Origin of the sequence: Psychroserpens mesophilus, from assembly GCF_050617655.1 — a bacterium.
Taxonomy (GTDB): Bacteria; Bacteroidota; Bacteroidia; order Flavobacteriales; family Flavobacteriaceae; genus Psychroserpens; species Psychroserpens mesophilus_A.
In genome coordinates this window covers 634,384-692,054 of record NZ_JBODQC010000001.1, presented here as the reverse complement: position 1 = coordinate 692,054, position 57,671 = coordinate 634,384, and the positions used below count along the sequence as shown (strand labels likewise).

Genomic DNA, 57,671 nt, shown 5'->3' with positions numbered 1-57,671 from the left:
CTCAATTCCTAATCTATCAGAAATTTTAGCTACTATATCAGCTTTTGTCATTGTTATTAATTTTTAGGGTTATCTATTAATTATAAGGGTTGCAAATATAGGTAATTTAATTTCAATATTTCAAGCCTAATTAATTAAAATTTAACCTTATAAAGATTTATTTTTGTGGCAATTACAAAAAATATATGGATTTTAAGAAAGTTTTAACTAATTGGTATTCAATAAATAAGAGAGAGCTCCCATGGCGAAACACCAAAAACCCATATTATATTTGGTTATCTGAAATCATCATGCAGCAAACTCAAATTAAGCAAGGGTTACCTTATTATGAAGCTTTTGTTACCAATTACCCTTCTGTTTTTGATCTTGCAAATGCTCAGGAGCAAGACGTTTTAAAGCTTTGGCAAGGTCTTGGTTATTATTCCAGAGCACGAAATTTACATGCTTCTGCAAAATACATTGCAAATGAATTGGATGGTATATTTCCTTCTACCTATTCAGAAATTATAAAACTCAAAGGCGTTGGCGACTATACAGCAAGTGCTATTGCATCAATTTGTTTTAATGAGCCAACAGCTGTTGTTGATGGAAACGTATACAGAGTTTTGTCGCGTTACTTTGGAATATCTACTCCTATCAATTCTAGTCAAGGCATTAAAGAATTTAAAATGTTGGCAACCTCTTTAATCGATACTAAATATCCTGGAGATTATAATCAGGCATTAATGGAATTTGGTGCCACTCAATGCAAACCAAAAAATCCGTATTGTATTGTTTGTCCGTTAAAAGATCATTGTGTTGCACTTCAAAAAGGAAACATTGATATGCTTCCAGTAAAATTAAAGAAAACCAAAGTCGTCAAAAAGCACTTTAATTTTTTGGTGTTTATGTCTTCAGACAAAAAAACACTTTTTGAACAACGAAATACCAAAGGCATATGGCGAAATTTATATCAGTTCCCTTTAGTTGAAACAGTAAAAGAACTTCACTCAGAAGATTTTAAATCACATACAAAAATCAGTAGTTATCTCAACAATATAGAGTTTGAATATAGTTTATATAACACTAAAGAACTTGTACACAAACTTTCGCATCAACATTTATATACTAAATTCTGGATTATTGAAGTTGATAAACTCCCAGAACAAGGCATTCCTATTTCAGAATTAAAATCCTATCCAGCACCAATCGTCATTGGAAATTTCATTGAGGAATTCAGTTTTCCTGTTTAAAGAATTCACAATTTTTTCATACTTTTAATACTCCCATTACAAATTGTTTAATTTTGTAATCTTAAACAACAAATAACTATGTCAGGAACATTAAATAAAGTGATGCTAATTGGGCATTTAGGTGATGAAGTGAAAATGCATTATTTTGATGGTGGAAATTGTGTTGGTCGGTTTCCATTAGCAACTAATGAAACCTATACCAATAAACAAACCAATGAGCGTGTGACTAATACAGAGTGGCACAATATAGTGGTTAGAAATAAAGCCGCTGAGATATGTGAAAAATACCTTTCTAAAGGTGATAAAGTATATATTGAAGGTCGATTAAAAACCAGAAAATGGCAGGATGAGAAAGGTAATGACCGTTATTCGACAGAAATACAATGTACTGATTTCACGTTTTTATCTAATAAAAATGAAACGCAAGCTGGTGGTTCTGGTCATGAATCAGAGTCTAATCAAGCGATGTCAAATCCAACTTCGCAACCTGTTGCAGAAGATAATGATGACTTACCATTTTAAACATTAAAATAAACTATTTTGGATCCTGAACCCTCGTGTTTAATCGTTTTGCTGCTTTCTGGAAATTCTGCATTAATTTCTGGGTTATTACTGCTTATTATTTTACTGTTTTGTTCGGCATTAGTCTCTGGTGTTGAAGTCGCTCTGTTTTCTTTAACCAAATCTGATATCGATACTGGTTTAGATGAAGAGACAAAAGCATTTACAATTATTTCAAAGCTTTTAGAACGTCCAAAAAAATTACTAGCTACCATATTAGTTGCTAACAATTTTATTAATATAGGTATCGTTATTTTGTTTGCCTATTTAGGAGAAACATTATTTCATACTATTGAAGTTGCCTGGATAAGATTCCTTTTAGAAGTTGTAGTCATCACTTTTTTAATTTTGTTATTTGGAGAGATTATTCCGAAAATTTATGCGAGTAGAAATCGTGTGAAATTTTCAACATTCATGGCTATTCCGCTTAAAGTATTAGATGTCATTTTTTCTCCAATAAGTTTACCGATGCGTTTTTTAACATTGACGATTCATAGCAGATTAGGAAAACAAAAATCAAATCTTAGCGTTGATCAATTATCTCAGGCTCTAGAATTAACCTCTAACAGTGACACGACTGTTGAAGAACACAAGATTTTACAAGGTATTGTGTCTTTTGGGAACACAGATACAAAACAGGTAATGCGACCACGAATGGATATTTTTGCGCTTAATGAAGACCAAAAATTTAGTGAGATCATTCATGAAATCACCAAAAACGGTTATTCAAGAATTCCTGTTTTTAAAGACAACATAGACTCTGTAACAGGCATTTTATATGTAAAAGATTTACTACCACATATTGACCGGAAAGAATTTAACTGGACAACTTTGCTTCGCGAGCCATTCTTTGTACCTGAAAACAAAAAATTAGACGATTTAATGGTCGAATTTCAAGATAAAAAAGTCCATTTGGCAGTTGTTGTTGATGAATATGGCGGAACTTCTGGATTGGTATCACTTGAGGATGTTATTGAAGAAATTGTTGGTGATATTAGTGACGAATTTGATGATGACGATGTTGTTTATACTAAAATAGATAATTATAATTTTACGTTTGAAGGCAAAACCACACTAAAAGATTTTTATAAAATTATTAATATAGAAGACGAATCTGTTTTTGAAAATCACAAAGGAGAAGCTGAAACTATTGCAGGTTTCGTATTAGAAATTTCTGGAATATTCCCAAGGTTGAAAAGTAAAATCAATTTTAAAGATTTCGTTTTCACCATTGAAGCTATTGAAAAAAAGCGTATCAAAGACATTAAATTTACGATATTGAATAAATAAGAATGTCACCTAGAGCGTAGTTGAGAGATTTTACAGTTATTTAGATTTCGACTGCACTCAACCAGACATTCGTTTAATCAAATTACATTATGAGAAAATTACTTTTATTATGTATTGTTGTATCCTGCATTGCTTGTGGTGGTGACCCAATTCCGAAACCAAAAGCCATGCTACGCTTAGAATACCCGAAACCAACCTATAAAAAAGTAGACCTCCCTTTGCCTTTTACCTTTGATAAAAATGAATTAGCAGATCCCATTTCTAATATTAAACTTGATGGTGTAAACAATATTTATGGTGTAAACATCAACTATCCAAAACTCAAAGGAACCGTTTATTTAACTTATAAGAAAGTTGAAAACGACAACCTTACCGACTTATTAAGAGATGCTCAAAATCTCACTCAAAAACACACCATGAAAGCTGATGAGATAGAAGGTGATATTTATGAAAATCCTAAAAACAAAGTTTTTGGAATGTTTTATGAGGTTGGTGGTAATGCCGCTTCACAATCTCAGTTTTATGTTACAGACAGTATTAACCACTTTCTGGTAGGTTCACTTTACTTTTATGCAAAGCCAAATTATGATTCCATTTATCCAGCTGCAGTATATCTAAAAAATGATATCAAGCACATCATGGAAACCATAGAATGGAAAGATTAACTGTTTTTTATTTTTTTATAATAATCAATCAGGTTTTGAGTAGAGTGATCATGTGAATTAGAAACGCTTTCGTCATTGAATTCTTTTAAAATCGTATTAGCCAATTGTTTCCCGAGTTCTACTCCAAATTGGTCGTAGCTAAAAATATTCCAGATAATTCCTTGCACAAAAATTTTATGTTCATACATGGCTATTAGCTTTCCTAAACTTTCTGGCGTTAATTGATTTATTAAAATGGTCGTTGTAGGCTTATTTCCTTCAAACATTTTAAAAGGTGTCAGAACTTTTATGTCCTTTTCTGAGAGTCCCTGTGATTCTAGTTCCTTAATGACCATTGCTTCAGATTTCCCTTTCATTAAAGCTTCCGTTTGAGCAAAAAGGTTAGACATGAGTTTATCTTGATGATCTTGATTACCATGTAATGATTTTGCAAACCCGATAAATTCTGCCGGAATTAATTTAGTACCTTGGTGAATGAGTTGAAAGAATGCATGCTGAGAATTTGTTCCAGGTTCACCCCAAATTATAGTTCCAGTTTGATAATGGATTTTATCTCCATTTCTATCAACACTTTTGCCATTACTCTCCATAATACCTTGTTGAAGATACGTTGTAAATAAATTTAAGTATTGTGAATATGGAATAACAGCTTCACTTTCGGCATTAAAAAAATTGTTATACCAAACGCTCAAAAGCGCTGTAATCACAGGGATATTTTTATCAAAATCTTCCGTTTTGAAATGCTCGTCCATTTTATGAGCACCTAAAAGGAGTTGGTCAAAATTTTCAAAACCAACAGCTAAACTTATCGACAAACCAGCAGCACTCCAAAGAGAGAATCGTCCTCCAACCCAATTCCACATTGGGAATATATGACTGGCATCAATTCCAAACTCCTTAACGTTTTTAATATGGGTTGATACTGCTACGAAATGCTTTGAAATGGCTTCTTTTGGAGCACTTTTCAAAAACCATTCTCTTATAGTTTTGGCATTCGATAAAGTTTCTTGAGTTGTAAATGATTTTGATACTATTACAAAAAGTGTCGTTTCTGGGTTTATTTTTTTAATAACTTCATTGACATGATCACCATCTACATTACTAACAAAATGGGTTGTCAATTGATTTTTATAAAATGCTAATGATTCAACAACCATTGCTGGACCTAAATCTGAACCTCCAATTCCGATGTTTACAACATCAGTAAATGCTTTACCAGTGAAACCCTTTAGCTCACCGTTGATGACTTTGTTAGAAAAATTTTTGATGTGATGTTTAATCTCAAAAATTTCTGGGATTACATTTTTTCCATTAACTAAAACCTTAGAATTTTCAGGATTTCGCAATGCAGTATGTAAAACCTCACGACCTTCATTTTTATTAATCACAGCTCCTCCGAAATATTTATTCATAGCATCTTTCAAATCTACTTCATTCGCTAATTCAATGAGTAAATCTAAAGTCTCTTGAGATGTATGATGCTTTGAAAAGTCGACATAAAAATCTTCCCATCGAATCGTCATTTCATCAGCTCTCGCTTCATTTTCAGAAAATAGCTTTACTAAATCTGAGTTTACAATGGTTTCAAAATGCACTTGTAATTTACTCCAAGCTTTTGTTGTCGTTGGATTTATGGTTTTTAATGCCATTATTGAATTTTGGAGGTTAGTATATCTTCTTCTGCAGGAATTTCAATTGCATTATCCTGGAACTGAATTTGATCTAATTGAGATTTTAGAGGTTTAATAAATTCTGTGTATTGTGTTTTTAATGAATCTGGAATCGACTCGGCTGCTGGTAATTTTTCTCTAAAAGGATCAACTTGTTTGCCATTTTTCCAAAAACGATAACAAACATGAGGTCCTCCAGTATTACCAGTCATACCAACCCAACCAATGACATCACCTTGTTTCACAAATTCACCTTTTCTAACCTTTTGGTTTTGCATATGTAGATATTGCGTGCTGTAAGTTGCATTGTGCTTGATTTTCACATACTTACCATTGCCTCCTCGACGTGTAGATTCAGTTACGGTTCCGTTTGCTGTGGCTAAAATTGGTGTTCCAATTGGAGCTGCAAAATCTGTGCCTTTATGTGGTCGTAATTTATAACCATAATAGGCGATACGTCTATTTAAATTATATCGTGATGAAATACGACTAAACTGAACAGGTGCTTTTAAAAATGTACGTCTGAGACTTTTAGTGTTTTCATCAAAATAGTCTGCTATGTTTTTAGTGCTATCAACCATAAAGTTAAAGGCATAAAACGATTCATCTTTATGTTGAAAATAAGCGGCATCAATGCTCTGTATTCCAGCATAAATAGAATCTTCAATAAATCGCTGTTTGTAAATAATTTTGAAACGATCCCCTTTTTGAAGTCTAAAGAAATCTATTGTCCAGGCATAAATATCACTCATATCGTTGATGAGCTGATAAGGTAAACCTTGAGATTCCATAGTTTCAGACAAATTATTCATTACGATGCCTGATGCTTCTTTCTCTACTATAGAAATTGGTTTTTTTCCTTTGTAGGTTACAATTGAATCTGCAAATTTAATAACAACATAATCAATGCTATTTGGCTGGTAAATAAAACATTCTGGTGTTTGTAAAGAATCATTAGAACACAATAATGTGTAAGGCTTTCCTAATTGTAACTTTCTAATGTCAAAGCTATCTTTTGCATTTTCAGTAATATTGAAAATTTGAGGGTATCCAATACGATTGCGTTCTAAGATTTTACCAAAGCTATCACCTTTTCTAATGGTATCTCTTTTTACGATGTAGTCTTCAAGAACAAAACCAAATTCTTTTTTAGGTTCAGGCTCCACTATGGTTTGTAAAACTTCTGTTTTTGGCTTTTTATCGTCGTCTTTACAAGACCACAAACCAATACAGATAAAAAGTGCTATTAATAATTGTTTTGGTTGCATTAATTAATTCAAGTTTTTAAATATTTTCTCCCCAATTTTCAAGTTCATCTTCACTCCAAAGTTCAGGAAAAAATATACGCTTTTGGTATTTAGGATGCATGTATTTTTTCCAGTCGCTTCCACCTGTGGCTTCGCCATCTCCTGTACCACTTTCGATATAGTGTTTTGCAGCGTTATAGTGCGCAATTACCCATGTAATATTAACAGTATAATCATAATGACGCATGGCTTTTATTAAATCTTTATCTTCCTGATCTTTTTTTGGAAGTTCTTTAAAACGAGACCATAAGTTCTTGGTGTTATAGGTTTGCATAAAACGTATGAAATCACCTTTATAGCGTTTTTCAAAATTCACTAAAAGCGTTGATTTTTTACCTGTTTTATAGTCTTTTCCGGCAGCTTGCCAATAAAGGTGTTCAAAAGCATGCTCAAAAGGGGTATTTCTATCTATGGTTTTTCTGAATCTAAAATCGATAAGATTAATAAGTTCTGTTGACGCAAACTCAATCATTCTGTATTGTGCACTTTGAAAACCACTAGCAGGAGTTAAAGTATAGCGGAATTTCATGTATTGTTCAATTTCCATACCATGTTGCATGATATTAAAAGAAGTGGTGAGCATGTCAAAGTAACGACTAATACGCATGAGTTTATTCTCGAAATATTCTGCATTTAATTCTTCTTTTTCAGCTACTTGTTGAATTTCCCAAAGAATCATTTTAAAAATCAACTCATTAATTTGATGATAGGCAATAAATACCATCTCATCAGGAAGCGTTGTGCGTTGTATTTGAAGATTTAGTAATGCATCGGTTTGTATATAGTCCCAATATGTAATTGGCTTGCTGTATAGCAAGCCATATAAATGATCGTCTGTATCCTGGTCTATTTTTGTGTACTTTTCTTGTATTTGCTTGACGATATCGTCAAACTTATGTAATTCGTCCATATTATAGTTAATCAAATTGAATCTGAAAAGAATGTTTTAGCCCTTTAAACGCTTCTAAGTTTGCTTGTAGTGATCCAACAGCCAGATCTGCTTTTATCTTCAAAGGAATCTTGTTGTTGTCTGCACTTACCCAAAGCGTTAAACTTTCTTGTTCTTTAAAAACACGACCAGCCATAACATAAGGTCTAAACTTTAGGGTTTTTACTTTACCAAATTCTGTTTCTATTGTTTCTCTTCCTAAAAATTTCAATTTAAAATTATAGTTTTCTTCATCAAAAAACATATTAAGGGTAACGATTTCACCTTCTCTTATACTTTCAGTATCATAATTATTTCGCAGGTAATAGAACGCAGAAACCATGTCTTGAACATCTTTTTCAGTAGCTACTCTTTTTTGTGTTTTATGCTTTTTATTATCAATAAAAGCCTGTTGTTTTTCATGATCAAACGCTATTTCGATATCTTTGGTGTGACCACCTTCATCAATTTTTCTTATAAATTTATAAGGCATTCCTGTTTCTTTGTCAATAAAGCTTTCGTACCTGTCTTTTACTTTAAAAAACCATTTAATTGCTCCAGTGGTCCAACCTTTACCAACAACATGATATACAGGTTTACCGTTTATATTAGATTCTTTAACTTCTAATGTTGCATTACCTGCTTTTAAGAAGTTACTATAACTCATTTCAAACTTAAACCATTCTCCTTCCTGAAATGCAGATTTATCTTGGGCAAATGATATTTGCATTCCAAAGATAAGTCCTATTGTAAGTAGTATATATTTCATTTTTAGCATAATTGTAAAGTAACTTTTAAAGTTACGTTTTATTGTTTAGTAGGAAGAATTACAATTACTGTTCCAAAAATAAAAAAAAACTCGAGACCAATAGTAAATATAGCTGTTATAGTTATGTTAGAATGTAAAAAATATCATTCCAAGCGCAGTCGAAGAATCTTTGATTTGTGCATGTATTTTACTTAGATTTCTCGACTGCGCTCGAAATGACAGCTGGTATCTTAATAAGAAACGATTTTACAGTGTCCCTCTTTTGGCCTGTTCACGCTCAATAGACTCAAATAGTGCCTTAAAGTTTCCAGCACCAAAACCTTGTGCTCCCATGCGTTGGATAATTTCAAAAAACAATGTTGGTCTATCCTCAACAGGTTTAGTGAAAATTTGCAGTAAATAGCCTTCTTCATCAGCATCCACAAGAACTGATAATTTCTGAAGCTCTTTAATATCTTCTTTCATCATATCCATATGAACGCCTAAACGTCTTGGAATGTCATCGTAATAGGCTTGAGGAGGTGGAGGCAAAAACTCAACACCACGTGCTTTTAATTGTGCGACCGTTGAAATAATATCATCTGTTGCTACAGCGATATGCTGCACTCCTGAATCTTCGTAAAAATCTAAATACTCTTCAATTTGAGACTTTTTAGCAGCTTTAGCTGGTTCGTTTATTGGAAATTTGATTCGGCCATTACCATTACTCATCACTTTACTCATAAGTGCTGAATATTCGGTATGAATTTGCTTATCGTCAAAGGATAAGAAATTTACAAATCCCATCACATCTTCGTACCATTTTACCCAAGTATTCATTTGTCCCCAACCTACATTACCTACCATATGATCAATGTATTTTAAACCTACTGGTTCAGGATTGTAATCGGATTCCCATTTTATAAAACCAGGCATAAAGGTTCCTTTGTAATTTTTACGTTCTACAAACATATGAACCGTTTCACCGTAGGTATAAATTCCGGCACGAACCACTTCACCAAACTCATCTTGTTCAACGGTTGGCTCCATATATGATTTTGCGCCACGTTTGGTTGTTTCTTCATATGATTTTCTGGCGTCATCAACCCAAAGCGCAACCACTTTTACACCATCGCCATGTTTTACAATATGATCATTTATAGGAGATTTACTGTTAAGTGGTGTTGTTAAGACTAATCGGATTTTATCTTGTTTTAAAACATAACTTACTGAATCTTTAGAGCCTGTTTCTAAACCTTTATACGCATACGATTGAAATCCGAATGCTGTTTTATAAAAATGTGCTGATTGTTTTGCGTTACCAACGTAGAACTCTACATAATCTGTTCCTAATAGTGGTAAAAAATCTTGAGCGCCATCAAAGATTTTTTCTAATCCGTAATTGACACTTTTTACTTCTTTTGCCATAATATAATTATTAATTTGTTGATTCGTTATGATGCTATTTAATAACGAACTCATTATACTTTGTTTTAGTATTGATTAACTCATTGAGTTTTAATTTTTTGTTTTAGCCCTGATTGAAACGGCATCCTTTTTTGTTTTTCTCAAAAAAGATACAGTGGAAAGCAGGAAACAGCTCCTGACTGATATTAAAAACTTATTCCAGCCAAGATTTATAGTATTCTTCGTCTGCTATTTTTAAAGCTTCTTCAGTAATTTGCAACGGTTTAAATGTGTCAACCATAACGGCTAACTCTTCGGTTTTCACTTTACCAATACTTCGCTCTGTAGCACCAGGATGCGGTCCATGAGGAATTCCGGCTGGATGCAATGAAATATGACCAGCTTCGATATCGTTACGACTCATAAAATCTCCATCGACATAATATAACACCTCATCACTATCTATATTACTGTGGTTATAAGGCGCAGGAATACTTTCTGGATGATAATCGTACAAACGTGGAACGAAGCTACAAATCACAAACGCATCGGTCTCAAAGGTTTGATGTATAGGAGGTGGTAAGTGAATGCGACCTGTTATAGGTTCAAAATCATGAATTGAAAATGCATAAGGGTAATTGTAACCATCATAACCTACCACATCAAAAGGATGCGATGCATAGACCATTTCAAACATATCATCCTGTTTTTTAATTTTCATTAAAAACTCTCCAGATTCATTGTAAGTTTCTAATTCTTGAGGCTGGCGAAAATCACGCTCACAAAATGGCGAATGCTCTAATAATTGTCCGAACCAATTTCGATACCGCTTAGGAGTATAGACTGGTCGTCTTGACTCAACAATAAATAATCTATTGTCTTCGGTATCAAAGTCTATTTTATAGATAATTCCTCTGGGAATTACCAAATAATCTCCATATTTAAAATCGAGATTACCTAAATGCGTTCTTAATTTACCTGTTCCTTTATGAATAAAAATCACTTCATCAGCATCAGAATTTTTATAAAAATAATCTGCTGTTGATTGTTTAGGAGCTGCTAAAATAATGGTACAGTCACTATTTGTAAGTACTGCTTTTCTACTATCGAGATAGTCGTTTTCTGGTTGCACCTGAAACCCTCTTAATCTATAGGATTGAATGCTGTTTTTTTTAGCAATTTTAGGAGCAACACTGTACTGTTTTTTAATTTCTTTAACTTGAGTTGGTCTCTGTTCATGGTATGAATTTGTTGACATTCCGTCAAATCCAATAGTTCCAAACAGCTGCTCGTAGTATAAGCTACCATCTTCTTTTCTGAATTGTATGTGACGTTTATGTGGAATTTTTCCAAGCTTATGATAAAAAGGCATGTTTTTTTATTTAAAAGTTGATTTTTTTATACGTTATAATAGTATAAATTTAAGTGTTTTAAAGGTACAAAAAATGCTAGTTTATTCCAGATTTAATCTGGCACATTTTATTGTTTTTTACAAGTCAGATTGGACATCACATGATAAATCCTGCAAAATTGAATTAATTCTAGTATGTTTTTCTTTATAAGAAATGATTAAAAGTGTGACATATCATGCCAAAATACTGTCATGCGCTTACAAATATCGTTGATTTCGTTAACAAATAAAACTTATCTTTTAAATTTTATATAGATTATTTTCTATATTTAAAAAATTTGATTATGTTTGTAAGACTAGACATTACCCTTTAGGTTAATTAAGAAGTCTCCTAAGGCAAATGAATAGGATGTTGCAACAGAATCAAGCGCTTGTTTTCTTTACAAAAAGACTTCTAAATTTTAGACTTCTTAAACACATTGTTTATTAACCAACTTATACAACTAATGTTATAAGTTTAAAATTTTAGAAATTATGAAAAATTTATTATTAATAATTGCGTTCATATTTATCAGTAATGCTACCAAAGGCCAATCAGTTAATATTTGTAATGTCCTAATTACAGAAGTATCAATTACTGGAGAGGTTGGATTTGGAGGAAACGGCTTAGACACAACTAAAGCGTGCATAACTATTAGTGGAACAGCTGATATTTGTGATGACAATGGCAAAGTGATTGGCAAAGGACTTACCTTAACACTTGAATCTGATGGATGCAATCAAAACAGAATGAGCGATGCTAGTTCTTCTCCAAACGAGTTGTTTTTACCACTTGAATTGCTTGGAGAAGCACCAGAATTTCAAGGCAAAGAAATCCCAGTTGTATATCCAAATCCAACAAACGGTATTTTTACTTTAAAGACTAAAACTCTTAATCTAAAAGAGTCTTTGACTATTAACTCTTTAACTAGTGGGAAAAAAATAAATGCTAAAATTTCAACCACAGACAAAGGTTATACTGTTGATTTAACCGACTATCCTAGTGGGATATATGTGTTAAAATATAATAAAGATGGTTTTGAGTTTTCTCAAAAAATAATTAAAAAATAGCGTCTTTTATTATACATTAAAATAATAGAATTATATACCAAAATAACGTATAGCATATAATCTATGAGTAATAATTTTTGCTTATATTGTTATACTAGGTATCAAGAGAATTATATTTCTATTAAATGACTTCTTAAAGTTTAGACTTCTTAAACAAATTGTTTATTAACCAACTTATACAACTAATGTTATAAGTTTAAAATTTTAGAAATTATGAAAAAACTATTATTTATTTTATGTGTGTCATTTTTAATCGGAAATGCTTTTGCAACTGAAACAGAAAGTGACATTAAGGAGTCATCAACCGTAGAATTTGTTAGTAATTCTAGTAAAGCTTTTTTTGCCAAAAAATGCTGTAGAAGAACCGTTACAAATGATGAAGGAGAATCTTGGTCAGCAAGAAGATGCGTTACTAACGACGATAGTAATATTGCTATGGGACAAGCATGCCAGATGGCTGCTTATGACGCTAATACAGCGATGCAACAAGCGTCTTCTTATACCGTAACTGTAGTCGCTATAGATTAAATACAAATATTTAAATTCAAAATAATCAAATGTTTTCCATCAAAAAATTAAACAGCAACCCCATCTTAAACTTTATTTTAATTGTTTTATTAATCAATACTTCATTTTCACAAAATGAAACTCTAGAAGTAGATTATAGCTCTGTTTTATTAGACGAAATAGATGACTACGGTTCCTTCAATTTTTTTGATGGAAAACTGATTACAAATGGCGTTAAAAGTGTTTATTCAATTACAATTAAAGACACTATTGTAGATACCGAATATTTCGGATATATTGACAGCTCTAAATTTAAATTTAAGAATTCCTTTTACAAGGATCCGTTAAGAAATCAGGTTATTTATTATCGAGAAAAACGCGGTTTAGAAAGACCTAAGCTCATTAAAGATAACTATACTATTGATTGGAAGTTAGTAGATGAATATACGAGTGTTCTTGGTTTTCGTTGTCAGAAAGCTACATGTAATTTTAGAGGCAGATCTTATGAAGCCTTTTTTACTTCTGAACTTCCATACAATGATGGTCCTTATAAATTTGATGGACTACCAGGACTAATTTTAAAAGTTAAGTCTTTAGATGGTGCTCTTGAAATTAAAGCCACACTGGTTACAAATGTAGAAGAAGATGTTCCAAATAATCCGTATGATGGTCTGGAACACACCATAAGCTTTGAAGATTATAAAAAACTATACAAAAAGTACTTCAACAATATGACAGGTTATCGGGTTGATATGGATTCAGAAATTTTTGTACCTAATAGATATATAGAATTTTTAATTGATGAGTAATTTTAAGTGTTTGTTGAATAAAGGAAAAACTATGAAGAAATATAATTTCATAGTTTTTTTTCTTTTTATAACCTTAAATTTAGTTTCTCAAACTATTAAAGGTTCTGTAAACGATAGTTTAGGTCAACCCGTTTTTGCAAATATCCTAATTAAGAAAAATAAAACAACCAAAAATGTAATCCAATATACTGTTACAGATGATATGGGGAAATTCAACATGTCTTTAAATCAACCTTTAGATTCATTAACAATTGAGGTTAGTTCATACGGTTATAAATCTCAAAAACACTCAATTATACTTTCAAATTCTAATAAGCAAAAATATTCTTTTGCCTTTGTTTTAAAAGATGAACTCAACAAACTAAATGAAGTTGTTTTAAAAACAAATAAACGCATTCAAATAAAAAATGACACTACGATTTATAACCCTAATGCATTCAAAGATGGCACAGAAAGAACTGTTGAAGACTTACTTAAAAAACTTCCAGGCATTGAGGTTAAAACAAATGGAGAAATTAAGTTTAAAGGTAAAAGTATAAAAAAATTAATGTTAGATGGTGATGATTTATTTGGAAGCAATTACACCATAGGTTCCAGAAATATTAATGTAGATCTTATAGATAATATTCAAGGCTTAGACAATTATGAAGACAATCCTTTGCTCAAAGGGCTTCAAGACACTGATGATGTCGCCTTAAACATTGTCCTTAAAAAAGGGAAAACAGATTTTTCTGGTAATAGCGATTTACATTATGGCATTGAAAACAGATGGAAGTTATATACCTCAGGACTTCTTGTCAACAAAAAAGTTAAAGCCTTTAGTTTAATATCTTATAATAATATTGGTGATAATAATTCTAAATATGATTTAAATTCAGAATTACTAATTCAAAACATAGACAGAAAACGCTTAAACGCTAAATCTCTATTAACCGAAGGTTACTTTGGTTCTATACTTGATGATAGTTTCCATAGTATGAATAGCTCTTTTTTTAATAGTAATAATGCTATTTTTAAACTTTTTAAAAAATCATCCCTCAAAGTAAATTTTGGAATCTACGCTAATGAACTCAATAGAATTAATGAAAGTTTTACTGAAATAAATGATGGCACATCACAAATTGACTTTTTCAATATAGAACGATTAACAAAATCTCCAAAAATATTTTCAAGTCAGGTTTTATTTTCAAATAAAGAAAAAGATAGTTTACATTGGGAATATAGTGGAGTATTAACCAATGAAAATACAACGTTTAAAAATAAAAGCAACAATAATTCAACCCAACAATTAGGCCGATTACAAAGTGAAGTTCTCAATACCTTTCACAATTTTAATATCGTTTCAAGAACGAACAGGAATACTGCTATAGAAGGCATTATACTTTACAACTATAGTCAAGCTCCACAAAGCCTAATTATAACTCCAGGAACTATATTTGATAGTAGCTCTAATATTGAATTGGAATCACAAGACAGTGAATTCCAAAAACATAGTCTTCAATCCAAAATTGGAGTTATTGGCAGTAAGGGATTCTTAAAATACAATATAAGTTCTGGTTACAATTATTTTTACTCAAAACTAAACACAGCATTGTCTTCTACACAAAATGAATCCAATTCCAGTCTGAATAATGACATGAGTTATGCCGTAAATTCCTTATATTTTTTTCCGAAGTCATCCTTTAGATTTAATAAAGGGCTTTTAAAATTAGGCATTAATGTACAGCATAATACTTTAACCTATCACGATAAAATAAATGACTTAGAAATAGACAAAACAGATATAATTCTTTCACCAAATCTTAGCTTTAATTACGAGTTTTCAAAGAAAGTAAGTGCTAACGCAATTTATTCGTACAATGAACTACTTCCTGAAGAAGATAAACTGTATTCAAATATCATTCAAACAAATTTCAGGTCTTTTTCATCCAATACTGTCGATTTGAGGTATATTAAAACGAATCAACTAAGTACTAAGTTTAAATATTATGATTTCTTTAAAAGAACAACCATTCTTTTAGAAGGCAACTATCTTTTTAATAAAGGCAATTATTTTAATCAATCAATTATTAATGAAGATATCACTGTGAACTCTAACTTTTACAATCCTGCAATTAACAGAAGTTATAATGTGTTGTTATCTTACGAAAGCTATTTTCATTTTTTAAGAAGTACTTTAAAACTAGACACATCTTACACTATTGCTTTAGATAAAAATGTGATTAATAATTCGGAATTAAGAGAAGTTGAAAGTAAAAATTTACAATTTTCATTTATGATTCGCTCAGGATTTAAGTCTAACTTTAATGTTGAAAACATTAGTAATTTTGAACGCAATACTTTTGAAGCTATTAATCAAACAAATCAAATACTATCTTTCCGTAATCAATTTAAAACAATCTATAAACTTAGTAAACGCTTTTATTCAACAACCATTTTAAGTTATATTTCACCAGACTTAACAAAGTCTACCAACTACACTTTTCTGGATACGAAATTAGTTTTTAATACTTTAGAGCAAAGAATTCAAATTGCTTTGGTAGGAAAAAATTTAACAAATAATAAAAAATTTGAAACGGTTTCTGTAAACGATTATTCAAGGTCAAGATTATCTTATAATTTGATTGAAAGATATGTTTTATTAAACCTTTCTTTTTCGTTTTAAAACCAAAAACCGACATTAAAAAACCAAATGCTTTTACGTTGTTCTGGTGAATACGTAAATTTAGCTTGTACTGGTCCTAAAAAAGTGTCAATTCCATAACCTATTGCATAACCTCTGTAATCTGGAAGTGTCAACCACTCACCTGTGTCGAAAATAAAATCATCGACATTTGCCCAGTTCCCTTCCAATGTAATGTGATGTTTTTTGAAAATTTCATAATCTGCAGATGCTGATGCTTTCACGTAGCTATTTCCTGTTAATGAAATAAAATCATATCCATAAAAAGGAATAAAGTTATTAATGAAATTATTTCCGTAACCACCTAATGCAAAATCTAAAGTATTTGTGCTATTTTCTCCTATCTTAAAACCACCTTCCGTTTTTAAATTAAATGCTAATTTATCTGTCACACAAAACGCATAACCTATATCTCCTTTAACGATTGAAAAAGGATCAAAATTAGAGTTAAACCCAGAAGACACCAAGTACCAATGTACATCTCCATTAAAATAAAGCCCTCTTTTCGGAAAATATTTATGATCATAAGTATCTAACTTTAAATTTCCGTATACACTTCCGTAATCTGTACTTTCAAATAAAAATTCGTCAGTTTGTGAATTTAAAGTAATGGTTTCCGATTTAATTTTAAGTCGTTTATGCTCTGCACCAATGCTTAGCACGAAATCTTTTCTGAATAAAGTTTGTAAATAGAATCGATTGGTTTGGTCTTGAATCTCAACATCAATCTTATTCAATCCTGAACCTATAACATCAAAATCCTGAATTAATAATTCTGGAAAAATATTCTTGTTAAATTGATTATATCTTGAAGTAATACCTATACTCCAATAAAATCCTTTATCGATAAAATACTCAAAATTGTATCTCACATTATCCCCTAAAATAATATCCAGAGAGGCCACATCATTATCAAACAGCAATCTTTTCTTTGTGAAATTAACCAAACCTGCACTTTTATAAAGATCGTCATAATGTAAACCCAGTTTTAAGAATGTGGTAATCTCATTCTCCATCACATTAGCATAAAGGTCATAACCATCTTTACCCTCAGATTTCTTAAATTGGTATTTAAAGGTATCAAAATTGTTGGTTGCTATAAGATTATTGACACCTCTATTAAAATCTTCGTAACTTACTTTTATGTCGTTTTTAAATTTTAACTTCCCAAGGATATAAGATCTTGTATATCTTTTATTACCTTCAATTGAAATCCCATTTATTTTAATGCTATCTGTAGATGCCTTATTAGTAATTGGTCGTATAGCATTGGTTGTACTATATTTCGGTAGTGTTTTTAGCTTTTCAATTTTTTTTAGAGTAGCCTGCTTACCATTTTCTATAATTTTTTCACTTTCACTAAACGATACAACAGTAAAATCTCTAATATCAGGATGAATATAAACATCTGTAATTTTAGCTTTCAACTTCATATCGTTGATAGTTCTAAAATTATTGATCTGTAACAAAACATCTGGTGCCGATTTTAAATCATTTCTATCTCTTAAGTCATCCTGAACATCTACTCCAATAATAACATCCATGCCTTTGGCTTTAAGTTCGTTTATTGGATAATTATTAACCACACCACCATCAACTAATAATTGATTATCAATGATAACGGGTTGAAATAACGATGGAAATGCTCCACTGGCTGTAACTGCCTGTGCTAAATTTCCAGACTCTAAAACAACCGCTTCTCCATTTTCTATATTAGTTGCTATACAAAAGAATGGAATGGGCAATTGGTCGAAATTATTTATATCACTGACATGCAAGGTAAGTTTAGACAGTAAATTAAAAACGTTCTGACCTCTTGAAAGTGCCGAAGGCAACTTTACTTTAAACTTATCAAAAGGAAGGTTAACAGCATATTTTTCAGAATTATCACGTTCGTAAAACGTTTTTGCAGATCTTGGTAAATAATCATTAATTACCTTATCAAAGTCTAAGGTTTTAAATATGGAATCTAACTGTTTTCCTGAATAACCAGAAGCATATAATGAACCCACAATTGCTCCCATACTTGTTCCTGCGATATAATCGATTTTAATGCCAAGACTGTCAATTACTTTTAATGCGCCAATATGAGCAAATCCTTTGGCTCCTCCTCCACTCAATACTAATCCCACTTTTGGAGAATCTGTATTGATGGTGTCTTGAGCTCTTAAAGAAAAAGACAAGCATAACAGTACTATAACGATAAGGAGCTTCTTCATTTTGAATTGTAATAGGCTTTTATTTTTTTTGCTCTTGAAAGTCCAACAACACGTTCTAAATCTTTCTCATCGGCTTCAGCTATTCGTTTTACCGACTTAAATGTTTTCATTAATGCTACAACGGTTTGTTCTCCTATTCCAGGTATGGTTTCTAATTCTGTTGTTAAAGCGTTTTTACTTCTTCTATTTCTGTGATGTTCAATTCCGAAGCGATGTGCTTCATTTCTCAACTGTTGAATTATTTTTAGTGTTTCGCTTTTCTTGTCTAAATATAAAGGAATTGGATCGTCTGGGTAAAATAATTCTTCCAAACGCTTTGCAATTCCGATGATTGCAATTTTATTTCTAAGATTTAATGCTTCTAAACTTTTTAACGCTGAAGATAGTTGTCCTTTTCCTCCATCAATAATAATCAGTTGAGGTAAAGGTTGTTCTTCATCTAACAAACGTTTATACCTTCTGTAAACAACTTCTTCCATAGAGGCAAAATCGTCTGGACCTTCAACCGTTTTAATATTAAAATGTCTGTAATCTTTTTTACTAGGCTTTCCATTTTTAAAAACAACACAAGCTGCTACAGGATTTGTTCCCTGAATATTAGAATTATCAAAACATTCTATATGACGTGGCTCTTCAGACAATCTTAAATCAACTTTCATTTGCGCCATAATTCTATTGGCATGACGATCTGGATCCACGATTTTCACTTGCTTAAAACGCTCCATTCTGTAGTATTTTGCATTGCGAAGTGATAACTCTAAAAGTCTTTTTTTGTCACCAAGTTTAGGAATGGTCACTTTTATCTCTTTACCTAAATCGACTTTAAATGGCACATAAATTTCTTTAGAATTTGAATTGAAACGCTGTCTAATTTCAGTGATAGCTAACTCCAATAACTGTTTGTCGGTTTCATCTAGTTTCTTTTTAATTTCTAAGGTATGCGACCTGATAATACTTCCGTAAGATAACTGTAAAAAGTTAACATAACCATAGCCTTCATCACTCGTAATTGAAAACACATCAACATTGCTAATCTTTGGGTTTACAATAGTAGATTTTGCCTGATAATTCTCTAAAATTTCAATTTTTTCTTTAATGCGTTGGGCTTCTTCAAATTGCATATCCTGAGCCAGCTGCTTCATTTGCGTCTTAAATTGCGACAATGAATCTTTAAAGTTTCCTTTTATAATTTCTCTAATGGCTTTGATTTGCTCATTGTACTCGTCTTCACTCTGTAAATCTTCACAAGGTCCTTTACAATTTCCCAGATGATATTCTAAGCACACTTTATATTTTCCAGATTCTATCTTTTCTTCGGAAAGATTATAGTTACATGTTCTGAGATGATAAAGCCCTTTAATCAAATCTAATAAGGTATGCACGGTCTTCATACTTGTATATGGTCCAAAATATTCTGAACCATCTTTAAAGAGACGACGTGTAGGAAACACTCTCGGAAAGCGTTCGTTTTTAATGCAAATCCATGGATAGGATTTGTCATCTTTCAGCATGACATTATATCGAGGTTGATATTTCTTAATAAGATTATTCTCCAGCAAAAGGGCATCTTTTTCAGTCTCAACAACAATATGCCTTACACTTGCTATTTTTTTTACTAAAACCCTCGTCTTTCCATTTTCATGTGTTTTGGTAAAATAGGAGCTCACTCTTTTTTTTAAATTCTTAGCTTTACCTACATAAATTAATTTACCGTCAATATCATAGTATTGATACACACCAGGTTCCTGAGGTAAGGTTTTTAATTGTAATTCTAGAGTAGGATTTTCCATTATTTCAAAGTTAGCATTTAGTAGCCAATACCTTCTTTATTAATTGAAAAATAATATAAAAATTGTTTTTTCTAGTTATCTATTGATTACATTGCGCCTCTTTTTTAAAAAAAATAAATGACTAAAAAAATTATTGGACGAGTTGATATTGTTGACTTTCCTAAATTGAATTTAGAACACGTTGCTGTAAAAATTGACACTGGTGCTTATACCTCTGCAATTCACTGTTCGAATATTATAGAACAAGATCATCAATTGATTTGTACGTTTGAGAGTAAGGGCCATCCCAACTTCAAAAGTGAGTCGGTTATTTTTGAAAACTACACATTAACTGACGTTAAAAGCAGTAACGGATTTAAAGAAAATCGTTATAAAATTAAATCTGAAGTCATATTCTTTGGTAAAACCTATAAGATTAACTTAACTTTAAGCACTAGAGACGATATGAAATTCCCTGTATTAATCGGAAGGCAATTTCTAAGTAAAAAATTCTTAGTAGATGTCAATATGGAAAACGTTTCTTTTAATAGCAAACACATATGAATATAGTTATTTTATCTAGAAACCCACATTTGTATTCTACGCAACGCTTAATCGAAGAAGGGATCGCTAGAGGACACAAGGTTGAAGTTATTGATCCCTTGAAATGTGATATTATTATTGAAAAGGAAAAACCAACTATATATTATAAAGATAGATACTTAGATTATGTAGACGCTATTATTCCGCGAATTGGTGCTTCAGTAACTTTTTATGGTTGCGCAGTAGTTCGTCAATTTGAAATGATGGGTGTGTTTACCATTGTAACGTCAGATGCTATCCAGCGATCACGTGATAAACTAAGAAGTTTACAGCGCTTGAGTAAAGCTGGAATTGGAATGCCAAAAACAGTATTTACAAACTACTCACGCGATGTTGAAGAAGTCATAGAACATGTTGGTGGAACTCCTGTAATAATTAAACTTTTAGAAGGAACACAAGGTTTAGGTGTGGTTTTAGCTGAAACAAAAAACGCAGCTGAATCTGTATTAGAAGCCTTTAACGGACTTCAGGCTCGTGTGATTGTACAAGAGTTTATTAAAGAAGCAAAAGGAGCAGACATTAGAGCTTTAGTGGTAGACGGTCAAGTGGTTGGAGCCATGAAACGACAAGGCAAAGAAGGTGAGTTTAGATCTAATCTACATCGTGGTGGAAGTGCTATGATTATTAAACTTGATGCCGACGAATTAAAATTAGCAATGAATGCTTCAAAAGCTTTAAAACTACCTGTGTGTGGTGTAGATATGTTACAGTCTGCAAGAGGTCCTTTACTCTTAGAAGTAAATTCTACTCCTGGACTTGAAGGCATTGAAGGCGCAACTGGTAAAAATATTGCAAGAGCAATAATCACTTTTATTGAGCGTAACAGGAATTAAATTTCTTTAAAATGAGCGATAAAGATGTTTTAAACATATTAGGAGAAAAAGTAGCTTTGGGTAAGAGTGCAACCGTCAGCTTTAATGTCGCTAAACTTCATACACAAAACACGATAGATGTTCCTGTTATTATTGAACGCTCAAAAAAACCAGGTCCAACCGTTTTAATTACTGCTGGAATTCATGGAGATGAAGTAAATGGTGTTGAAATTGTGAGACAACTTATAGCCAAAGGTATAAATAAGCCTAAAAAGGGAACCATTATTTGTGTCCCTGTTATTAATGTATTCGGATTTATACATATGGATCGGGAATTTCCAGACGGACGCGATTTAAATCGTGTGTTTCCAGGCATCAAAGGTGGCTCATTAGCAAGTAGAGTTGCATTTAAATTAGTGACTGAAATTCTACCTCATGCAGATCTGGTCATGGATTTTCATACAGGTGGTGCAGATCGGTTTAATGCTGCACAAATTAGAATTGTAGAAGGTGAGAAAAACTTAAATGAACTCGCTAAAATATTTGGAGCTCCTTTTGTGCTGTACTCAAAAAACCTTAATAAATCCTTCAGAAACACTTGTTATAAGTTAGGAATTCCAGTATTACTTTTTGAAGGCGGAAAATCGTTTAATATCGACAATACAATCACAAATACTGGAGTAAATGGAGCAAAGCGTGTGCTCCATCATTTTGGCATGCTTAGTAGTAAGTTTAAAGTGTCACAACCCAAAAAATCATGTGTTTTTATTTCTGAAAGTAAATGGATTCGTGCTAAGTATTCTGGTATGTTTAATCCTGCAGTAAAAATCAATTCTTATGTAAAAGTTGATGATGTTATTGGGCATATCACTGATCCTTACGGAAGTTTTAATCACTTCGTAAAATCACCAGGAGATGGTTATATTTTTAATATTAACGAATCACCTATTATTTATCAAGGTGATGCTATTTTTCATATATCAACAGCTCTGAAAAATGACTAAATCACAATTAAGAACTGCCTATAAGGTTTTGCGTAAAAATCTTTCAATAGAACAAATTGAAGATTTGAGTATGAAGATTGCAAATCAATTGCTTAGCTTACCCATTTGGGATTACGAATTTTATCATACGTTTTTATCTATAACGGAACACAACGAAGTTAATACAGATTATATTTTAAATATACTCTCAGGAAAAGATAAACATATTGTAATATCAAAAAGTGACTTTTCAACTTTAGAAATGACACATTATTTATTAACCGATAGCACAAGAATCAAAAAAAACAAATGGCATATTCCTGAGCCATTAAATGGTATTATAATTGATTCTAAAAAAATTGATGTGGTTTTCATTCCGCTATTAGCTTTTGATGAAACTGGACATCGTGTTGGCTATGGCAAAGGCTTTTACGATGTATTTTTAAGAAACTGTAAACCTGAAACCCTTAAAATCGGCTTGTCTTTTTTTAAAGGTGAAAAACGGATTGCAGATGTTTTTGAAAGCGACGTCAAGCTAGATTATTGTGTAACTCCAGAAAAAATTTACAGATTTTAAACCTAAGGTGTTTCAGACTGATTCGCAGCTTCGTCAGTTTTAAAAGCACGTTTATTAAAGAAAATTAAAATTCCAATTCCTGTACTTATTGCCATATCTGCAACATTAAAAACAGGTTCAAAAAAGGTAAAGTATTGTCCGCCATAAAACGGTATCCAATCTGGCATTACACCACTCCACATTGGAAAATGGAGCATATCTACAACTTTACCATGAAAAATAGCATCATAACCTCCTTCAGCAGGTAAAAAGGAAGCCACTTGTCCTGCACTTGAATCAAATAATACTCCAAAAAAAACAGAATCAATAATATTGCCTAAAGCGCCCGCTAAAATAAGAGAAACTGCAAAAATCAAAGTTTTAGATTGTTTCAACTTGATTGATTTATACAACCAGTACCCAATACCAATAACAGCTAAAATTCTAAAAACAGTTAAACATACTTTTGCTGTTCTATCTGACATAAATGACACAAAATCACTGATTTTAGTTCCCCAAGCCATTCCTTCATTTTCCACAAACAAAATTTGAAACCATGAGAACACCTCTATGCTTTCAGTTAATGTAAAATGAGTTTTAATGTAGATTTTAGATACTTGATCTACCAATAAAATAATGAGGATAAGGAGTGTCGCTTTTTGTAATGACATGATTCGATTTTACTGATGCAAAAATAAGCCTTTTATTTCGTTGCAACCTTTATTAAAAAAAAACGCCTTATAAAAATAAGACGTTTAATATAAGTATTTCATAAAGTTTACTGCATGTTTTTTGCTTCAATGCTTAGCGTGGCATGAGGCACTAGTTTTAGACGGTCTTTATTGATAAGTTTTCCTGTAACTCTGCACACACCATAAGTTTTATTTTCAATTCTAATAATAGCGTTTTTTAAATCTCTAATGAATTTTTCCTGACGAATTGCCAACTGAGAATTTGCTTCTTTACTCATTGTTTCACTACCTTCTTCAAAAGCTTTAAATGTTGGTGATGTATCATCTGTACCATTATTGTGGTCGTTCATGTATGCGCTTTTAATAAGCTCTAAATCATGTTCTGCTTTTTCAATCTTGTCTAAGAGTAATGCTTTAAACTCTGCTAGGTCTTTATCCGAATATCTTACGTTGCTATCTGTTGCCATGTTTTTAAATTTTTTGTATAAACAATTTGGTATTTACATCATCAAAAGCAATTTCTATACCATCATTTAGGGTGTCTAAAATTTCCAATTCGTCGGTAAGTGTTTCTGTTTTTATGTACTCTAAATTCTTGTTTATTGCGTTAATAATTTGTTTATCTTTTTGAAACTGTACTGCTATTCTATCTGTCAATTCAAAACCAGAATCTTTACGTAAATTTTGGATTCTGTTTACTAATTCTCTAGCAATACCTTCTTTTTTTAATTCTTCAGTAATAGTGACATCTAAAGCTACAGTTAATGCTCCTGAACTTGCCACAAGCCATCCTTCAATGTCTTTGGATGTAATCTCTACATCTGATTGTTCTAAAGTAATGTTTTTTCCATTAATTTCAACGTCTAAACGACCTTTTTGCTCGATTTTTTTGATGTCTTCTGCTGAAAACTTGTTAATTGCCTGAGCAACAGCTTTCATATCTTGTCCGAAACGAGGTCCTAAAACCTTGAAATTGGGTTTAATTTGTTTTACTAATATATCTGAAGCATCTTCTAAGACCTCAACAGATTTTACATTCACTTCAGATTTTATCAAACCTGATACTGCTAAAATTTCCTCTTTTTGTTCTTTTGAATCAATAGGAATCATAATTTTTTGTAGTGGCTGACGTACTTTAATCTTTTCTTTAGCTCTTAACGATAAAACCAGTGAAGAAATTGTTTGAGCGCTTTCCATTTTACGCTCTAAACTTTTATCAACATATGATGCATCAAATTTTGGGAACTCGGCTAAATGAACGCTTTCAAAAACTTCCTTTTTAGACACCGAATTCAAATCCATATACAAACGATCCATGAAGAAAGGTGCTATTGGAGCGCCTAACTTTGCAATAGTTTCCATACATGTGTAAAGCGTTTGGTATGCAGAAATTTTATCAGACTGATAATCCCCTTTCCAGAAACGTCTTCTGCTTAATCTCACATACCAGTTACTCAAGTAATCTTGCGTGAAATCTGAAATTGCTCTTGCTGCTTTGGTTGGTTCGTATTCAGCGTAATAATCATCTACTTTCTGAATTAAGGTGTGCAATTCTGATAAAATCCAGCGATCAATTTCTGGTCGTTCAGCTAAAGGAATATCTGTTTCAGAATAGGTAAATTCATCTAAATTAGTATATAACGTAAAAAAAGAATACGTGTTATATAAAGTTCCGAAGAACTTACGTTTTACCTCTTCAATACCTTCTAAATCGAATTTTAAATTATCCCAAGGATTGGCATTCATAATCATATACCAACGCGTGGCATCTGCTCCATAAGTTGCCAATGTATCAAAAGGATCGGTTGCATTACCTAAACGTTTCGACATTTTTTGTCCGTTCTTGTCCAAAACTAAGCCATTAGACACGACATTTTTATAGGCAACAGAGTCAAAAACCATAGTTCCTATAGCATGTAAAGTATAGAACCAACCACGAGTTTGATCGACACCTTCAGCAATAAAATCGGCAGGAAATGACTTTCCTTCATCGATAAGTTCCTTATTTTCAAAAGGATAATGCCATTGCGCATAAGGCATCGAACCAGAATCGAACCAGACATCAATTAAATCTGCTTCACGTTTCATAGGTTGACCGTTTGGTGAAATTAGTACAATCTCATCGACAATGTTTTTGTGTAAATCTATTTTGGCATAGTTGGCTTCGGAATTGTTTCCAACTTCAAAATCTTCAAAAATGTCTTTAGAAAGTACTCCAGCTTCAACAGCTTTTGACATCTCATTTTTAAGTTCTTCAACAGATCCAATACAGATTTCTTCTTTACCATCTTCGGTTCTCCAGATTGGCAATGGAATTCCCCAATATCGAGATCTGGATAAATTCCAATCGTTTGCATTCGCTAACCAATTCCCAAAACGACCTTCTCCAGTTGATTTTGGTTTCCAGTTAATAGTCGTGTTCAACTCATGCATACGACCTTTAATATCGGTAACTTTAATAAACCAGGAATCTAACGGATAGTATAAAATGGGTTTATCTGTTCTCCAACAATTTGGATAACTGTGTTTGTATTTTTCTACCTTGAAGGCTTTATTTTCTTCTTTTAATTTGATGGCAAGTTCTACATCAACAGAGCGCTCAGGAGCTTCACCAACATTGTAATATTCATTCTTAACATACTTGCCAGCAAATTCACCAAGTTCTGGTCTAAAGCGACCTTGTAAATCAACCAAAGGCACTAAGTTAGCATTCTCATCTTTTACTAAAAGTGGTGGCACTTCTGGTGTTGCTTGTTTGGCAACTAGCGCATCATCTGCTCCAAAAGTTGGTGCTGTGTGAACGATTCCTGTTCCATCTTCTGTGGTAACAAAATCTCCTGAAATGACTCTAAAGGCATTTTGCGGATTGTCATTTGGAAGCGCGAAAGGCAATAATTGTTCGTATGTAATTCCTACGAGGTCTTTTCCTTTAAATTCTTTTACAACAAAGTAAGGTATCTTTTTATCGCCTGACTTGTAATTTAACAACTCAGATTTATCTTGAACCAGATTAAATTTTCCTGAGAATTGATAATTCACTAATTTTTTAGCTAAAATCACATTCATTGGCTGAAATGTATATTGGTTATAGGTTTCAACCAACACATAATCAATTTTTGGCCCAACCGTCAAAGCTGTATTACTAGGTAGCGTCCAAGGTGTAGTCGTCCAGGCCAAAAAGTAAATATCGCCTTCATTTTGTAAAAAATCTGGCAATGAAGCTTCGTTTGCTTTAAATTGAGCAACAACAGTAGTATCAGTCACATCTTGATACGTTCCTGGTTGATTTAACTCATGAGAACTTAATCCTGTTCCTGCTTTAGGTGAATAAGGCTGAATCGTATAGCCTTTATATAGTAAGCTTTTATCGTAAATTTGTTTGAGTAACCACCAGACACTTTCCATGTATTTTGGGTCGTAAGTAACGTAAGGATCATCCATATTTACCCAATAGCCCATTTTTTGTGTAAGGTCGTTCCAGACATCTGTATAACGCATTACGGCTTTACGACATGCTGCGTTGTAGTCTTCGACAGAAATTGTTTTTCCGATATCTTCTTTAGTGATTCCTAATTCTTTTTCAACACCTAGTTCAATGGGCAAACCATGTGTATCCCAACCTGCTTTACGTTTTACCTGAAAGCCTTTCATCGTTTTATAACGTGGGAAAATATCCTTAATAGCACGAGCTAAAACATGATGTACACCTGGCAATCCATTTGCAGAAGGTGGACCTTCAAAAAAAACAAAAGGTTTATTACCTTCTCTGGTAGAAATGCTTTTTTCAAAGATGTTATGTTCTTCCCAATAGTTAAGAATGTCTTCTGCTACTTTTGGTAAGTCAAGTCCTTTATATTCAGGAAATTTCGCGCTCATGATATCAGTATTCTAATCGAGTCGCGAAATTAAGGAATTTTAAGAAAATTAGAGGGATATTAAGCCAAAAAAGAGAGAGCATTACAGATAATAAAGTATGGTTTGATATATCGCATCATTTAACAATTAACTAAACATGAAAAATCACTATTAAAAATACGATTAACAACACGATTAAGGACAAGATTCTTTTGGTGTTTTTCATGTAAATGTTAGCAATTCACTTATAAGAGTAAGAACACTAAAAAACAAGATTATGCATACGATAAATAGCGCTATTATAGAAATGATTCTTTTGACCTTTTTCATTACAGGAATAATGTATCTACACGAATTGAGACACTAAAAAGCATAAAAAGTCACATGAATTTAAGATAAGCGTACTTGATTGGTTTTAAACAAAAAAAGCAAACATTTTTAACGTTTGCTTTTTTCAGTCTGCTATTAATTATTATGGGATATAAGGTTGTCTAGTTATTCAACAAACGTAAGCACTTTTACTCTAAAACCAAATAACATATGTTAATTCTGTTTCAGATCTTTTCTGATTCTACTCAATTGAACTGGAGTAATGTTTAAATATGAAGCAATTTGATACTGTGCTATTTGTTGATCTATATCTGGAATTTTACTTTTTAACAATTGATAACGCTCAGTAGCATTTAAGGAAATCGATTCGAGTTGTTTTCTTTCATAAACTAAAAAAAGATATTCTAAAACTCTGTTGTAAAGATTACTTATTTCAATGATTGTTTCTGTTAGACCAAAAAACTCTTCATAATCGACCTCATAACCCTTACAGTCTGTCAAGGCTTCATAAGCTAATTGTGAAGGTTTTTTTGTTAAAATCGAGCTTAATGGTCCGACAAAATTAATTGGCGAATAAATATTTTTTGTGTATTCTTTTCCTGCTTCAGACACCCGAACAGAGCTCATTAAACCAGACGTTAAAAAATAAAGCTTATTACTCATTCCTCCCTGTTCAATGATGTAATCTCCTGTTTTTAATGTTTTTTCGGTAGATAGATTTTTAAGAATTACAAATGTTTCTTTAGAAATATTAAATTTTGATTGTAGAAAATCTAAACTTGGATTTCCCATATTGTAGTTGGTTAAAAGGTTGGCAGGACTAAAGTTTGTGATTTTTTTAATTGAAAACAAATATTACCCATGAAGACATCAATAAAAAGGATAATGTGTTACTGGTATAATTTACCAGCTTAATACCTCAAATGTTCAGCTTTTAAGGTTTTAATTGATCACTATTTTCTTGGTTTTAATGCCTGAATTCGTTTTAAGATACACAAGGTAAGTCCCACTGCTTATATTTGAAATTTCAAATCCGTTATTCAAATCTTGTGCTTTAACATTCATAAACTCTTTAACAGATTGCCCTAAAACATTAAGAATTTTAAGTTGATTGACATTGTTTTGAAGCCCTTTAACAAACAATTTATTTGTATCATTATTAAAATAAATTAAGTTGTACTGATAGTGCTGTTCTTCTTCTGAAAGCGTACCCCCTTGATCTTGAAATACAATTTCAAATCTTGTTTGAAAGGTTCCTGTTTCAGAAGAAAACTCATAAGCTTGTTCACTTTTTAAGTTGAAATATACACCTGTAAGGTTATCTTTTAAATACACGGTTTGATTTTCATCAATACCTTCCAAAGAAGTCGCTTTAATTGTATAGTTATAATCTCCTGAAGCATTTAAAACTAATGGTACAGATTTATCATCAGAAATTGAACTGTAAGACTGGATCAGCATTAATTCGTTATCTAAAATCAGATTCAAATCATCGGGATTCTCATTAAAATTTTTAGCATCATAACCATAATCAAAAGCATCAGTAGTAAAGTTACTAAAACCTAATAATAGCTCTCGACGTGCTGCAGGACCATTAACTGATGCAAACTCTAAACGTATCTTTTGCATAAGGGCAGTATTTTGAGAGGACATGCTGTTGCCTGTAGAGCTGGTGGTTCTTAAAAATACAGAGCCCGAATTGTAGGTGCCATTTGCATCATCTTCTTTGATAAAAACTCTCTGACTATTTTTAAAAACAATGGTTCCATCAGATACAATTTCGGTAAAGAAACCTTGTGCGACAGGCAAATATCGTGTTGGCAATTTTGTACCTTCTTCATTTCCACTGCTTCCTCCATTTAGACCAATAAACTGAGACGCTCTTACAGAACCTAATTTCGTTACTAAGGCGTAACCACCATTATAATCGTTTAAATAATGAGAATTTCCACTCCATTGTTGCCATAACTGAATCGATCCATTAATAACACCGACATTATCATCAATAAATTTATGAAGATCGATAGCAGATGGATAAGGATTTCCTAACAGACAACTTGTTCTGGATACTGAAGGTACTGAACCGCTTCCACCAGTATCTGTCACATTGATTGCTACTGTTCCATTATTTGGTTTTCCTTCAAACACATACTGTTGTTCAGGATCTATACTTCCTGTACCTTTTTGGGTATAACCAACACCTGGTTGCAGGCTTGTATTTGGATTTATAGATGTATAATCTAAATACGTTACTCCATTTATATATGTATATAGCCAACGTGTACTAATACTTCCTGTTTGGTGATTAGCATTGGTAAATGTGATAGTACTACCATCTCCTTTTTTAAGTGAATTTAGTTTAAACACTGTATTATTTGAGTTGTTTAAATTTGTATTATTATCAATCAATGAAGTAGCTGCAAGGTATCCAACAGGAGATGCCCAGTAATTATACCAGTACATATTTGCATTTCCTTCTTGTCGTCTTAAAATTTTTCCCTGAGGAGAGGTTACTAAATCACTAAAAAATCCTTGTACAAGTTGTGAATCGTCACTGAGATCTAAAGTTCCGTTAAGTTCAAAATACCAAGCGTTTTCTACTTTATGATTACCATTTATGGTTAATCTCTTATCGTCATTTATAAACAAGCCTAAATTAGTATGTGAATTTGAAGATGTCACATCGTTTTTTATATCTATAATACTCCAATCTTTGTTAGTTATTGCATTTTCGATATCCCAAACATCTCCATATAACCAGGTACTCTCTTGACTCCAATCACCAGAGTTATGAGTTTGAAATGGCATAGGTGCGGTTTGTGGTTGCATTGAACTGATTCCTGTTATGGTTAAATTCCTTGAATATTGTGAGTAATCGTTTAAGGTATTTCCTCTTACTTCAGACATTGGATAATAAGCTAACAGGTTATTCCAAAATAGCGAATTAGAAGTGGTATGGTCTATAATATCCTTATCGATTAACGTGCCTCTTACAATTCCTGAGTTATTGGTAATTTCCTGAAAAACCATCTGCTGAATTTGTTCGGCTGTAAGCGTGATATTAAAAAGCCTTAATTCATCAATTTGTCCTTTAAAATACTCTCTGTCACCAACTCTGCTTGAGCGTCTTCCTATTTCGAAAGCGCCATTACTATTTGATGTGATATCAATATTTGAAGCTGCAGCTCCATTGTTAAAACCAACTAATTCACCATCTATATACAGTGCACTGCGACCATTCAAAGAAGAAAATGTTCCGGTAACATGGTGCCATTCATTATAATTAATACTTGAGCTTAAAACAGAACTTGCAATATTACCATTCGTTTTAGTTGAAAACCCAAGTGTATTCCCATTTTCAACAAATAGTCTGCAACCTGTATCTTCTCCTGCAATAGTCATAGTTCCTGAAGCGGTATCATCTAGTTTCACCCAAGCCATAATAGTGACCTGGTCTAACCCATCTACAAACCCGTTACAAGATAAGTAGTCATTAGTACCATCAAAATCTAATGCTGCAACCTCTGGAGGATTTATATCAAATAAGTCTCGATAATCAACATTTCCACCAGTTAATAAATCGCCATCTGCATCAGGCAAAGCCGAAGGGTTATCTATATCTTCATTTAAATCAAGTACACTATCATTTACTCCATTTGTTTCAAAATTATCATCTAAACCGTCCTTATCTGTATCATAATTTGAAAGCGTATTTGCCAGTCCGTTTTCTAAAACATCAAAGGTTCCGTCATTATCTGAATCCTTATCAAGATAATCTGGTATACCATCACTATCAGTATCAGGAGGATTTAATCCTGTTCCGTAATTACTTGGAATTCCAGAGACATTAACAATTGCCGAAGGCTGAAGATAGCCAACAGTAGATTGTGCTTCAACATTATCTGGTATCCCATCGTTATCACTATCGATATCTAAGTAGTTAGCAATACCATCTCCATCAGAATCTGCCAAAACAATTTGAGGATTTATATAATTAGTTACACAAGAAAACTCTAAACTATAACGTCTAATTTCATTATTAATATAAGTTCTGGATAGAATTCCAAGACGAACAGTATAACTAGATAAATCAAAATACCGAGCAGAAATATTATTGTTCGGATTAATATTAGATGTTCCTGTATAATTTGTGCCTCCTGAAGTCGCTACTAGAAAATTTTCTTCTTCAGAAATTGTCACATTTGTAGGACTATCAATAACGTAGCTTACTGGAGTTTGTACTTTATTTTTTTCATACAACGAGGCATTACCATCAATGTCATTTAAATTTATAAATACTTCGGGCACTATAACAGCAATTGATGTACCTGATTGTACAAACTGAATTTCAAACTCTGCAAAAGCCTCTAATCCTGAAGCCATATTTGAAAACTGTAAATTTGGTTTGAAATAGGTTGAATTGGTATAGTCATCATCCAGATCCTGAACTGTTGCTCCAACAATCTCAACAACGGTAACTAAAGCATCAATACCTGTGTTAATATTGGCAAATCTAAAGACTTCACCTTCTAGAATAGTTGAAACATTGCCATCTCCAGACACTTCTATTGGAGATGCATTAAAATCAAAGTTAATTTCATTCCCACATTCTGGTTCATTTGGAATCGCACTTCCTTGTTCAACAATGTCAGGTATACCATCGTTATCATCGTCAAGATCAATATGATCTGCAATAGAATCATTATCGGCATCTTGAGCAAAAGCACATTGTGTTACAAGAAAGAGTATTAGAAAAAATACTGTATAAAGTAGTCTTTGCTTCATAACACAACGGTTAATAATTTCAGACTATATGTCTGATAGATTTTATAATGGGACGTTTAACAAAAAAAATGAGGTTTTTATGGTGTCATTTTTTCATCATATTCAACACAAAATTAATGATTTAACTAAGACCGTAACTACTACCTATATAGGTTATTAGATGAAGTGATTGAGAAATCAGACGAAGTTCAAGTTATCAAATATGAAATACTTAAATTAACGTTTATGTGCATTGAACTTTTGGTATTATCAAACCAAAAAATCTACCAAATCTTCAATCTTAGAAATGAGTTGAATTTTTATAACCGTATTTTTCAATGCAATTTTATTGTATTTTGAAACAAATATGGTCGAAAACCCTAATTTTTCAGCTTCAAGAATAAGTTGTTCAACACGTTGAACTGGTCTTATTTCGCCAGACAAACCAACTTCAGCAGCAAAACAAAAATCACTAGCTAATGATTCGTCTTCGTTTGATGAAAGAATAGCTGCAACTACTGCCAAATCTATAGCTGGATCATCAACTGTGATACCACCTGTAATATTTAAAAAAACATCTTTTGCACCTAACCTGAATCCTGCTCGTTTTTCTAAAACTGCTAACAACATATTTAATCGTTTAGCATTAAATCCTGTTGCACTTCGTTGTGGTGTTCCGTAAACTGCTGTACTTACTAAAGCCTGTACTTCAATTAATAGTGGTCGCATCCCTTCAAGGGTTGCAGCAACAGCATTACCAGATAATTCTTCATCTTTTTGAGAAATTAAAATTTCTGAAGGGTTAGAAACTTCTCTTAGTCCTGAGCCTTGCATTTCATAAATACCTAATTCGTTTGTAGACCCAAACCGGTTTTTATTAGCACGAAGAATTCTAAATACATGATTACGATCACCTTCAAATTGCAAAACGGTATCCACCATATGCTCCAAAATCTTGGGTCCAGCAATATGGCCATCTTTAGTGATATGTCCAATTAAAATGACTGGTGTTGCTGTTTCTTTTGCAAATTTGATAAGTTCGGTTGTACATTCTTTAATTTGAGAAATGCTTCCACTCGAAGAATCAATATAATCGCTGTGTAATGTTTGAATTGAATCTATAATAACAACATCAGGCTGAAGTTCAGTGATTTGTTTAAAAATATGTTGTGTTTTAGTTTCTGTTAATATATAGCAATTGTTTGTATTCGGATTAATCCGTTCGGCACGCATTTTAATTTGTTGCTGACTTTCTTCTCCTGAAACATATAAGGTTTTATAAGGTAATTTTAAAGATATTTGAAGCAGCAACGTGCTTTTTCCTATACCAGGTTCTCCTCCCAGAAGGGTTAGAGATCCTGGAACTAAGCCTCCACCAAGCACACGATTAAATTCTAGATCTAAAGTATCTAATCTTGCTTCCTTTGAGGCATCAATCTCATTAATTTTTAAGGGTTTAGAAACACGTTTAGAGGCTGAAGAAGGTGTCTTCCAATCGCTTTTTTCAGGCTTTTGAATGACCTCTTCTGTAATTGTATTCCATTCTTTACAAGCCGTACATTGCCCTTGCCATTTTGAATATTGAGACCCGCAATTTTGACAGAAAAAGGTTGTTTTTAGTTTAGCCATCGATACAATTTTGACAGCTAAATTAAGATATTTTTAATTGATATCTTTAAACCATGTTATGATAGATATCATATTTATGGCAGCCAATTTTGTAGACAGATTTGTAAAAATAAAAGTCTTAGCTTTAAGGTATAACCACTCGAATATATAATCTGTTGAATATATGTTAAATTTAGTTTTCTTCATCATCATCCTTTTCATTATCGTCAATAGCCAGATCTTGTAAGTTCTTTAGTTTCGATTTGATATACTCTTTATCAATTATAGTAGTTTCTCCAAGTGTTAAAGCCGATTCATAAAATTTAGTAGCTTTTTTATTCTTTCCCGATTTTTCTGCATGAAGCGCTAAATAATAGGTTCCCAGTGAGGAATTTGGGTCTTGTTTATTAGCAAGTTTACCAATTTTTTGTAACGATTCTAAATCATCTCGTTCTTCAGCAATGGCAACAATTTTTGCAAATTCTTCTTCTGTTATAGGCTTGCTAATTCCAAAATACTTTTCAATTCGCTCATATCTATCTACAATATAATCATCTAAAGTACCATCATAAGTCAATACTTTTTCATTAATTTCCTTTTCATCTAAAGGTTTAAAAATTTCAAAAATCTTGTCTAAAGCTTTTGATAATGCTCCCGTAACAAGTGTATAGTGACTATCTCCTTGTAGTTCGTCATAATAAAATGTAAGCTTTTGTGTATCTAAAGTTTTTAAAACAGTACTCGTTTCTGTTATGTTATTTTTTAAGCTTGGTACATCTTTGTCACTTGTTGCTACGTAATAAAAAACTTCATTTCTTAAATGACTCAAACGTGTTATAAGATTGTTGGACATTGTTCCTTTATAATCTGGGCTAATATTGATATAAGCTTGAAAAACAGGAACATCTGTAAATAAATAAGAATTTATAAAATTAGCCATTGTGTTATGACCTACTGCAACTCTAAACGGACTTGTATTGTAATTGTCATCTATATAAGGTAGTAGTTCGTTTTGTACAAAGTCATAAAAGCGTTTACCAGATTCAAACGGCATACCAGTAAGTTCATCAAAATAACCATCGTAAAAGCGTTCTTTTCCCTGAACAATACCAACTATTATTGACTCAGGCATTTCTTTAAAATAGGTTTGAAAATGTACTTGACCTAGTACAGGTTCGAATAAATAATCACCATCAAATACAATGATAACTGGGTGCTTTATTAAAGATTCAGGATCATAATTATTAGGTAATTTAATTTTTATATCTCTCGTTGTATTGAGAAATCGAGAGGGTAACTCTTTATAGATTGTCTGAGAAAAAAGTGAAGCACTAAAGAGTACAACACATGAAACAAGTAGGTATTTTTTCATCGTTTAGTAGGGATTTGGAGGAGTAAATATAATAATCCAAACGATAAAACACATATTTATTCGACGAAATACATTAATTTTTAAGAATTAATCCTGAAGGTCATAAATTTTATCAAGTAACATATCTTTAGTAATGTAATCTGATTCTTCAAGCATAAGTCCTGATTGATAACTGTTTAAAGCTCTTTTTAAATTACCATCTTCTTCATAATACATTCCTTGATAGTAAGCACTAATCATAGAATCTGGATATAGCTGTCTTGCCAGTTTTGAAAGTTCTTTTAAAGATTCTACATCATTTTTTTTCTTTGAAGCAGCAGCTATAGCTCTAAAGTCATTTTCAACAACTTTCTTTTTAAAGCCATAAAACAGCTCAATGTCTTCATATTTTTTCATTAAATAATCAAAAGGACTCCCTTCGTATTCTAGAACTTTTTCAGTGTATTCTTTTTTAGTTATTGGTTTGTAAAATGAAAAAATTTGATTTAAAGCCTTAGGAATGCCTAACCCAACTAAAGAATAATGATTAGCATCCTGAAAATCATCAAACCTGTAATGAAAAAACTCATTATTAATACCTTTTAAAGTATTGTCTAAAGCTAAAATATCAGTTTTTAATCGCTTTACATCATCATCTGCAGTTGCTAAGTAATAAAATGTATTCATTTCTAAAGAAGGTGCTCTTTGTCCCATTAAAGCTGGTATTTCTGGAGCCAGTTCTGGACTAAGCAGTACATAAGCTCTAAATAAAGGTTTATCCTTAAAAATATAATAATTGATAAAATTGGCACTCATATCATGTCCAATTGCGATTCTAAAATCTGAAACCATGTAATTATCTTCTATGTAAGGAATAAGCTCCATACCCAAAAACTCAAAGAAATTAGCTCCTTCATCAAAGGGGAAACCTGTTTCTTCAGCATAAAAGAAATCATTTTTTCTTGTTGCACTTTGATTAACTCCAACGACAATACAATTTGGAATATCTTCCCAATATGATTGATAATCAGTATTACCAACAACTGGTTCAAAAAGATAATCACCATCTAAAACAATAACTAAAGGATATAATGTTTCATCTTCTGCATCATAATTTCTAGGCAATTGAATTTTAATATCTCTCGTTTGTCCCAGTTTTGACGACTCAAAAGGTTCATAAATTACTTGAGCTGTTAGTGAATGTGAGAAAAGTAAAACTAGTGTGAGTAAAGTAAAATGCTTCATCATGGTTGTTATGTTATCGTAATGCAAGGTAAAAAATTATTCCTTTCTATTATATATAGGTAAGTAAATTAGCGATAAACCACCAAGCACAATAATCATTAACGTTTGTGATGACCACATGATCCACCCAAAAGCAATACTGGGTTCTTTAGCGATGGCAAATATTGAAAATGCTGCATAAACAGCAACAGGATAAGAACCAATACCTCCATTTGTAGCAGCAATACTAAAGCTGGCAGATATAAAACCTATTAAAATTGCAGCAAAAGGTAAGGCTGAAGTTTCTTCAATGGATAACGATGTTACGTAGAACATTAAAACATACATTGTCCATATAAACAGCGTATGAAAAATGAATGCCCATTTATGTTTCATTTTAAATATAGTCAGTATGCCTTCAACCAGTCCATTCACGAATGACCTTAGTTTTATAGCAATTTTACTTTGACTTCTTTTGATAAAGACTAAAAACAATGCTGTTAACACTAATAGTACAATTATGCCAAAAATTATTTTTTTAGGTTCAAATCGTTCGGTGAAAAATTGGTAAATAAAATCAAACTCTAAAAATAAGGTAACAGATACGATGCCTAACATGACAAGCATATCTGCAATACGTTCGGCTACTATTGTTCCGAATCCTTTTTCAAAAGGAACACCTTCATAATTGGTTAATATTGTTGCTCTGGTAATTTCTCCAGCTCTAGGAATGGTGTAATTAACTAAATAAGTTGCAAAAACAGCCATAATGCTGTTGGGTAATCTTAAAGTATAACCTAAGGGTTCAATCATAAACTTCCAACGATATGCTCTTGAAAGATGACTTAACAATCCGAAAAACAGACCTAAAATAATATAGAAATAGTCTGCATTTTTAAAATAGGCGATTAACTCTTCAACAGAAATTTTAGACAAAGAATACCATACCAGCAGCACTCCTAATAATAAAGGGAGCACTATTTTTAGGAACTTGATTGTCTTTTTATTCAAACGTTTACTTTAAAAGATTAGTAGCTTCATCAGGAAAGACTAGTGATGGTTTAAAAACTTTGGCGTCTTCAATATTCATAAACGCATAGGTTATTAAAATAAGTGTATCTCCAACAGCTACTTTACGAGCTGCTGCTCCATTTAATGTGATTTCACCACTATTTCGCGGACCTGGAATACAATAAGTTTCTAAACGTTCACCATTATCGTTGTTTACGATTTGAACTTTTTCACCCTGAATAATATTGGCTGCTTCCATTAAATCTTCATCGATAGTGATACTACCAATATAATTTAGGTCTGCACCTGTAACTTTTACTCTGTGAATTTTAGATTTTACTACTTGAATTTGCATGCGGCAAAGATAATTAATTTAATGCGATATTATCTATTAGTCTAATATCATCTGCATATACAGCAATAAAAGCTCTATATGTTTTCTTGTTAGATTTTCGTTTTACAGTTTTAAGGGTATCTACATCTGCTATAATGAAATATTCCAATTCTAATAACTCATGTTTCGCAAATTCTTTTTTAACCCATTCTGTAATTTTATTAGCACTTTTTGTGCCAAAATTTTGTTTGACAGTCTTTAAGGTTTTGTAGATAAAAGGAGCTGCCTTTCTATATTGCGGCTTGAGTCTTGTATTACGAGAACTCATTGCCAAGCCATCACTTGCTCTGTGTATTTTACAACCAACAACATTAACTGGGATGTGATGTTTTTCAACAAGTTTTTTTATAATCATTAACTGCTGAAAGTCTTTTTCTCCAAAATATGCGTTGTCAGGTCTAACAATTTCAAAGAGCCTTTTAACAATTGTTCCTACACCATCAAAATGACCAGTTCTGAATTTTCCCTCCATTTCATGTTCCAATCCGTCGTAAGAAAAAGAGGTAGAAGAGATATCATTTCCATATATATCCGCTACAGTTGGTGCATATACAATAATGTGATCTTCAGAAATGTTCTTAAGTAACACGACATCTTTTTCTAAAGTTCTTGGATATTTTACCAAATCCTCTTTATTATCAAACTGTGTTGGGTTTACAAAAACGCTTACTATAACCACATCATTATTTTCTAAACCTTTTAAAACTAATGATGCATGTCCTTGATGCAATGCTCCCATAGTTGGTACAAAGCCAAGTGTTTTCTTTTCAGACTTTAGATGATCAATATGAGCAGTTAAGTCGGTTTTATTTTTAAAAATCTGCATACAATAACAAAAGTTTAACAGCGTGCAAACTTAATATTTTACTAGCAATCTGCATAAATTTTTGTAATTTTGCATGTTTTTTATTTTTAATTCCAAAAACGACAGATTTATGAAAGATAAGCGAATATTGTATGTGTCATCTGAGGTTGTGCCATATTTACCAGAAACAGAAATTTCTTCAATGTCATTTGAAGCCCCAAAAATGGTAAACAAACAAGGAGGACAAATACGAATATTTATGCCTCGCTACGGGAATATAAATGAAAGAAGACACCAATTACATGAAGTCATCCGATTATCCGGTATAAATTTAGTAATCAACGACTTAGATATGCCATTAATTATTAAAGTCGCTTCAATTCCTAAAGAGAGAATTCAGGTGTACTTTATTGATAATGAAGAATATTTTAAACGAAAAGCTACGCTTACAGATGAAGACGGAAACCTTTTTCCGGACAATGATGAACGTGCCATATTTTTTGCCAAAGGTGTTATTGAAACTGTAAAAAAATTAAACTGGTCACCAGATATTATTCATGTTAATGGCTGGCTAGCTTCGTTATTACCTTTATATCTAAAAGAATTTTATAAAGATGAGCCTTTATTTACTGAAAGTAAAATTGTGACCTCAATATACAATCAAAGCTTTGAAGGCACGTTAGATAAAGACATGGTTAACAAAGTCAAATTTGACAATATAGATGAGGCGAGTATTAAACCACTAAACACGCCTAATTATAGTAATCTTATGAAAATCGCAATAGATCATTCAGACGCTCTAATAAAAGGCTCTAGTGATTTGCCAAAAGATGTTGAAGACCATTTAAATGCTTGTGAAAAACCTGTTTTGGATTATTTTCCAATTGAAGAATTCGCAGAACCTTACACAGAATTTTACAATACTAAAGTACTAAATTAGTTAAAAAAATACATGAAAAACAAAACAATTGCCTTAAGAAACTTAGCTATTCTTACACTATTAACAACTGTTTTTATTGCTTGTGATAAAGATTTTGCAACTATTGAATCTGACATAGTAAATAGTAATAATGCTACAAATTTTGATGCTTTATCAAGAGATTTTGATGTTATTGCTTACACAAAAGCGCTGCCTCCAGTTCAAACCAGCACCTTACCTATTAACTTGTTAGGTGTATATAACGATCCTGTTTACGGGCAAACAACTGGCAATATAGTTACACAATTAAGACCTGCGTTTCTAGATCCTGACTTTGGTGAAAATGTTATTTTAGACTCTGTAGTGATTAGTATTCCTTATTTTAGTACAGCAATAGAAGCCACTTCAGATGGTGGAACACTTTATGAGTTAGATTCTGTTTTTGGAAATTCTCCAATGAAGCTTTCAATTTACGAGAGCAATTATTTTTTGAGAGATTTTGATCCAACTTCAAGTATTAATGAGCCTCAAGTCTATTATTCTAATCAATCAACAGGAACAAGTCCAATTGGCGATGCACAACTAGAAGGGACACTTTTATATCAGGATGACGATTTTATTCCAAAAGCAACCCAAATAGAATTAGAAGATGAAGACGGTAATATTACAGATCGACTAGCTCCAGCTTTGCGCATATCATTTAATTCAGACGAAACCGAAGATGACGCAGCAATGGCGTATTGGGAGAATAAAATTATTGCTAAATCTGGTCAGCCTGAACTTAGTAATGTCAATAATTTTAACGATTATTTTAGAGGTGTCTACTTTAAAACTGAGGCCATAAATGATTTAGGAACTATGTCACTATTAAATCTAGCAAGTAGCAATGCAAACATTACTTTGTATTTCAGAAGTGACAATTCTTTTAATCCTGAATTAGATCCAATAGAAACTACCTATGTCTTAAATTTCACTGGTAACCGAGCAAACTTTTTATCTAATGACTTTATATTTCCTGATGCAGATGAAAATCTAGGCGATGAAAAATTATTTCTCAAAGGTGGTGAAGGTTCAATTGCTGTCGTAAAGTTATTTGATGGAGAAGATATAGATGATGATATTCTCTTCAACAGCTTTGAGTATTTCAAGAATGAATTTGTTGAAATGGATGAAGATGGAAAATTTATTAAAAGTAAAAAGTTAGTTAATGAAGCTAACCTTGTATTTTATGTTGACCAATCTAGTGTTGTTGGCCTTGAAGAACCAGAACGTATTTTTTTATACGACATGAATAACAACCTTCCTATAATCGATTACTTTTTTGATATTGCTAATACTTTTTCTCCATTAAATTCAAGAATAGACCACTTAGGTCGATTAGAGCGCGACGACAATGGTAATGGCGTTAAGTATAAGATAAAAATCACAGAACATATTAATAACTTATTGATAAGAGATTCAACAAATGTTGACCTTGGCCTCGTTGTTTCGGGCAATATTAATTTAGAAAATAATTCTCGACAACTTGATGTATTAAGCCCAGATAATTCCATCGATAACGTTCCTGTGAGTTCAATAATTACTCAAAGAGGAACAGTTCTTTTCGGAAATAACACATTGGACGAAGAAAAAAAATTATATTTGGAAATATTTTTTACTGAACCAAATAATTAGAAGTTAGTATGTGTGGAATTGTTGGATACATTGGTCATCGTGAAGCTTACCCTATTATTCTAAAAGGTCTTAAGCGATTAGAGTATAGAGGTTATGATAGTGCAGGAATTGCATTATTTGATGGTAATGATATTAAGTTATCTAAAACCAAAGGTAAAGTTGCTGATCTTGAAGATAAACTTGAAAAAGAAATATCTACCAGCGGCACTTTAGGAATTGGCCACACACGTTGGGCTACTCATGGTGTTCCTAATGATGTTAATTCACATCCTCATTATTCAAACTCAGGTAACCTTGTCATAATTCACAATGGAATTATTGAAAATTATGAGTCTTTGAAAAAAGAATTGATAAAAAGAGGGTACACTTTCAAATCTGATACAGACACCGAAGTTTTAGTCAATCTTATTGAAGATGTCAAGAAAAACGAAAACACCAAACTAGGAAAAGCTGTTCAAATTGCTTTAAATCAGGTTATAGGAGCGTATGCAATTGCTGTTTTTGACAAGAACAAACCTAATGAAATCGTAGTAGCAAGACTTGGCAGCCCTCTAGCCATTGGAATAGGTGATGATGAGTTCTTTATTGCCAGTGACGCATCCCCTTTTATAGAATATACAAAGAACGCCATCTATCTCGAAGATGAAGAAATGGCTGTTGTAAGACGAAACAAAGGAGTTAAGGTCAGAAAAATTAAAGATGATTCTCTGGTAGATCCATACGTTCAGGAACTTCAGCTTAATCTGGAGCAAATTGAAAAAGGAGGTTATGATCATTTTATGCTCAAAGAAATTTATGAGCAGCCAAGTGCTATTCTAGATACCTTCAGAGGACGTATGCTACCTAATGAAGGTATTATAAAAATGGCTGGTGTAGAAGATAATATGAAAACCTTCTTGAATGCCAACAGAATTATCGTAGTAGCCTGTGGAACATCCTGGCATGCTGGTTTGGTTTCCGAATATATTTTTGAAGATTTAGCCAGAATTCCGGTTGAAGTAGAATACGCTTCAGAATTTAGATACAGAAATCCTGTTATCACAGATAAAGATGTTGTAATTGCCATTTCTCAATCTGGAGAAACGGCAGACACTTTAGCTGCAATAAAACTAGCAAAATCTAGAGGTGCATTTGTATTTGGAGTTTGTAATGTTGTTGGATCGTCTATAGCTAGAGAAACAGATGCAGGAGCTTATACACATGCTGGCCCAGAAATTGGCGTTGCTTCAACTAAAGCTTTTACCACTCAAATAACTGTACTAACACTAATTGCACTGCGTTTAGCGAGAGCAAAAGGAACGATTTCTAGTTCTGAATTTAGACAACACATGATTGAATTAGAATTAATTCCGGAAAAAGTAAAAAAATCATTAGAGTCTGATGCTTATGTAAAAACAGTGGCAGAAATCTATAAAGATGCGAGTAACTTTTTATACTTAGGAAGAGGTTACAACTTCCCAGTTGCTTTAGAAGGCGCTTTAAAACTGAAAGAGATCTCTTATATTCATGCCGAAGGTTATCCTGCAGCCGAAATGAAACACGGCCCAATTGCCTTAATTGATGAAAACATGCCAATTGTTGTTATTGCAACAAAAAAAGGACATTACGAAAAAGTTGTTAGTAATATTCAAGAAATAAAATCTCGTAAAGGTAAAATTATTGGTATCGTAACTGAAGGCGATAAACAAGTAAGAGAACTAGCAGATCATGTTATTGAAGTTCCTGAAACTATAGAATCTCTAACACCTCTTTTAACAACTATACCATTACAGCTATTATCATACCATATTGCCTTAATGCTAGGCAAAAATGTTGATCAGCCTAGAAATCTAGCAAAAGCTGTAACTGTTGAATAGCATTTTACCTTATTTTATCATTTTCTATTTTATGAATTTAACAATTTGAGCAGGTGCTTTTTGTTAAAAACTATTATGCATGCATACTTTTTTAAGAATTATTCACTACATTATGATATAATTATTTATATTGCTATACTAAATTTAACTAATTCCCTAAAATGAAGACACTTTTCAAAACTATGATGCTGTTTTGTTGCGCCTTTTCTTTTGCACAAACGACAGTAAAAGGTAAAATCACCGACAATAATGGTCAACCCTTACCAGGAGCTAACATTATTGTTACTGGAACAACCACAGGTACGATTTCAGATTATGATGGTAACTATACCTTAACCATCGAACAAGATCCTCCATTTACAATTCAAATTAGTAGTGTTGGATTTGAAACTGTTAATCAAGAAGTTACTACAAACCCTCAAACTATTGACGTAACGTTAGTAGAAGGTACAGAATTAGACGAAGTTGTTATTTCTGCTTCAAGAACTCCAGAACGTATTTTCGAATCACCTGTAACAGTTGAACGTTTTGGTTTAAAAGAAATTAAAAACACAGCCTCTGCAGATTATTATGGAGGATTAGAGAACTTAAAAGGTGTAGATATAAACACCAATAGTTTAACCTTTAAATCCATTAATACTCGTGGGTTTGCAACCTTTGCCAATACAAGGTTTGTACAGCTAGTAGATGGTATGGACAACTCTGCTCCTTTACTTAATTTCCCTATGGGTAACTTATTAGGGTTTGTAGAGACTGATGCTCAGAGTGTAGAACTTTTACCTGGTGCATCTTCGGCACTTTATGGTGCAAATGCCTTCAACGGTATATTATTTATGCGTAGTAAAAACCCTTTTGATCACCAAGGTATTAGAGGTTATTTTAAACAAGGGATAACTTCCCAAGATGCAGCTGGAGATAATGACTACACAGATTTTGGTATAAGTATGGCTCATAAATTCAACGATAAATTTGCAGCAAAAGTAAATTTTGGATACACAAAAGGTACAGACTGGTATGCCACTAATTATGATGACAAAGACATGCCTGGAGGCACACGTGAATCTAACATAAATTATGATGGTGTTAATGTGTATGGTGATAATGTAACAACAAACATAAGAGATGTGGCATTAACCCTGGAAGGCTTAGGTTTAGCTCCTGCTGGTGCTGCTGCTTTAGTTCCTGATGTTAATGTTAGTAGAACAGGATACAAAGAAGAGGAATTAACCGATTACAATGCGGAAAGTATTAAAGCAGATTGGGGTTTATATTTCAGACCTTGGGAAAATGATTTTGAAATCCAATACGTTGGTAAAGTAGCTTCTGGTTCTACTATCTATCAAGGTGCGCAACGCTATAGAATCGATAATTTTTCACTACAACAACATAAGTTAGAAATAAAAAATGATGACTTTTTTATACGAGGTTATGTCAATTCTGATAAAGCCGGTGACACTTATGTATTGGATGTAGCTGGTCCTAATTTATTACAAGCATGGAAAGCTCATGATGTATGGTTTGGAGAATATGTTGCAGAATACATTGGACAAACACTTGGTGGTGCTACAAATACACAAGCACATGATGCTGCAAGAATTGCTGCTGAACAAGGAAGACCAGAATTAGGGTCAGATGAATTTAATAGATTATATGAACAAGTAACATCAGATACCGATTTCTTAACTGGTTCTGCTTTAAAGGATAATTCTAAAATCTATCACGGAGACGCTAATTACAACTTTAGAGACAAAATTAAATTTGCCGAGATTCAAGTAGGTGGATCTTATAGAACATACAGGCTAAATTCCTTTGGAACTATTTATGCAGATGCAAATGGACCTATTACTTATTCTGAATTAGGATTGTACACGCAATTACAACGCTCAATTGAACTAAATGAAAGTTTAGAATTAAAGTTAACTGGCTCTTTACGCTATGATAAATCAGAATTGTTCGATGCATTTTTCTCACCAAGAATATCTGCAGGTTTAACAGTAAATGAAAACCATAACTTTAGAGCTTCTTTTCAAACTGGTTTTAGAAACCCAGATACACAATCATTGTATATTGGTTTACGAACTGCCTTAGGTACACTCGTTGGTGGTGCTGAAGATATAGGAGACCTTTATGAAAGAGATTATGCTGTAAACAATCCTGCACAACCAGCTGTCCTTCCGCAAAATGGATCCGCAGCATATACAAACTCTTTCTTTAAAAATTCAGTAGATAATTTTGCTGCGAGTTCGGATCCAAATGCTTTGGAGGTAGGAAATTCTAACTACGTTAAGCCTGAGCAAGTCAGTTCATTCGAAGTAGGTTATAGAGGAAAAATTAAAAAATTCATTATTGATGCCTCAGCTTACTATAGCTCTTATAAAGATTTCTTAGCTAATGAAACTGTTGTTGCCCCTTTATACGGAAATGTAGACCCTAATGGTGATGGTTTAATAGATTTAACAGACCCACAAACTCAACTTGCTGTAGACGCATTACTAAATAAAGATGTTGTTGGCTATCAAACTTATACCAACTCAGAAGAAAAAGTAAATTCTTATGGAGCAGCAGTACAGGTTTCTACTAAAGTTTTAGGTGACTTTGATTTAAGTGCTAACTACACCTATGCAAAAATGGATTTCGACATAAAGAGCAATCCTGATTTCAGAACTAATTTCAATACTCCTGAGCATAAAGTTAAAGCATCATTTGGAAATACTGAACTTTTCAAAAATTTTGGATTTAACCTTGCTTGGAGATGGAGTGATAATTATTATTGGGAATCCTCATTTGGTGATGGAGAAATTCCTGCTTTTCACGTAGTTGATGCACAAATCAACTATAGAATCCCAAGTTTGAAGTCATCAATAAAAGTTGGAGGAACGAACTTGTTACAAGATGAATACTTTACCGCTTTCGGTACAGGTTATATTGGTTCTCAATACTATATCTCTTGGACTATCAATAATTTATAATAATGGAAAAGAAATTATTTAAAATGAAAACATTAAAATATATAGCGCTATCAATACTTACATTTGGTATGGTAGCTTGCGAAAATGAACTCGTAGAAGATTTTAGAGACCTTAATGCCAACGATGATGTTGTCTTAGAAGAATTAACTGTTGGTGATTTAGATTTTTCAAATTATGTAGCCATTGGCGCATCATTTACAGCGGGTTATACTGATGGTGGTTTGTTTATTGCTACTCAAGAAAACTCGTTCCCTAATTTATTGGCCAAACAATTTGAAAAAGTAGGTGGTGGAAGCTTTACACAACCGTTAATGAATGATAATTTCGGAGGACTTATTCTCGGTGGCAATCCAGTAATTAGCCCTATAACAGGAGATAGACTTTTTACAGAAAGACTCGTTTTTGGTGGTGCTGGTCCAGTACCATTACAAGCTGTAAATCCATCTGCAATGTCAACTACTGACTTTGCTTTAAATAATCCAACAGGTCCTTTTAATAATTTAGGAATACCTGGTGCAAAAAGTTTTCATTTAATAGCTTCAGGTTATGGTAATATTTCAAATTTTCCAGCTGCAGCCAATCCATATGCTATTAGAGTAACAGGAAATAATCAAAATGCTTCAATTTTAGAATTAGCAATGGCTCAAAACCCAACATTTTTCACTTTATCTGAAGTAGGTGGAAATGACGTTTTAGGTTATGCTACTTCTGGTGGAGAAAGTGATATAGATGCTCCTAATTATGATCCAATTACAGACTCTGCTACTTTTGATTTTGCTTTTAATAACTTAATTACTGCTTTAACTTCAAATGGAGCTAAAGGTGTGGTAACTACTGTACCTGATATTACTAGCTTATCTCATTTTACAACTGTACCTTATAACCCTATTACTCCTGATGCTTTAGGAGATCAAATATCTTTGTTAAATCAAGTCTATGGAGCTATAAATCAAATATATATTGGAGCTGGAGAACCAGAAAGAGCAATTGTTTTTTCATCAACAGAAGCTAGTCCAGTAGTAATAATTGATGAAGACGCAACTGATTTAACATTAGCAATCACTACGACTTTAGGTAGTAGTCCAACTTTTGTTCCATTTGTACAGTCTTTAGGTTTACCTGCTGCTGCTGCACCACTAGTAGCTCAATTATTAGGACAACAATATGGTAAAGCAAGATCTGCTACAGAAAATGATTTATTTGTGTTACCAAGCAGTTCTATTATTGGCGAAGTAAATGCTGAGCATGTTGTAAGTTTAATTACAGAAAGTGGAGGTCTTTTACCTCAAACCCTTGCAGGAACATTTGCTGTTGAAGGTATAACATTACCATTAGAGGATAAATGGGTGTTAACTCCAGAAGAACAACAAGAAATAGCAAATGCAACTGCAGCTTACAATACAACAATTATAGATGTGGCAGATGCTAATCCTAATGTTGCTGTAGCTGATTTAAGAGCTGTTTTAGAACAAGCAGCTATATCTGGTTATACGTATGATGAATTTGTAATGAATACCGATTTAGTTTTTGGCGGACTAGTAAGTTTAGATGGTATTCACCTAACCTCAAGAGGTTATGGATTAATGGCTCGTGAATTCTTAGCTGCAATTGATGCTGCTTTTGGTTCTAATTTTATAGCATCAGGCTCAACTCCTGTTGCTGCTGATTTACCTACAAACTATTCTGCTACGCTTCAATAAGATAACATAAAAATTAGTTTAAAAACACCTTCTTTTTGAAGGTGTTTTTTTATGATGAAAAAAGAAAAAAAATACATTAATTTTTAAATTAAAGCTATATCTTTGCAGCGCGAAAAAGGAATGCTTTTATCACATAAAGTAAATCTCATTTTTCACTATTGAAATATCTAAACATTAAACACATAAGTAATGTCAAAAGTTACAGGTAAAGTTGCACAAATAGTTGGTCCAGTTATCGATGTAGAATTCGGAGCTGGTACTGAACTTCCAAAAATTTATGATTCGTTAGAAATTAACAACCAAGATGGTTCTAAATTAGTATTAGAAGTACAATCTCACATTGGTGAAGATACTGTACGTACTATTGCAATGGATTCTTCTGATGGTTTAAGTAGAGGAACTGAAGTTGTTGCAACTGGTGCTCCTATACAAATGCCAATTGGTGAAGATGTTTACGGACGCCTTTTTAATGTAATTGGAGACGCTATTGATGGTATTGGTGATTTACCTAAAGCTGGTGATAACGGCCTTCCAATTCACAGACAAGCTCCTAAGTTTGAAGATTTGTCTACTTCTACTGAAGTTTTATTTACTGGTATTAAAGTAATCGATTTGATTGAACCTTATGCCAAAGGTGGTAAAATTGGTTTATTTGGTGGTGCTGGTGTTGGTAAAACAGTACTGATTCAAGAGTTAATTAACAATATCGCAAAAGGTCATGGTGGACTTTCAGTTTTTGCTGGTGTTGGAGAACGTACTCGTGAAGGAAACGATTTACTTCGTGAAATGTTAGAGTCTGGTATTATTAAATATGGTGATGACTTTATGCACTCTATGGAAGAAGGCGGATGGGATTTATCTAAAGTTGATAAAACGGCTATGAAAGATTCTAAAGCAACTTTCGTATTCGGACAAATGAATGAACCTCCTGGAGCTCGTGCTCGTGTGGCACTTTCAGGATTAACTATAGCAGAATATTTCCGTGACGGAGCTGGTGACGGACAAGGAAAAGATGTACTTTTCTTCGTTGATAACATCTTCCGTTTTACACAAGCTGGTTCTGAGGTATCTGCATTATTAGGTCGTATGCCTTCTGCAGTAGGTTACCAACCAACATTAGCAACCGAAATGGGAGCGATGCAAGAACGTATTACGTCAACTAAAAGAGGTTCTATTACATCTGTTCAAGCGGTGTATGTACCTGCAGATGATTTAACCGATCCTGCTCCTGCTACAACCTTTGCTCACTTAGATGCTACAACAGTATTATCTCGTAAAATCGCTGAGCTTGGGATTTATCCTGCGGTAGATCCATTAGATTCTACGTCACGTATTTTAACTGCCGATATTTTAGGTGCTGAGCACTATGATTGTGCACAACGTGTAAAAGAGTTATTACAACGTTACAAAGAATTACAAGATATTATTGCCATCTTAGGTATGGAAGAATTATCTGAAGAAGATAAAATGGCTGTAGGTAGAGCAAGACGTGTGCAACGTTTCTTATCTCAACCGTTCCACGTTGCTGAGCAATTTACTGGTATTCCTGGAGTATTAGTTGATATTAAAGAAACTATCAAAGGGTTTAATATGATTATGGATGGTGAATTAGATCACTTACCAGAAGCAGCATTCAACCTTAAAGGAACAATCGAAGAAGCTATTGAAGCTGGAGAAAAAATGCTTACTGAAGCGTAAACAGCTTAAAGCTTAAAGCTTAAAGCATAAAGCAATAAACTATGTATTTAGAAATTGTATCACCTGAAGCTACATTATTTAGTGGAGAAGTAACAAGTGTTGCTGTTCCTGGTTTGATGGGCGAGTTTGAAATGCTCAACAATCACGCTCCTATTGTATCGATTTTAAAAGAAGGTAATGTTAAAATTAATGGTAACATCACTTTAGAAGAAGATGTTGAAGCTAAATTTAACAAAACTGACAAAGGTTTCTGGTTGCCTATTAATTCTGGTACTATTGAAATGAAAGATAATAAAGTTATTGTACTTGCTGATTAAGTAGACTTTATATTTAAATAATTAAAAACGCCAAACAGATAAATTGTTTGGCGTTTTTTGTTTTCTATCTTATACAATCTAATCAATCAACTATTCGTCTTTTAAATACTCTAGTATATCTGCAGGTTGACAATCTAACGCCTTGCAAATAGCTTCCAACGTTGAGAACCTAATGGCTTTAGCTTTTCCTGTTTTTAATATCGAAAGGTTTGCGGTTGTAATACCAACAATTTCAGCCAATTCATTGCTCTTCATTTTTCGTTTGGCCAACATCACATCAAGATTAACTACTATAGACATAATTTTATATTGTTAACTCGTTTTCTTGTCTTAATAAACTTCCATTTTGTAAAATATCTGCTACGATATACAAACTAAATCCAATAACCATCAATAAAAAATCTCGTCCTATCTCTGCTAGTAATGTAATTTCTTGAGAACTGTAAAATAACGTCATGCTAAAAATTAGACTTAAAAACCCTGAAAGTAAAAGTAACTTACCAGCAGTTTTAAATTTGATTGAACTTTTAAAATTAAATATGTCTTCTTTAATAATGACACTTAAACCATTTTTTATAAACAATAAACCTATAAATGTTATAATTGAAAATATTAAACCAACAAATTGTGTATAATATCCGAAAATAAAATTCTTATAAAAATCACTATCAGATGGTTGGAGAAAATTTGTAAAAAAAGTAATATAAACGTTCCCAATAAAATGTACAATGTATATTACAATCAGAAGAATTATAAAGACATTCAAAAATTTAATTTTTTTCATAATTATATAGTTAATTCATTTTCAGACTGAATTTCGGTAGCACGTTTAAATAAAGTAGCAATAACAAAAACAACACCTGCCATAAATATATAAGCCGAAGTCTCTATGCTTATTTGAGTAAAAAACACTTTAAACCTCAACCATGTTACATATGAATTTGCAAAAATTCCAATCAAACCTATACTCAATGCTATGTAACTAATTTTAAAGATTAAATTCACTATTACAGAATTAAAAGGCTTATCAAAATTGATAATTTTAAAAATTGAAATAAGCAGATAAAAAACATAAGCTTTTAAACTGGCAATTATTACAAGTAACATTACTAAAAGTGTATAATGAGTTGTACTAAACTCAAATAAACTTGAAAGATCGATTCCTAGATATAGATTTTCAGTGACATTCTTATTTCCAAAAAGGCTTAAGATAGACACAAAAAATATTGATCCTGCTTTAATACAATACCCAATAAATACAATCCATGAAACCACATTCATTGTATAAAAAATTCGTTTTGCTTTCATATTTTTATCGTTTAACAATAACAAATATACAATAATTATCGTAAAACAATAATTATTTATCAAATATTAATAATATATTAAAGATTACATATCTCGTTTTGAATACTTATATAGTGTTCCTATCTTTGATTAATGCTACCAAAAAACCTTCAAAACAAACTAGATAAACGCGCACAAGAAAATGCATTCCGACAGTTAGGAACCTTAAATCATTTGATAGATTTTTCTTCTAATGATTATTTAGGATTTTCTAAATCTGAAGCAATTTTTAAAGAAACACATTTATACGTAACAGAGCATAAACTACTAGAAAACGGATCGACTGGCTCTCGTTTACTTACTGGCAATCATAAACTTTATAACATTGTAGAACAGCAAATAAGTGCTTTTCACAGCTCTGAAACAGCATTAATATTTAATTCTGGTTATAATGCCAACTTAGGCTTTTTCTCTTCTGTGCCGCAACGCAATGATATCATTTTATATGATGAATTATGCCACGCTTCAATTCGTGATGGAATCAAAATGAGCAATGCTAAAGCCTACAAGTTTAATCATAATGATTTAGAGGATTTAGAATGTCACCTCGAGCGCAGTCGAGAGGTCTTAGCAAAAGAATCTAACATATACATCGTTACAGAATCTGTATTCTCTATGGATGGCGATTCTCCAGATTTAAAAGCATTATCTAAGCTTGCAAAAAAACATAACGATCTTCTTATTATTGACGAAGCGCATGCCATTGGTGTTTTTTGTAACTGTGGAAAAGGATTAATTTCTAAACTTAATTTAGAAGCTTCAGTTTTTACCAGAATTATAACCTTTGGTAAAGCCTTGGGAACTCATGGAGCAGCTATTTTATGTCATCAAGATCTAAAAGAATATCTAGTTAATTTCTCAAGACCATTTATCTATACAACTGCACTTCCGCCTCACAATTTAGCAACTATTCAATCTGCATACAATGCACTTAATACTCAAGAATTTCAACTAAAAAAACTTCGTCACAACATTACATTTTTTAAAACCGAAATAGCGCGACTCAAACTTCAACATCATTTTATTGAAAGTAATTCGGCTATACATTGCTGTGTGGTTTCAGGAAACAAGAAAGCCAAACACATTGCTCAAGAGCTTCAACATAACGGATTTGATGTAAAAGCCATTCTGTCTCCAACGGTTCCTAAAGGAAAAGAGCGTTTGCGTTTCTGTATCCATTCATTTAATACCGAAAAAGAAATCTCGGAAGTCTTACACTTACTTACTACCTTTGCTCTATAAATTGAAGCGTAAAAAATAACACGTTTTCAATGTGACAACTTTTAAAGACAATAATCATTTTAAATGAATACATATTTCATTACAGGAATAGGAACTGATGTAGGAAAAACTATAGCTTCAGCTATAATCACCGAAGCTCTTGAAGCCGATTACTGGAAACCAATTCAAGCAGGCGATTTACAACATTGCGACACAAAAAAAGTACAGCAATTAATTTCAAATAAAGTTTCAAAATTTCACAGCAACAGCTTTGCATTACAAACACCAATGAGTCCTCATGCTGCTGCAGATATTGATGGTATTTCTATTGAACCCAAGCACATAAAACCTCCCAAAACAAAAAATCATTTAGTAATTGAAGGTGCTGGTGGATTATTGGTTCCCATAAATCATAAACACACTATTTTAGACCTTATCAAACCAACTTATAAAATTATTGTGGTTTCACGACATTATTTAGGTAGTATAAATCATACACTATTAACCTTAAATCTGTTGCAAGAGAAAGGATTTGACACCTCAGTAATTTTTAGTGGCAATGAACACAAAACCACTGAAGATATCATAAAACAAATGACTAAGGTTAAAATCATTGGCAGAATCGAAGAAGAACCTTATTTCGATAAAAATGTGGTGAAAGACTATGCTGAAAAATTTAAAAGCTACCTATGAAATTAAACGAACGTGACAAACAACACATTTGGCATCCACTTACGCAACATAAATTACATCCTGAAACCATTGCTATTACCAAAGCTAAAGGTTGTCTTCTAACCGACGAAGATGGTAATGAATATATCGATGCTATTGCCTCTTGGTATACCTGTATGTATGGACATTGCAATTCATACATCACCAAAAAAGTTTCTGAGCAAATGCAAAAACTAGATCAAGTTGTGTTTAGTGGTTTTACCCATGAACCTGCTGTAAAACTTTCAGAAGCTTTAATAGAGATACTTCCTAACAATCAAGAAAAACTCTTTTTTAGTGATAATGGCTCCACATCTGTAGAGATTGGAATTAAAATGGCACTACAATACCATTTTAATCGTGGCGAAAAACGCAACACGTTAATAGCATTCGAAAATGGTTTTCATGGTGATACGTTTGGAGCCATGAGTGTTTCCGGACTTTCAGTTTATAATGGTCCTTTTAAGGATTTTTCTTTAGACGTTATCCGAATACCAACTCCTAATGGTGATAATCATGATGCTATCTTAAATGGTTTAAAAACCTTAACATCAAAACATAATATTGCAGGTTTTGTTTACGAACCTTTGGTTCAAGGTGCTGCTGCTATGAAAATGCACAATGCTAATGGTTTAAATTCCATTTTAGACTTCTGTAAAACCAATAACATCATCACTATTGCTGATGAAGTGATGACTGGCTTTGGTAAAACAGGACGTTATTTTGCTTCAGATTATATAGAGACAAAGCCAGATATCATTTGTCTAAGTAAAGCGCTTACTGGAGGTTTACTACCAATGGCAATTACAAGTTGCACACAAGAAATTTACGATGCGTTTTACAGTGACGATATGAGTAAAGGCTTATTTCATGGTCACACCTACTCTGCAAATCCTTTGGCTTGCACAGCAGCTTTAGCTAGCATAGAGTTATTAACATCTAATAACATTCAAAACAACATAAAACGTATTATTGCTTCGCATCAGCAGTTTGCAACTCATATACAGCAACATCAAAAAGTAGCATCAGTGCGTCAAACGGGAATTATTTTCGCTTTAGATTTAAACATTAAAATGGAACGTTATGGCAACTTACGCGATAAACTCTTTAGCTTTTTTATGAACAATGGCGTATTTTTAAGACCATTAGGCAATACCATTTATATTCAAGCACCTTATGTGATTTCAGAAGTACAGCTCCAAAAAATATATCAAGTGATTGAAGCTGCTTTAAAAGAGATTTAGGGCGTTCCCACAAGTGGTCAGGCTATCCGCTATATCTTTTCAATTTTTAAAAAAATTAAAAAGGATGCCGCTTCTATCCTTAACGCATAAGTATTACTTTTGCTTAATGAATATCAATCTGAATTAGGCCTGATTCACCGCACAAAAATGATGAGATGCTGAATTTGCTTCAGTATAACTACAAATATGAAACAACCCATTTCTATAACTGCTATATCTTCAATTTCTCCTTTAGGAAAGTCACCTGAAGACATTTGGAATAATTATCAAAACAACAGACACTTTTTTACTAAAAAAGAAACCAATTGGGTTGCCGAATTACCTTCAGAATTAAAAATAGAAATTGATAATTTAAAACAATCCAATCCAAAATATAAAGCACTCGACGATTCTGTGCTATTCGCAATTTATACCTCCAGACAAGCTGTTATAAACGCCAACTGGAAGGCTTCAGATAACTTCGGAATCAATATTGGTTCTTCAAGAGGCGCAACAACATTATTTGAACACTATCACAAAGAATTTCTTAAAAATCATAATGCTGAAACTTTAGTCTCTCCTACAACCACCTTAGGAAACATCTCGTCTTGGGTAGCACATGATTTACAAACTAAAGGTCCAGAAATTTCACATTCTATAACCTGTTCGACAGCTTTACATGCAATGCTAAATGGCATTGCCTGGATCAACTCTGGCATGTGTGATAAATTTCTTGTTGGAGGAAGTGAAGCACCTTTAACACCTTTTACAATTGCTCAAATGCAAGCTTTGAAAATTTATGCTAAAGCAAATGGTCATTCAAATCAAAACGAAGAATCTCAATACCCAAATCAATCCCTAAATCTCAACAAAATCGAAAACACAATGATTCTTGGCGAAGGTGCTGCCATGGCATGTTTAGAATCTGGAGAAAACCCAAACGCATTGGCAAAAATTATTGGCATCGGCTATGCTACAGAAGTTTTAGAACACAATGCGTCTTTATCAACAGATGCCATTTGTTTTCAACGCTCAATGAAAATGGCTTTAGGTGAAGTAAACTCAGAAGACATCGATGTTATTGTGACTCATACACCTGGAACTATTAAAGGGGATCAAGCTGAGCTAAACGCAATTCACACGGTTTTTTGTAACAAAATTCCTTCATTAACTACTAATAAATGGAAGATAGGTCACAGCCTTGGTGCTTCTGGACTTTTAAATATTGAAATGGCCATTTTAATGTTGCACAACCAAAAATTTATTTCAATACCTTACCTAAAAGCCCAAACACCAAAATACCTCAATAAAATTCTGGTAAATGCTGTTGGTTTTGGTGGAAATGCAGTGTCTATTTTACTTTCAAAATAACCTTTGATAACTGTTGTAAGGCTGGTGTAAAGATCTTATATTTCAATATTAATTTTTAATACAAACCTATTATGGAATGGTTTTCAGCTTTAGACGGGTTCTCTCAATTTTTTTGGGTCATTGCTCTTATTGGCTCATTAATTTTCCTTTTTGTTATCATTACAACCTTTGCAGGTATTGATGGTGGAGATGATTTAGATGCAGACACCGATATAGATGCAGATACTGGAATTGGTTTTCAGTTTATCACGTTTAAAAATCTTGTTGGGTTTTTTACCATTTTCGGATGGACAGGCATTGCATGCCTCAATGCTGGACTTTCAAAACCTGTAAGTGTTATTATTGCTTTTGTAGCCGGACTTGTAATGATGGGCATCATGGCTTTAATGTTTTTTTCTATGAGAAAATTAACAGATAGCGGTACACTAGATTATAAAAATGCACTTGGAGCCATTGGTGAAATTTACTTAACCGTTGGCCCAAACAGAAGCAAAATGGGAAAAGTAAGTATTAGAGTTCAAGGCACTTTGCGTGAACTAGAAGCACTGAGCGACTCGTTAGTTGAGCTAAAATCTGGAACCATTATTAAAGTCGTAGATGTTACCAGTAATGGTATATTAATAGTAGATCAAACTAAAAAACCTATAGAACCAATTAATACACAAACTTATGAACTACCTTCTGACACAACAAAACTTTGATTTAGGCTTTCCGATAGTTATCGTTATTGCGGTACTTATTGTATTTGTTTTTCTTATCATTCTTATCAAACGCTACAAACGCTGTCCTTCAGATCGTATCTTGGTTGTGTATGGAAAAGTAGGTGGAGGACAATCAGCAAAATGCATTCATGGTGGAGCAGCTTTTATTTTTCCTGTCATTCAAGATTATGAGTTTTTAGATTTAACACCAATTTCTATTGAGGTTAATCTGGTGAACGCACTTTCAAAACAAAACATTCGTGTCAACGTTCCATCGCGATTCACCATTGGTGTGTCCACAGAACCTGGTGTAATGCAAAATGCTGCTGAACGTCTTTTAGGTTTAGCAATGCAAGATGTTCAAGAACTGGCTAAAGAAATCATTTTTGGTCAGTTACGTTTGGTGGTAGCTTCTATGGATATTGAAGAAATTAACAATGATCGTGATAAATTTCTAACCAATATTTCACAAAGTGTTGAAACCGAATTAAAGAAAGTAGGTTTAAAATTAATCAACGTAAACATTACTGATATTGTTGACGAATCTGGTTATATCGAAGCACTTGGTAAAGAAGCTGCAGCACACGCTATTAACGCAGCACGTAAATCGGTTGCCGAAAAAACAAGAGATGGTTCTATTGGTGAAGCAAATGCTGTACAAGATGAAAGAACTCAAGTCGCTGCTGCTAATGCTCAAGCTGTTGAAGGTGAAAATACGGC

At 32.6% G+C, this 57,671-nt stretch carries 48 protein-coding genes (2 of these 48 only partly in view); 25 read left to right on the top strand and 23 right to left on the bottom strand.

Annotation, left to right across the window (positions count from 1 at the left end; translation table 11 throughout):
- Positions 1–51, bottom strand: partial view of an HU family DNA-binding protein gene (locus ACRHNM_RS02960; RefSeq protein WP_431133497.1) — the beginning only. 240 nt of this gene lie to the left of the window's left edge; the window shows 51 of its 291 coding nt (coding positions 1–51); it begins with the start codon at positions 49–51; its stop codon lies off the left edge, out of view.
- A gap of 134 nt (positions 52–185) precedes the next feature.
- Here ACRHNM_RS02960 and mutY point away from each other — a divergent pair, with 134 nt between their 5' ends.
- From mutY to gldD, 4 genes are all read left to right on the top strand, one after another.
- Positions 186–1,232, top strand: coding sequence for an A/G-specific adenine glycosylase (gene mutY / locus ACRHNM_RS02955; protein ID WP_431133495.1), 1,047 nt, complete (start codon positions 186–188; stop codon positions 1,230–1,232).
- A gap of 78 nt (positions 1,233–1,310) precedes the next feature.
- Positions 1,311–1,754, top strand: a complete 444-nt coding sequence (locus ACRHNM_RS02950; protein ID WP_431133492.1) for a single-stranded DNA-binding protein — start codon at positions 1,311–1,313, stop codon at positions 1,752–1,754.
- Between the two features lie 18 nt (positions 1,755–1,772).
- Positions 1,773–3,083 carry a gliding motility-associated protein GldE gene (locus ACRHNM_RS02945; protein WP_431133489.1) on the top strand — a complete coding sequence of 437 codons (1,311 nt, stop codon included), beginning with the start codon at positions 1,773–1,775 and terminating at the stop codon, positions 3,081–3,083.
- A gap of 89 nt (positions 3,084–3,172) precedes the next feature.
- On the top strand, positions 3,173–3,748 hold the full coding sequence (gene gldD / locus ACRHNM_RS02940) for a gliding motility lipoprotein GldD (protein WP_431133487.1): 576 nt from the start codon (positions 3,173–3,175) through the stop codon (positions 3,746–3,748).
- Here the strand turns inward: gldD and pgi are convergent.
- The 6 genes from pgi to ACRHNM_RS02910 form a co-directional block, all read right to left on the bottom strand.
- The gene (gene pgi / locus ACRHNM_RS02935; RefSeq protein ID WP_431133485.1) at positions 3,745–5,397 is read right to left on the bottom strand and encodes a glucose-6-phosphate isomerase; all 1,653 of its coding nucleotides are present in this window, start codon (positions 5,395–5,397) and stop codon (positions 3,745–3,747) included. The two genes, gldD and pgi, sit on opposite strands and share 4 nt — an antisense overlap.
- A complete protein-coding gene (locus tag ACRHNM_RS02930) occupies positions 5,397–6,686 on the bottom strand; it encodes a peptidoglycan DD-metalloendopeptidase family protein (protein ID WP_431133482.1) in 1,290 nt (429 codons plus the stop codon). The genes pgi and ACRHNM_RS02930 overlap by 1 nt, the downstream gene beginning before the upstream one ends.
- Before the next feature lie 16 nt (positions 6,687–6,702).
- Positions 6,703–7,635 carry a tryptophan 2,3-dioxygenase family protein gene (locus tag ACRHNM_RS02925; protein WP_431133480.1) on the bottom strand — a complete coding sequence of 311 codons (933 nt, stop codon included), beginning with the start codon at positions 7,633–7,635 and terminating at the stop codon, positions 6,703–6,705.
- Positions 7,636–7,642: 7 nt separating this feature from the next.
- Positions 7,643–8,422 carry a DUF3108 domain-containing protein gene (locus ACRHNM_RS02920; protein ID WP_431133478.1) on the bottom strand — a complete coding sequence of 260 codons (780 nt, stop codon included), beginning with the start codon at positions 8,420–8,422 and terminating at the stop codon, positions 7,643–7,645.
- Positions 8,423–8,668: 246 nt separating this feature from the next.
- Entirely contained in the window at positions 8,669–9,829 is a 1,161-nt protein-coding gene (gene hppD / locus ACRHNM_RS02915; protein WP_431134013.1) for a 4-hydroxyphenylpyruvate dioxygenase, read from the bottom strand.
- A 193-nt stretch (positions 9,830–10,022) separates the two neighbouring features.
- The gene (locus tag ACRHNM_RS02910) at positions 10,023–11,180 is read right to left on the bottom strand and encodes a homogentisate 1,2-dioxygenase (RefSeq protein ID WP_431133476.1); all 1,158 of its coding nucleotides are present in this window, start codon (positions 11,178–11,180) and stop codon (positions 10,023–10,025) included.
- Positions 11,181–11,693: 513 nt separating this feature from the next.
- Between ACRHNM_RS02910 and ACRHNM_RS02905 the strand changes: the two genes are divergently transcribed.
- From ACRHNM_RS02905 to ACRHNM_RS02890, 4 genes are all read left to right on the top strand, one after another.
- Positions 11,694–12,269: a T9SS type A sorting domain-containing protein gene (locus ACRHNM_RS02905; RefSeq protein WP_431133473.1), complete on the top strand. Its 576-nt coding sequence runs from the start codon at positions 11,694–11,696 to the stop codon at positions 12,267–12,269.
- A gap of 213 nt (positions 12,270–12,482) precedes the next feature.
- On the top strand, positions 12,483–12,797 hold the full coding sequence (locus tag ACRHNM_RS02900) for a hypothetical protein (RefSeq protein ID WP_431133471.1): 315 nt from the start codon (positions 12,483–12,485) through the stop codon (positions 12,795–12,797).
- Between the two features lie 29 nt (positions 12,798–12,826).
- Complete coding sequence (locus ACRHNM_RS02895) at positions 12,827–13,585, top strand: GLPGLI family protein (protein WP_431133469.1); 759 nt, start codon at positions 12,827–12,829, stop codon at positions 13,583–13,585.
- A 31-nt stretch (positions 13,586–13,616) separates the two neighbouring features.
- Complete coding sequence (locus tag ACRHNM_RS02890) at positions 13,617–16,250, top strand: carboxypeptidase-like regulatory domain-containing protein (RefSeq protein WP_431133467.1); 2,634 nt, start codon at positions 13,617–13,619, stop codon at positions 16,248–16,250.
- On the opposite strand, the gene ACRHNM_RS02885 is transcribed toward ACRHNM_RS02890, so the two are convergent.
- Together ACRHNM_RS02885 and uvrC are read right to left on the bottom strand one after the other, a co-directional pair.
- Entirely contained in the window at positions 16,247–18,487 is a 2,241-nt protein-coding gene (locus tag ACRHNM_RS02885; protein WP_431133464.1) for a patatin-like phospholipase family protein, read from the bottom strand. The genes ACRHNM_RS02890 and ACRHNM_RS02885 overlap by 4 nt on opposite strands.
- Positions 18,484–20,277 carry an excinuclease ABC subunit UvrC gene (gene uvrC, locus ACRHNM_RS02880; RefSeq protein ID WP_431133462.1) on the bottom strand — a complete coding sequence of 598 codons (1,794 nt, stop codon included), beginning with the start codon at positions 20,275–20,277 and terminating at the stop codon, positions 18,484–18,486. The genes ACRHNM_RS02885 and uvrC overlap by 4 nt, the downstream gene beginning before the upstream one ends.
- A gap of 117 nt (positions 20,278–20,394) precedes the next feature.
- On the opposite strand from uvrC, the gene ACRHNM_RS02875 reads away from it, so the two are divergent.
- Genes ACRHNM_RS02875 through ACRHNM_RS02860 form a run of 4 tightly spaced genes read left to right on the top strand, consistent with a single transcriptional unit; the run spans position 20,395 to position 23,231 of the window.
- Positions 20,395–20,820 carry an ATP-dependent zinc protease family protein gene (locus ACRHNM_RS02875; RefSeq protein WP_431133459.1) on the top strand — a complete coding sequence of 142 codons (426 nt, stop codon included), beginning with the start codon at positions 20,395–20,397 and terminating at the stop codon, positions 20,818–20,820.
- Positions 20,817–21,692 carry a 30S ribosomal protein S6--L-glutamate ligase gene (gene rimK / locus ACRHNM_RS02870; protein ID WP_431133457.1) on the top strand — a complete coding sequence of 292 codons (876 nt, stop codon included), beginning with the start codon at positions 20,817–20,819 and terminating at the stop codon, positions 21,690–21,692. The genes ACRHNM_RS02875 and rimK overlap by 4 nt, the downstream gene beginning before the upstream one ends.
- 11 nt (positions 21,693–21,703) lie before the next feature.
- Positions 21,704–22,675, top strand: coding sequence for a succinylglutamate desuccinylase/aspartoacylase family protein (locus tag ACRHNM_RS02865; RefSeq protein WP_431133454.1), 972 nt, complete (start codon positions 21,704–21,706; stop codon positions 22,673–22,675).
- Complete coding sequence (locus ACRHNM_RS02860; protein ID WP_431133451.1) at positions 22,668–23,231, top strand: 5-formyltetrahydrofolate cyclo-ligase; 564 nt, start codon at positions 22,668–22,670, stop codon at positions 23,229–23,231. Before ACRHNM_RS02865 ends, ACRHNM_RS02860 begins: the two co-directional genes overlap by 8 nt.
- A 2-nt stretch (positions 23,232–23,233) precedes the next feature.
- Here ACRHNM_RS02860 and ACRHNM_RS02855 read toward each other — a convergent pair whose 3' ends face one another.
- The 11 genes from ACRHNM_RS02855 to panC all read right to left on the bottom strand — a co-directional run bounded on the left by ACRHNM_RS02855 (position 23,234) and on the right by panC (position 39,265).
- Positions 23,234–23,881 (bottom strand): lipoprotein signal peptidase, encoded by a 648-nt coding sequence (locus ACRHNM_RS02855; protein ID WP_431133448.1) that lies wholly within the window; start codon positions 23,879–23,881, stop codon positions 23,234–23,236.
- A gap of 107 nt (positions 23,882–23,988) precedes the next feature.
- Positions 23,989–24,369 (bottom strand): TraR/DksA family transcriptional regulator, encoded by a 381-nt coding sequence (locus ACRHNM_RS02850; RefSeq protein WP_431133446.1) that lies wholly within the window; start codon positions 24,367–24,369, stop codon positions 23,989–23,991.
- A gap of 4 nt (positions 24,370–24,373) precedes the next feature.
- Complete coding sequence (gene ileS, locus ACRHNM_RS02845; RefSeq protein WP_431133444.1) at positions 24,374–27,778, bottom strand: isoleucine--tRNA ligase; 3,405 nt, start codon at positions 27,776–27,778, stop codon at positions 24,374–24,376.
- Positions 27,779–28,300: 522 nt separating this feature from the next.
- Positions 28,301–28,879, bottom strand: coding sequence for a Crp/Fnr family transcriptional regulator (locus ACRHNM_RS02840; protein ID WP_431133442.1), 579 nt, complete (start codon positions 28,877–28,879; stop codon positions 28,301–28,303).
- 150 nt (positions 28,880–29,029) lie between these two features.
- A complete protein-coding gene (locus ACRHNM_RS02835; RefSeq protein ID WP_431133440.1) occupies positions 29,030–32,872 on the bottom strand; it encodes a LamG-like jellyroll fold domain-containing protein in 3,843 nt (1,280 codons plus the stop codon).
- A 249-nt stretch (positions 32,873–33,121) separates the two neighbouring features.
- Positions 33,122–34,480, bottom strand: coding sequence for a DNA repair protein RadA (gene radA, locus ACRHNM_RS02830; protein ID WP_431133438.1), 1,359 nt, complete (start codon positions 34,478–34,480; stop codon positions 33,122–33,124).
- A 172-nt stretch (positions 34,481–34,652) separates the two neighbouring features.
- Positions 34,653–35,831 carry an alpha/beta hydrolase gene (locus ACRHNM_RS02825; protein ID WP_431133436.1) on the bottom strand — a complete coding sequence of 393 codons (1,179 nt, stop codon included), beginning with the start codon at positions 35,829–35,831 and terminating at the stop codon, positions 34,653–34,655.
- Between the two features lie 87 nt (positions 35,832–35,918).
- Positions 35,919–37,055, bottom strand: coding sequence for an alpha/beta hydrolase (locus ACRHNM_RS02820; protein ID WP_431133434.1), 1,137 nt, complete (start codon positions 37,053–37,055; stop codon positions 35,919–35,921).
- A 36-nt stretch (positions 37,056–37,091) separates the two neighbouring features.
- Entirely contained in the window at positions 37,092–38,045 is a 954-nt protein-coding gene (locus ACRHNM_RS02815) for a lysylphosphatidylglycerol synthase transmembrane domain-containing protein (protein WP_431133432.1), read from the bottom strand.
- 4 nt (positions 38,046–38,049) lie between these two features.
- Complete coding sequence (panD, locus tag ACRHNM_RS02810) at positions 38,050–38,400, bottom strand: aspartate 1-decarboxylase (protein WP_091422334.1); 351 nt, start codon at positions 38,398–38,400, stop codon at positions 38,050–38,052.
- A 13-nt stretch (positions 38,401–38,413) separates the two neighbouring features.
- Positions 38,414–39,265, bottom strand: coding sequence for a pantoate--beta-alanine ligase (gene panC, locus ACRHNM_RS02805; protein WP_431133429.1), 852 nt, complete (start codon positions 39,263–39,265; stop codon positions 38,414–38,416).
- 109 nt (positions 39,266–39,374) lie between these two features.
- Here panC and ACRHNM_RS02800 point away from each other — a divergent pair, with 109 nt between their 5' ends.
- The 7 genes from ACRHNM_RS02800 (at position 39,375) to ACRHNM_RS02770 (ending at position 50,377) form a co-directional block, all read left to right on the top strand.
- Positions 39,375–40,184: a glycogen/starch synthase gene (locus ACRHNM_RS02800; protein WP_431133427.1), complete on the top strand. Its 810-nt coding sequence runs from the start codon at positions 39,375–39,377 to the stop codon at positions 40,182–40,184.
- Positions 40,185–40,196: 12 nt separating this feature from the next.
- Positions 40,197–41,837, top strand: a complete 1,641-nt coding sequence (locus tag ACRHNM_RS02795) for a DUF4270 domain-containing protein (protein WP_431133425.1) — start codon at positions 40,197–40,199, stop codon at positions 41,835–41,837.
- A gap of 8 nt (positions 41,838–41,845) precedes the next feature.
- On the top strand, positions 41,846–43,693 hold the full coding sequence (glmS, locus tag ACRHNM_RS02790) for a glutamine--fructose-6-phosphate transaminase (isomerizing) (protein WP_431133423.1): 1,848 nt from the start codon (positions 41,846–41,848) through the stop codon (positions 43,691–43,693).
- A 161-nt stretch (positions 43,694–43,854) separates the two neighbouring features.
- Positions 43,855–46,662 carry a TonB-dependent receptor gene (locus tag ACRHNM_RS02785; protein ID WP_431133421.1) on the top strand — a complete coding sequence of 936 codons (2,808 nt, stop codon included), beginning with the start codon at positions 43,855–43,857 and terminating at the stop codon, positions 46,660–46,662.
- Between the two features lie 23 nt (positions 46,663–46,685).
- Entirely contained in the window at positions 46,686–48,362 is a 1,677-nt protein-coding gene (locus ACRHNM_RS02780; RefSeq protein WP_431133419.1) for a G-D-S-L family lipolytic protein, read from the top strand.
- Between the two features lie 189 nt (positions 48,363–48,551).
- On the top strand, positions 48,552–50,060 hold the full coding sequence (atpD, locus tag ACRHNM_RS02775) for a F0F1 ATP synthase subunit beta (RefSeq protein ID WP_425076615.1): 1,509 nt from the start codon (positions 48,552–48,554) through the stop codon (positions 50,058–50,060).
- 41 nt (positions 50,061–50,101) lie between these two features.
- On the top strand, positions 50,102–50,377 hold the full coding sequence (locus ACRHNM_RS02770) for a F0F1 ATP synthase subunit epsilon (RefSeq protein WP_431133417.1): 276 nt from the start codon (positions 50,102–50,104) through the stop codon (positions 50,375–50,377).
- A gap of 90 nt (positions 50,378–50,467) precedes the next feature.
- Here ACRHNM_RS02770 and ACRHNM_RS02765 read toward each other — a convergent pair whose 3' ends face one another.
- From ACRHNM_RS02765 to ACRHNM_RS02755, 3 genes are read right to left on the bottom strand one after another with little or no spacing between them, the layout of a single operon-like run.
- The gene (locus ACRHNM_RS02765; RefSeq protein WP_425076613.1) at positions 50,468–50,677 is read right to left on the bottom strand and encodes a helix-turn-helix domain-containing protein; all 210 of its coding nucleotides are present in this window, start codon (positions 50,675–50,677) and stop codon (positions 50,468–50,470) included.
- 4 nt (positions 50,678–50,681) lie between these two features.
- Complete coding sequence (locus ACRHNM_RS02760) at positions 50,682–51,161, bottom strand: DUF2975 domain-containing protein (protein ID WP_431133415.1); 480 nt, start codon at positions 51,159–51,161, stop codon at positions 50,682–50,684.
- Between the two features lie 2 nt (positions 51,162–51,163).
- Positions 51,164–51,685, bottom strand: coding sequence for a DUF2975 domain-containing protein (locus ACRHNM_RS02755; protein ID WP_431133413.1), 522 nt, complete (start codon positions 51,683–51,685; stop codon positions 51,164–51,166).
- A gap of 132 nt (positions 51,686–51,817) precedes the next feature.
- Between ACRHNM_RS02755 and ACRHNM_RS02750 the strand changes: the two genes are divergently transcribed.
- The 6 genes from ACRHNM_RS02750 to ACRHNM_RS02725 form a co-directional block, all read left to right on the top strand.
- Positions 51,818–52,966 (top strand): aminotransferase class I/II-fold pyridoxal phosphate-dependent enzyme, encoded by a 1,149-nt coding sequence (locus tag ACRHNM_RS02750; RefSeq protein WP_431133411.1) that lies wholly within the window; start codon positions 51,818–51,820, stop codon positions 52,964–52,966.
- A gap of 63 nt (positions 52,967–53,029) precedes the next feature.
- Positions 53,030–53,638, top strand: a complete 609-nt coding sequence (bioD, locus tag ACRHNM_RS02745; RefSeq protein WP_431133409.1) for a dethiobiotin synthase — start codon at positions 53,030–53,032, stop codon at positions 53,636–53,638.
- On the top strand, positions 53,635–54,900 hold the full coding sequence (gene bioA, locus ACRHNM_RS02740) for an adenosylmethionine--8-amino-7-oxononanoate transaminase (RefSeq protein WP_431133407.1): 1,266 nt from the start codon (positions 53,635–53,637) through the stop codon (positions 54,898–54,900). Before bioD ends, bioA begins: the two co-directional genes overlap by 4 nt.
- Before the next feature lie 186 nt (positions 54,901–55,086).
- Positions 55,087–56,250, top strand: coding sequence for a beta-ketoacyl synthase N-terminal-like domain-containing protein (locus tag ACRHNM_RS02735; RefSeq protein WP_431133405.1), 1,164 nt, complete (start codon positions 55,087–55,089; stop codon positions 56,248–56,250).
- A 71-nt stretch (positions 56,251–56,321) separates the two neighbouring features.
- The gene (locus tag ACRHNM_RS02730) at positions 56,322–56,951 is read left to right on the top strand and encodes a hypothetical protein (RefSeq protein WP_431133403.1); all 630 of its coding nucleotides are present in this window, start codon (positions 56,322–56,324) and stop codon (positions 56,949–56,951) included.
- Positions 56,920–57,671, top strand: partial view of a flotillin family protein gene (locus ACRHNM_RS02725; RefSeq protein ID WP_431133401.1) — the 5' portion only. The gene runs 673 nt beyond the window's last position; the window shows 752 of its 1,425 coding nt (coding positions 1–752); its start codon is at positions 56,920–56,922; its stop codon lies off the right edge, out of view. Before ACRHNM_RS02730 ends, ACRHNM_RS02725 begins: the two co-directional genes overlap by 32 nt.

Bases quoted from the DNA above. Each gene is read 5' to 3' on its own strand.
- mutY (WP_431133495.1), top strand. From the start codon at position 186: ATGGATTTTAAGAAAGTTTTAACTAATTGGTATTCAATAAATAAGAGA.
- ACRHNM_RS02950 (WP_431133492.1), top strand. From the start codon at position 1,311: ATGTCAGGAACATTAAATAAAGTGATGCTAATTGGGCATTTAGGTGAT.
- gldD (WP_431133487.1), top strand. From the start codon at position 3,173: ATGAGAAAATTACTTTTATTATGTATTGTTGTATCCTGCATTGCTTGT.
- pgi (WP_431133485.1), bottom strand. From the start codon at position 5,397: ATGGCATTAAAAACCATAAATCCAACGACAACAAAAGCTTGGAGTAAA.
- ACRHNM_RS02930 (WP_431133482.1), bottom strand. From the start codon at position 6,686: ATGCAACCAAAACAATTATTAATAGCACTTTTTATCTGTATTGGTTTG.
- ACRHNM_RS02925 (WP_431133480.1), bottom strand. From the start codon at position 7,635: ATGGACGAATTACATAAGTTTGACGATATCGTCAAGCAAATACAAGAA.
- ACRHNM_RS02920 (WP_431133478.1), bottom strand. From the start codon at position 8,422: ATGAAATATATACTACTTACAATAGGACTTATCTTTGGAATGCAAATA.
- hppD (WP_431134013.1), bottom strand. From the start codon at position 9,829: ATGGCAAAAGAAGTAAAAAGTGTCAATTACGGATTAGAAAAAATCTTT.
- ACRHNM_RS02910 (WP_431133476.1), bottom strand. From the start codon at position 11,180: ATGCCTTTTTATCATAAGCTTGGAAAAATTCCACATAAACGTCACATA.
- ACRHNM_RS02905 (WP_431133473.1), top strand. From the start codon at position 11,694: ATGAAAAATTTATTATTAATAATTGCGTTCATATTTATCAGTAATGCT.
- ACRHNM_RS02900 (WP_431133471.1), top strand. From the start codon at position 12,483: ATGAAAAAACTATTATTTATTTTATGTGTGTCATTTTTAATCGGAAAT.
- ACRHNM_RS02895 (WP_431133469.1), top strand. From the start codon at position 12,827: ATGTTTTCCATCAAAAAATTAAACAGCAACCCCATCTTAAACTTTATT.
- ACRHNM_RS02890 (WP_431133467.1), top strand. From the start codon at position 13,617: ATGAAGAAATATAATTTCATAGTTTTTTTTCTTTTTATAACCTTAAAT.
- ACRHNM_RS02885 (WP_431133464.1), bottom strand. From the start codon at position 18,487: ATGAAGAAGCTCCTTATCGTTATAGTACTGTTATGCTTGTCTTTTTCT.
- uvrC (WP_431133462.1), bottom strand. From the start codon at position 20,277: ATGGAAAATCCTACTCTAGAATTACAATTAAAAACCTTACCTCAGGAA.
- ACRHNM_RS02875 (WP_431133459.1), top strand. From the start codon at position 20,395: ATGACTAAAAAAATTATTGGACGAGTTGATATTGTTGACTTTCCTAAA.
- rimK (WP_431133457.1), top strand. From the start codon at position 20,817: ATGAATATAGTTATTTTATCTAGAAACCCACATTTGTATTCTACGCAA.
- ACRHNM_RS02865 (WP_431133454.1), top strand. From the start codon at position 21,704: ATGAGCGATAAAGATGTTTTAAACATATTAGGAGAAAAAGTAGCTTTG.
- ACRHNM_RS02860 (WP_431133451.1), top strand. From the start codon at position 22,668: ATGACTAAATCACAATTAAGAACTGCCTATAAGGTTTTGCGTAAAAAT.
- ACRHNM_RS02855 (WP_431133448.1), bottom strand. From the start codon at position 23,881: ATGTCATTACAAAAAGCGACACTCCTTATCCTCATTATTTTATTGGTA.
- ACRHNM_RS02850 (WP_431133446.1), bottom strand. From the start codon at position 24,369: ATGGCAACAGATAGCAACGTAAGATATTCGGATAAAGACCTAGCAGAG.
- ileS (WP_431133444.1), bottom strand. From the start codon at position 27,778: ATGAGCGCGAAATTTCCTGAATATAAAGGACTTGACTTACCAAAAGTA.
- ACRHNM_RS02840 (WP_431133442.1), bottom strand. From the start codon at position 28,879: ATGGGAAATCCAAGTTTAGATTTTCTACAATCAAAATTTAATATTTCT.
- ACRHNM_RS02835 (WP_431133440.1), bottom strand. From the start codon at position 32,872: ATGAAGCAAAGACTACTTTATACAGTATTTTTTCTAATACTCTTTCTT.
- radA (WP_431133438.1), bottom strand. From the start codon at position 34,480: ATGGCTAAACTAAAAACAACCTTTTTCTGTCAAAATTGCGGGTCTCAA.
- ACRHNM_RS02825 (WP_431133436.1), bottom strand. From the start codon at position 35,831: ATGAAAAAATACCTACTTGTTTCATGTGTTGTACTCTTTAGTGCTTCA.
- ACRHNM_RS02820 (WP_431133434.1), bottom strand. From the start codon at position 37,055: ATGAAGCATTTTACTTTACTCACACTAGTTTTACTTTTCTCACATTCA.
- panD (WP_091422334.1), bottom strand. From the start codon at position 38,400: ATGCAAATTCAAGTAGTAAAATCTAAAATTCACAGAGTAAAAGTTACA.
- panC (WP_431133429.1), bottom strand. From the start codon at position 39,265: ATGCAGATTTTTAAAAATAAAACCGACTTAACTGCTCATATTGATCAT.
- ACRHNM_RS02800 (WP_431133427.1), top strand. From the start codon at position 39,375: ATGAAAGATAAGCGAATATTGTATGTGTCATCTGAGGTTGTGCCATAT.
- ACRHNM_RS02795 (WP_431133425.1), top strand. From the start codon at position 40,197: ATGAAAAACAAAACAATTGCCTTAAGAAACTTAGCTATTCTTACACTA.
- glmS (WP_431133423.1), top strand. From the start codon at position 41,846: ATGTGTGGAATTGTTGGATACATTGGTCATCGTGAAGCTTACCCTATT.
- ACRHNM_RS02785 (WP_431133421.1), top strand. From the start codon at position 43,855: ATGAAGACACTTTTCAAAACTATGATGCTGTTTTGTTGCGCCTTTTCT.
- ACRHNM_RS02780 (WP_431133419.1), top strand. From the start codon at position 46,686: ATGAAAACATTAAAATATATAGCGCTATCAATACTTACATTTGGTATG.
- atpD (WP_425076615.1), top strand. From the start codon at position 48,552: ATGTCAAAAGTTACAGGTAAAGTTGCACAAATAGTTGGTCCAGTTATC.
- ACRHNM_RS02770 (WP_431133417.1), top strand. From the start codon at position 50,102: ATGTATTTAGAAATTGTATCACCTGAAGCTACATTATTTAGTGGAGAA.
- ACRHNM_RS02765 (WP_425076613.1), bottom strand. From the start codon at position 50,677: ATGTCTATAGTAGTTAATCTTGATGTGATGTTGGCCAAACGAAAAATG.
- ACRHNM_RS02760 (WP_431133415.1), bottom strand. From the start codon at position 51,161: ATGAAAAAAATTAAATTTTTGAATGTCTTTATAATTCTTCTGATTGTA.
- ACRHNM_RS02755 (WP_431133413.1), bottom strand. From the start codon at position 51,685: ATGAAAGCAAAACGAATTTTTTATACAATGAATGTGGTTTCATGGATT.
- ACRHNM_RS02750 (WP_431133411.1), top strand. From the start codon at position 51,818: ATGCTACCAAAAAACCTTCAAAACAAACTAGATAAACGCGCACAAGAA.
- bioD (WP_431133409.1), top strand. From the start codon at position 53,030: ATGAATACATATTTCATTACAGGAATAGGAACTGATGTAGGAAAAACT.
- bioA (WP_431133407.1), top strand. From the start codon at position 53,635: ATGAAATTAAACGAACGTGACAAACAACACATTTGGCATCCACTTACG.
- ACRHNM_RS02735 (WP_431133405.1), top strand. From the start codon at position 55,087: ATGAAACAACCCATTTCTATAACTGCTATATCTTCAATTTCTCCTTTA.
- ACRHNM_RS02730 (WP_431133403.1), top strand. From the start codon at position 56,322: ATGGAATGGTTTTCAGCTTTAGACGGGTTCTCTCAATTTTTTTGGGTC.